The organism is Arenibacter sp. F20364 (assembly GCF_023015905.1).
In the GTDB taxonomy this organism is placed as follows: domain Bacteria; phylum Bacteroidota; class Bacteroidia; order Flavobacteriales; family Flavobacteriaceae; genus Arenibacter.
Genome location: NZ_JALKBD010000005.1, coordinates 173015 through 230685 on the forward strand (window position 1 = coordinate 173015; position 57671 = coordinate 230685).

54 protein-coding genes (2 of these 54 running past the window's edge) are annotated in these 57671 nt (G+C 38.8%); 16 read left to right on the forward strand and 38 right to left on the reverse strand.

Going from position 1 to position 57671, the window contains the following annotated elements; genetic code table 11:
* Positions 1-954 carry the 5' portion of a gliding motility lipoprotein GldB gene (gldB, locus tag MWU84_RS05890; RefSeq protein WP_246899377.1) on the reverse strand. It extends 12 nt beyond the left edge of the window, so the window shows 954 of its 966 coding nt (coding positions 1-954); the start codon lies at positions 952-954; the stop codon falls past the left edge of the window.
* A 93-nt stretch (positions 955-1047) separates the two neighbouring features.
* On the opposite strand from gldB, the gene nadE reads away from it, so the two are divergent.
* A complete protein-coding gene (nadE, locus tag MWU84_RS05895) occupies positions 1048-1836 on the forward strand; it encodes an NAD(+) synthase (protein WP_246899378.1) in 789 nt (262 codons plus the stop codon).
* A 169-nt stretch (positions 1837-2005) separates the two neighbouring features.
* The gene (locus tag MWU84_RS05900) at positions 2006-2635 is read left to right on the forward strand and encodes a response regulator transcription factor (RefSeq protein ID WP_246899379.1); all 630 of its coding nucleotides are present in this window, start codon (positions 2006-2008) and stop codon (positions 2633-2635) included.
* A gap of 86 nt (positions 2636-2721) precedes the next feature.
* Here the strand turns inward: MWU84_RS05900 and dnaG are convergent, their stop codons facing one another.
* Positions 2722-4701 (reverse strand): DNA primase, encoded by a 1980-nt coding sequence (gene dnaG / locus MWU84_RS05905; protein WP_246899382.1) that lies wholly within the window; start codon positions 4699-4701, stop codon positions 2722-2724.
* A 125-nt stretch (positions 4702-4826) separates the two neighbouring features.
* Between dnaG and MWU84_RS05910 the strand changes: the two genes are divergently transcribed.
* Positions 4827-5093: a zinc-ribbon domain-containing protein gene (locus MWU84_RS05910; RefSeq protein ID WP_246899384.1), complete on the forward strand. Its 267-nt coding sequence runs from the start codon at positions 4827-4829 to the stop codon at positions 5091-5093.
* A gap of 11 nt (positions 5094-5104) precedes the next feature.
* Here MWU84_RS05910 and MWU84_RS05915 read toward each other — a convergent pair whose 3' ends face one another.
* The 10 genes from MWU84_RS05915 to rsgA all read right to left on the reverse strand — a co-directional run bounded on the left by MWU84_RS05915 (position 5105) and on the right by rsgA (position 14219).
* Complete coding sequence (locus MWU84_RS05915) at positions 5105-6178, reverse strand: PorT family protein (RefSeq protein ID WP_246899386.1); 1074 nt, start codon at positions 6176-6178, stop codon at positions 5105-5107.
* Between the two features lie 87 nt (positions 6179-6265).
* Positions 6266-7057, reverse strand: coding sequence for a hypothetical protein (locus MWU84_RS05920; RefSeq protein ID WP_246899388.1), 792 nt, complete (start codon positions 7055-7057; stop codon positions 6266-6268).
* A gap of 11 nt (positions 7058-7068) precedes the next feature.
* Positions 7069-7641, reverse strand: coding sequence for an RNA polymerase sigma factor (locus MWU84_RS05925; protein ID WP_246899390.1), 573 nt, complete (start codon positions 7639-7641; stop codon positions 7069-7071).
* A gap of 114 nt (positions 7642-7755) precedes the next feature.
* Positions 7756-8733, reverse strand: a complete 978-nt coding sequence (locus tag MWU84_RS05930) for a polyprenyl synthetase family protein (protein ID WP_246899392.1) — start codon at positions 8731-8733, stop codon at positions 7756-7758.
* Positions 8734-8901: 168 nt separating this feature from the next.
* Positions 8902-9948 (reverse strand): 23S rRNA (adenine(2503)-C(2))-methyltransferase RlmN, encoded by a 1047-nt coding sequence (rlmN, locus tag MWU84_RS05935; RefSeq protein ID WP_246899394.1) that lies wholly within the window; start codon positions 9946-9948, stop codon positions 8902-8904.
* A gap of 88 nt (positions 9949-10036) precedes the next feature.
* The gene (gene queA, locus MWU84_RS05940; RefSeq protein WP_246899396.1) at positions 10037-11086 is read right to left on the reverse strand and encodes a tRNA preQ1(34) S-adenosylmethionine ribosyltransferase-isomerase QueA; all 1050 of its coding nucleotides are present in this window, start codon (positions 11084-11086) and stop codon (positions 10037-10039) included.
* 95 nt (positions 11087-11181) lie between these two features.
* Positions 11182-12411, reverse strand: coding sequence for a 3-phosphoshikimate 1-carboxyvinyltransferase (locus tag MWU84_RS05945; protein ID WP_246899398.1), 1230 nt, complete (start codon positions 12409-12411; stop codon positions 11182-11184).
* A 79-nt stretch (positions 12412-12490) separates the two neighbouring features.
* Entirely contained in the window at positions 12491-12817 is a 327-nt protein-coding gene (locus MWU84_RS05950; protein ID WP_246899400.1) for a nucleotide pyrophosphohydrolase, read from the reverse strand.
* On the reverse strand, positions 12817-13269 hold the full coding sequence (dtd, locus tag MWU84_RS05955) for a D-aminoacyl-tRNA deacylase (protein WP_246899402.1): 453 nt from the start codon (positions 13267-13269) through the stop codon (positions 12817-12819). Before dtd ends, MWU84_RS05950 begins: the two co-directional genes overlap by 1 nt.
* Positions 13269-14219 (reverse strand): ribosome small subunit-dependent GTPase A, encoded by a 951-nt coding sequence (rsgA, locus tag MWU84_RS05960; RefSeq protein WP_246899404.1) that lies wholly within the window; start codon positions 14217-14219, stop codon positions 13269-13271. Before rsgA ends, dtd begins: the two co-directional genes overlap by 1 nt.
* Before the next feature lie 118 nt (positions 14220-14337).
* Here rsgA and MWU84_RS05965 point away from each other — a divergent pair, with 118 nt between their 5' ends.
* The gene (locus tag MWU84_RS05965; RefSeq protein ID WP_246899529.1) at positions 14338-14766 is read left to right on the forward strand and encodes a hypothetical protein; all 429 of its coding nucleotides are present in this window, start codon (positions 14338-14340) and stop codon (positions 14764-14766) included.
* Between the two features lie 118 nt (positions 14767-14884).
* On the opposite strand, the gene MWU84_RS05970 is transcribed toward MWU84_RS05965, so the two are convergent.
* From MWU84_RS05970 to MWU84_RS05990, 5 genes are all read right to left on the reverse strand, one after another.
* Positions 14885-15559, reverse strand: a complete 675-nt coding sequence (locus tag MWU84_RS05970) for a head GIN domain-containing protein (protein WP_246899406.1) — start codon at positions 15557-15559, stop codon at positions 14885-14887.
* A gap of 273 nt (positions 15560-15832) precedes the next feature.
* On the reverse strand, positions 15833-16915 hold the full coding sequence (locus MWU84_RS05975; protein ID WP_246899408.1) for a bifunctional 3-deoxy-7-phosphoheptulonate synthase/chorismate mutase type II: 1083 nt from the start codon (positions 16913-16915) through the stop codon (positions 15833-15835).
* 9 nt (positions 16916-16924) lie between these two features.
* Positions 16925-17785, reverse strand: a complete 861-nt coding sequence (locus tag MWU84_RS05980) for a prephenate dehydrogenase (RefSeq protein WP_246899410.1) — start codon at positions 17783-17785, stop codon at positions 16925-16927.
* A 148-nt stretch (positions 17786-17933) separates the two neighbouring features.
* Positions 17934-19079 (reverse strand): aminotransferase class I/II-fold pyridoxal phosphate-dependent enzyme, encoded by a 1146-nt coding sequence (locus tag MWU84_RS05985; RefSeq protein WP_246899531.1) that lies wholly within the window; start codon positions 19077-19079, stop codon positions 17934-17936.
* Entirely contained in the window at positions 19073-19903 is an 831-nt protein-coding gene (locus MWU84_RS05990) for a prephenate dehydratase (protein ID WP_246899412.1), read from the reverse strand. Before MWU84_RS05990 ends, MWU84_RS05985 begins: the two co-directional genes overlap by 7 nt.
* A gap of 470 nt (positions 19904-20373) precedes the next feature.
* On the opposite strand from MWU84_RS05990, the gene gldA reads away from it, so the two are divergent.
* Entirely contained in the window at positions 20374-21267 is an 894-nt protein-coding gene (gene gldA / locus MWU84_RS05995) for a gliding motility-associated ABC transporter ATP-binding subunit GldA (protein ID WP_246899414.1), read from the forward strand.
* Between the two features lie 25 nt (positions 21268-21292).
* Here gldA and MWU84_RS06000 read toward each other — a convergent pair whose 3' ends face one another.
* The 7 genes from MWU84_RS06000 to MWU84_RS06030 form a co-directional block, all read right to left on the reverse strand.
* Entirely contained in the window at positions 21293-22165 is an 873-nt protein-coding gene (locus tag MWU84_RS06000) for an ATP-binding cassette domain-containing protein (RefSeq protein ID WP_246899416.1), read from the reverse strand.
* On the reverse strand, positions 22162-22833 hold the full coding sequence (gene modB, locus MWU84_RS06005) for a molybdate ABC transporter permease subunit (RefSeq protein ID WP_246899418.1): 672 nt from the start codon (positions 22831-22833) through the stop codon (positions 22162-22164). Before modB ends, MWU84_RS06000 begins: the two co-directional genes overlap by 4 nt.
* Positions 22833-23234 (reverse strand): hypothetical protein, encoded by a 402-nt coding sequence (locus MWU84_RS06010; protein ID WP_246899420.1) that lies wholly within the window; start codon positions 23232-23234, stop codon positions 22833-22835. The genes modB and MWU84_RS06010 overlap by 1 nt, the downstream gene beginning before the upstream one ends.
* Positions 23227-24015 carry a molybdate ABC transporter substrate-binding protein gene (gene modA, locus MWU84_RS06015; RefSeq protein WP_246899422.1) on the reverse strand — a complete coding sequence of 263 codons (789 nt, stop codon included), beginning with the start codon at positions 24013-24015 and terminating at the stop codon, positions 23227-23229. The genes MWU84_RS06010 and modA overlap by 8 nt, the downstream gene beginning before the upstream one ends.
* Positions 24016-24068: 53 nt before the next feature.
* On the reverse strand, positions 24069-24500 hold the full coding sequence (locus MWU84_RS06020; RefSeq protein ID WP_246899424.1) for a BLUF domain-containing protein: 432 nt from the start codon (positions 24498-24500) through the stop codon (positions 24069-24071).
* Positions 24501-24613: 113 nt separating this feature from the next.
* Positions 24614-25423 carry a sulfurtransferase gene (locus tag MWU84_RS06025; RefSeq protein ID WP_246899426.1) on the reverse strand — a complete coding sequence of 270 codons (810 nt, stop codon included), beginning with the start codon at positions 25421-25423 and terminating at the stop codon, positions 24614-24616.
* 11 nt (positions 25424-25434) lie between these two features.
* Positions 25435-26598: an acetylxylan esterase gene (locus MWU84_RS06030; protein WP_246899428.1), complete on the reverse strand. Its 1164-nt coding sequence runs from the start codon at positions 26596-26598 to the stop codon at positions 25435-25437.
* A gap of 328 nt (positions 26599-26926) precedes the next feature.
* On the opposite strand from MWU84_RS06030, the gene MWU84_RS06035 reads away from it, so the two are divergent.
* Positions 26927-29980 carry a PVC-type heme-binding CxxCH protein gene (locus MWU84_RS06035; RefSeq protein ID WP_246899430.1) on the forward strand — a complete coding sequence of 1018 codons (3054 nt, stop codon included), beginning with the start codon at positions 26927-26929 and terminating at the stop codon, positions 29978-29980.
* 181 nt (positions 29981-30161) lie between these two features.
* On the opposite strand, the gene MWU84_RS06040 is transcribed toward MWU84_RS06035, so the two are convergent.
* The 7 genes from MWU84_RS06040 to MWU84_RS06070 form a co-directional block, all read right to left on the reverse strand.
* Positions 30162-30671 (reverse strand): OmpH family outer membrane protein, encoded by a 510-nt coding sequence (locus MWU84_RS06040; protein WP_246899433.1) that lies wholly within the window; start codon positions 30669-30671, stop codon positions 30162-30164.
* A gap of 76 nt (positions 30672-30747) precedes the next feature.
* Positions 30748-31578 carry an OmpH family outer membrane protein gene (locus MWU84_RS06045; protein WP_246899533.1) on the reverse strand — a complete coding sequence of 277 codons (831 nt, stop codon included), beginning with the start codon at positions 31576-31578 and terminating at the stop codon, positions 30748-30750.
* A gap of 105 nt (positions 31579-31683) precedes the next feature.
* A complete protein-coding gene (locus MWU84_RS06050; protein WP_246899435.1) occupies positions 31684-34263 on the reverse strand; it encodes a POTRA domain-containing protein in 2580 nt (859 codons plus the stop codon).
* A gap of 4 nt (positions 34264-34267) precedes the next feature.
* Complete coding sequence (locus MWU84_RS06055; RefSeq protein WP_246899534.1) at positions 34268-34984, reverse strand: isoprenyl transferase; 717 nt, start codon at positions 34982-34984, stop codon at positions 34268-34270.
* Positions 34985-35015: 31 nt separating this feature from the next.
* Positions 35016-35702 (reverse strand): DUF6089 family protein, encoded by a 687-nt coding sequence (locus tag MWU84_RS06060; RefSeq protein ID WP_246899437.1) that lies wholly within the window; start codon positions 35700-35702, stop codon positions 35016-35018.
* Between the two features lie 116 nt (positions 35703-35818).
* Positions 35819-36700: an NAD kinase gene (locus MWU84_RS06065; RefSeq protein ID WP_246899440.1), complete on the reverse strand. Its 882-nt coding sequence runs from the start codon at positions 36698-36700 to the stop codon at positions 35819-35821.
* A 143-nt stretch (positions 36701-36843) separates the two neighbouring features.
* Positions 36844-37500, reverse strand: coding sequence for a CBS domain-containing protein (locus tag MWU84_RS06070; RefSeq protein WP_246899442.1), 657 nt, complete (start codon positions 37498-37500; stop codon positions 36844-36846).
* Positions 37501-37791: 291 nt separating this feature from the next.
* Here MWU84_RS06070 and MWU84_RS06075 point away from each other — a divergent pair, with 291 nt between their 5' ends.
* The 6 genes from MWU84_RS06075 to clpX all read left to right on the forward strand — a co-directional run bounded on the left by MWU84_RS06075 (position 37792) and on the right by clpX (position 43509).
* Entirely contained in the window at positions 37792-38505 is a 714-nt protein-coding gene (locus MWU84_RS06075; RefSeq protein ID WP_246899445.1) for a pyridoxine 5'-phosphate synthase, read from the forward strand.
* Complete coding sequence (locus tag MWU84_RS06080; RefSeq protein WP_246899447.1) at positions 38505-39272, forward strand: alpha/beta fold hydrolase; 768 nt, start codon at positions 38505-38507, stop codon at positions 39270-39272. Before MWU84_RS06075 ends, MWU84_RS06080 begins: the two co-directional genes overlap by 1 nt.
* Before the next feature lie 308 nt (positions 39273-39580).
* Positions 39581-39931, forward strand: coding sequence for a phage holin family protein (locus MWU84_RS06085; RefSeq protein WP_246899449.1), 351 nt, complete (start codon positions 39581-39583; stop codon positions 39929-39931).
* Positions 39932-40029: 98 nt separating this feature from the next.
* Positions 40030-41352 (forward strand): trigger factor, encoded by a 1323-nt coding sequence (tig, locus tag MWU84_RS06090; RefSeq protein ID WP_246899451.1) that lies wholly within the window; start codon positions 40030-40032, stop codon positions 41350-41352.
* A gap of 143 nt (positions 41353-41495) precedes the next feature.
* The gene (gene clpP, locus MWU84_RS06095; protein WP_246899453.1) at positions 41496-42176 is read left to right on the forward strand and encodes an ATP-dependent Clp endopeptidase proteolytic subunit ClpP; all 681 of its coding nucleotides are present in this window, start codon (positions 41496-41498) and stop codon (positions 42174-42176) included.
* A 97-nt stretch (positions 42177-42273) separates the two neighbouring features.
* Positions 42274-43509 (forward strand): ATP-dependent Clp protease ATP-binding subunit ClpX, encoded by a 1236-nt coding sequence (clpX, locus tag MWU84_RS06100; protein ID WP_246899455.1) that lies wholly within the window; start codon positions 42274-42276, stop codon positions 43507-43509.
* A gap of 64 nt (positions 43510-43573) precedes the next feature.
* Here clpX and MWU84_RS06105 read toward each other — a convergent pair whose 3' ends face one another.
* A complete protein-coding gene (locus tag MWU84_RS06105) occupies positions 43574-44119 on the reverse strand; it encodes a hypothetical protein (protein WP_246899457.1) in 546 nt (181 codons plus the stop codon).
* A gap of 74 nt (positions 44120-44193) precedes the next feature.
* Positions 44194-45708, reverse strand: coding sequence for a GH3 auxin-responsive promoter family protein (locus tag MWU84_RS06110; protein WP_246899459.1), 1515 nt, complete (start codon positions 45706-45708; stop codon positions 44194-44196).
* A gap of 159 nt (positions 45709-45867) precedes the next feature.
* Here MWU84_RS06110 and MWU84_RS06115 point away from each other — a divergent pair, with 159 nt between their 5' ends.
* Together MWU84_RS06115 and MWU84_RS06120 are read left to right on the forward strand one after the other, a co-directional pair.
* Positions 45868-46662, forward strand: coding sequence for a DUF2797 domain-containing protein (locus MWU84_RS06115; RefSeq protein WP_246899461.1), 795 nt, complete (start codon positions 45868-45870; stop codon positions 46660-46662).
* 177 nt (positions 46663-46839) lie between these two features.
* Positions 46840-48171 (forward strand): deoxyribodipyrimidine photo-lyase, encoded by a 1332-nt coding sequence (locus tag MWU84_RS06120; protein ID WP_246899463.1) that lies wholly within the window; start codon positions 46840-46842, stop codon positions 48169-48171.
* 109 nt (positions 48172-48280) lie between these two features.
* On the opposite strand, the gene MWU84_RS06125 is transcribed toward MWU84_RS06120, so the two are convergent.
* The 3 genes from MWU84_RS06125 to MWU84_RS06135 all read right to left on the reverse strand — a co-directional run bounded on the left by MWU84_RS06125 (position 48281) and on the right by MWU84_RS06135 (position 51805).
* Positions 48281-48733, reverse strand: a complete 453-nt coding sequence (locus tag MWU84_RS06125) for a sterol desaturase family protein (RefSeq protein WP_246899465.1) — start codon at positions 48731-48733, stop codon at positions 48281-48283.
* A 109-nt stretch (positions 48734-48842) separates the two neighbouring features.
* Positions 48843-49679 carry a squalene/phytoene synthase family protein gene (locus tag MWU84_RS06130; protein ID WP_246899468.1) on the reverse strand — a complete coding sequence of 279 codons (837 nt, stop codon included), beginning with the start codon at positions 49677-49679 and terminating at the stop codon, positions 48843-48845.
* Between the two features lie 119 nt (positions 49680-49798).
* Positions 49799-51805, reverse strand: a complete 2007-nt coding sequence (locus MWU84_RS06135; protein ID WP_246899471.1) for a fasciclin domain-containing protein — start codon at positions 51803-51805, stop codon at positions 49799-49801.
* Positions 51806-51956: 151 nt separating this feature from the next.
* Between MWU84_RS06135 and MWU84_RS06140 the strand changes: the two genes are divergently transcribed.
* A complete protein-coding gene (locus tag MWU84_RS06140; RefSeq protein ID WP_246899473.1) occupies positions 51957-52832 on the forward strand; it encodes a MerR family transcriptional regulator in 876 nt (291 codons plus the stop codon).
* Between the two features lie 133 nt (positions 52833-52965).
* Here MWU84_RS06140 and MWU84_RS06145 read toward each other — a convergent pair whose 3' ends face one another.
* Complete coding sequence (locus MWU84_RS06145) at positions 52966-55710, reverse strand: AsmA family protein (RefSeq protein WP_246899475.1); 2745 nt, start codon at positions 55708-55710, stop codon at positions 52966-52968.
* Between the two features lie 322 nt (positions 55711-56032).
* Positions 56033-56758 carry a queuosine precursor transporter gene (locus tag MWU84_RS06150; RefSeq protein WP_246899477.1) on the reverse strand — a complete coding sequence of 242 codons (726 nt, stop codon included), beginning with the start codon at positions 56756-56758 and terminating at the stop codon, positions 56033-56035.
* 139 nt (positions 56759-56897) lie between these two features.
* On the opposite strand from MWU84_RS06150, the gene MWU84_RS06155 reads away from it, so the two are divergent.
* A protein-coding gene (locus MWU84_RS06155; RefSeq protein WP_246899479.1) for a DUF5723 family protein crosses the window boundary here: on the forward strand, positions 56898-57671 show its 5' portion. 1308 nt of this gene lie beyond the right edge of the window; the window shows 774 of its 2082 coding nt (coding positions 1-774); it begins with the start codon at positions 56898-56900; the stop codon falls past the right edge of the window.

A 57671-nucleotide genomic window follows, 5' to 3' on the forward strand; every position in this document is an offset into this window, starting at 1 on the left:
TGGTTTATACCCTGACCTTTTGAAAAGTTCTTCTTCGGGCATGGTCAACATTTCCTGTAAAGTAATCGTGTTATTATCCATGAAGGCCTTGACTATTTGCCAACCTATATATCGCCCTATTTTACCAGGCGACTCGTTGTCCAATTCCAATTCAAACTTGGAGAAGGGAGCTGGATCCAAAAATCTTGGCCCCAATTTACTATTGGTACTATACAATAATTCGCGTTCAATAAAATAACGCCAAACCTGTTCTTCGTTGGCTTCAGCCCACTCCAATTCATCCGGGGCGTAGCCTATAGTTACAGCTTCGCTTTTTTGAGGCATAAGCCTTTCCATTAAATACAGCTCCTTGCCATAATAAACAAGTTGCGATAAAAAAGTGCGATCACGTGGCGGCGCCACAACGGCTTTAGCAAATGCACTGGCCACATCGCGGGTCAAATATTGTTTATCCAAGTCGTTTGCGATATACTTGGAAATACCTTGATAGAATTTATGGGAGTGCCCTAAATAGTTATCAAGACCAACTAGTAGCAAGCTATCCGTTAGAATTATTCTATTATTGTAGTCCACTTCAGAGGTCACCGTAACCACCTTTGGTAATCTGTAATTAGGAAAGTAATACTTTATATACTTAAACAACCACTCAAAATCTTCTTTTTCACTCTCAAAACCGGGGAAAGTTTTTCCTACCTCCTGCATAATTTCCATTTGTAGGGTATCCTGTAATTTGGCAAGCCAAATACTATCCGGATAATTGGCGGGAAAAAGATAGGGATACTTTTTTTTCAATACAGGAATATCCAAAGGTTTTGCTTCCGCAAATTCCCTATCAAACCTGTAAACCTTTAAATCTACTTTTATTTTACCGACCTCATCGGCCAATTTATCGCTGCGATCACAACTGCAAAAAATAATAATTGGGATAAAAACAAGGAATATGGCCTTTCGCATTCTAAAGTAATTCGGTTAATGTTTTAAATTTTAAATTCTAGGCTTTATTTTTACCGTGCAAAGTTAAGTTTTTAAACCTTATAAATTGTTCATATGCAGACCGAAAAAGTTATAGACCACATTGTAACATGGTTACAGGAATATGCCAACAAAGCCAATATAAAGGGATTTGTTATCGGAATTTCCGGAGGTATAGACTCCGCGGTCACCTCCACCTTATGCGCAAGAACCGGACTACAACTTTTATGCTTGGAAATGCCCATTCACCAAGCCGAAAGCCAAGTTACCCGAGCTTCGGACCATATAAAATGGCTAATGGACAACTACAACAATGTTAACCGACTGAAGGTTGACCTTACTCCCACTTTCGATAGTTTGGTAGATGCACTGCCCAGTGTTGAAAATGAAGAGGAGAGATTTATGTCCTTGGCCAATACAAGAGCTAGGTTAAGAATGACCACTTTATATTACTTTGCGGCATTGAACAAACTGCTTGTGGCCGGTACTGGAAATAAGGTAGAAGATTTCGGCGTAGGGTTCTATACAAAATATGGGGATGGAGGTGTAGACTTAAGTCCGATTGCCGATCTTCTCAAAACCGAAGTATACGAAATTGCAAAAACACTGGGCATCAACGAAGATATCATTAAGGCCGCACCTACTGATGGGCTTTGGGGCGATGACAGAACGGACGAAGACCAAATAGGGGCTTCATATCCAGAATTGGAATGGGCTATGCAAATGGAGGAAGAAGGAAAAACGGATACGGATTTTTCTGATAGACAAAAAGAGGTTTTTCAGATATACAAAAGATTTAACCGCGCCAACAAACACAAAATGCTTCCAATTCCTGTTTGCGAAATACCAAATTCGCTAAAATGAACATCTCACCTAAGAACCAAGTGATTAAATCGAAAAAACATGCGAAAATTTTCGGTTTTCAATAAAAAAATGAAGCTTTGCTTATCGAATTAGATATTTTAACCCTACATTGCATGTCAGTATTTTTAGACATGATTATTGATGTTGAAATCTAGAAAAATAACCAAAAATGATCAAAATTTTAATTGCTGATAATCATCCTATTGTTCGGATGGGCGTTAAACAAGTCTTGGAACATGTTTCAGATATCGAAGTTATCGCCGATGCATCTACAACCACAGAATTGTTCAATAAGCTGGAAATTTTTACCCCAGATGTTATTCTTCTGGAAATGGACATTCCCGAAATTAATGGTATCGCAACCCTTAGAAAAATTAAAAAACAATATCCCAACATACGGGTTTTGATTTATAGCGGTCAATCTGAGGATGTTTATGCTTTAAGTACCATACGGGCAGGAGCTTTTGGTTACTTGTCCAAAACATCGGACATAGATTACATTATAAGTGCTATACGAAAAGTTAGCGAAGGCAATATGTTTATTACCAACGAATTGGCCCAACGCCTTGCTTTTGATGAAGGCACACAAAAACCAAGAAGGTTCTTTAGAAAACTTTCCACAAGGGAAGTTGAAGTCCTTAAATTATTGGCCAGTGGAAAACGTAATAAGGAGGTTGCCCAAGGCCTTGATCTAAACGAAAAAACCGTCAGCACCTACAAAGCACGCTTAATGCGTAAACTAAATGTTGACAACTTAGTGGATTTACTACAGCAAGCCAAAGCTTTGGAACTGTACTAGTTAGAAAACAACCAATCAATAATAGAAAAGACTGATTTCCTATCAAAAAAGGATTTCAGTCTTTTTGTTTTAATCATTCAGAAATCTTAGGAAAGAACCCTGTTCAGTTTTTTGTTTAACAACACATTGAGCTGTATATAGTTCATTATCTCTTCCATAGTTTCCATATTCCCTTCCTGATTATTTAAGGTGTTCTCCTGAAGGGACCCTATCCTCTTTTTTATCAAATAGCACCTCAGCGTTAAAATAGTTTCGCTGACCAACTGGGAAATCCCTATTTTTTTATCTTTCGGGTAAATATCCTTGCGCTCCCATTGATGGAGAACGTACTTTTCCTCCTCCATTAAAATAGAAGAAATTTCCGATGCCAGTTCTTGGTCCAAATTTGCGATAAAGGTGGTAATGGAAAAAATTTCCTTCTCGTTAAGGTCTTCCATTAATTTATAGTAGATATTTCTGAACTGCTCATTGGCCAGTTCAATTTCATCATCCTGGAGGTCTAGATATATCTTTTCATATACTTTGGCATCCAAGGATTCGGGCTCCAATTCCAAATCACCTTTCTCATTTTCCTTTAAGACCAAGTCTTCGAATTGTTGGTCCAAATCCCCATATAGCAGCAACATCTCTATAATCTTTCGCTCCAGTTCATATTGCACATCCACCTTTTGACGCAATGGTTCGTTCTTGACCACATCAAAGGCCTGCTGCTCCTGTTTTATCTTTTTATTGGCATCCGATACGTCCTTTTTTCCTATCTGTGCCAGGGTATTGAACAAAACCGCCTCGGAAATATTCATGATCTGGGCGCACTCCTGTATATAAATTTCCTTCTGTATCCTATCTGGAATTTTAGAGATACTGTTCACTATATCCCTAACCGTATCCGCCCTTTTAATAGGATCGTTTGCAGCTTCCTCCACCAATAAAGAAGCTTTGAACTGAATAAAGTCCTTGGAATTTTCCTGTAGATAGAGCACTACATCCTCGTAATCATTGTTTTTGGAAAAACTATCGGGGTCTTCCCCTTCCGGAAAGGTACAAACCTTAACGTTCATCCCTTGTTCCAGAATAAGGTCTATCCCCCTTAGGGAAGCCCGTAATCCGGCCGCATCCCCATCAAATAAAACCGTTATGTTCTTGGTAAGCCTATTTATCAATCTTATTTGATCTGATGTCAATGCCGTACCACTGGAAGAGACCACATTGTGTATACCCCGTTGATACATCTGAATAACATCCGTATATCCTTCCACCAAATAACAATTGTCCTCTTTGGCAATGGCCTGTTTAGCAAAGTATATACCATACAGCACCTTACTTTTATGATAAATATCGCTCTCTGGAGAATTTAGGTATTTGGCCGCTTTTTTATCATTCGTCAATATTCTCCCTCCAAAACCGAGCACCCGGCCACTCATACTGTGTATTGGAAACATTACCCGGCCCTTAAAACGGTCAAAGGTCTTTTTGTTATCCTTGTCAGTGGCGTCATCTTTGACAATGGTAAGGCCTGTTTTTTCCAGATAACTCAATTGGTATCCCTTATTGAGAGCTGCTTTGGTAAATCCATCCCACTGATCCAAACAATAGCCCAGATCAAACTTCTTAATGGTATCATCCGTAAATCCACGTTCTTTGAAATAGCTTAAGCCTATGGCCTTGCCCTGTTCCCTTTCCCACAAAATCTCCGAAAAATATTTTTGCGCATATTCAGAAACCAGATACATACTCTCCCGTTCATTGGTCTGCTGCTTTTGCTCGTTGCTTAGCTCTGTTTCCTCGATTTCAATATTGTATTTCCTGGCCAAATATTTAATGGCCTCCGGATAGGAAAAATGTTCGTGCTCCATTAGAAAGGCTACCACATTCCCTCCTTTCCCACTACTAAAATCCTTCCATATCTGTTTTACCGGGGAGACCATGAAACTGGGACTGCGCTCATCGGTAAAGGGACTAAGTCCCTTAAAGTTGGAACCCGATTTCTTCAGTTGTACAAAATCCCCGATTACCTCCTCCAAACGGGCCGACTCATATACTTTATCTATGGTGGATTTCGAAATCAATCTTTACATTTTTTAGAAGGCTAAAGATAGCACTTTAAGGCCTATTGAAAAAAGTAAAAGGCAAGCATGTAAGATAAATATTGGTTAAATTGCCATATTATTCTAAGAGTATAAACAACAAGGAAATGATTTTATTTCTCGGAACCAAACCTGGAAAAACAACTTCAATATTGCTTCAAAATGTGGTATGCCCCTATTGCGAAAACAAGGGCACCCTGACTGCGATAACAAGTACAACCTATTTCCACTTGTTCTGGATTTCCCTTTTTAGAGTGGCAAACCATACCGTAATTAGCGGTTCCCATTGCAAAAGGACTTATTATGAGGATGAATTTACTGAAGAAATGCAGCACAGCTTGGAAGTTGGATCAAGCATAGAACAAAAAAACTAATCTCACTTACCTTATTTTAGATCGAAACGAAGTCCTAAAGAGATATTATGCTGGTCAACAATGGCATTGTTAAAAATAGGGTTCAAATCGTACTTCACATATAACAAAGCCTCTCCAACACCAGTATAGGCACTTAAGCCGTACACAAAATCATTGGTGTTATAACCTCTTTTAAATTTATCCTTTACGCTGTCCCCATCCCTGTCATATTTCAGTTTTTGGCGACTACCAATATTAAATCCGACATAACCTCCCAAACCTAGCCTAAATTGTTTGTGAACGGAATATCGCATCATCTTGTCGGTCTTCTTTAGACGTGAGGGACCAAATTCCAAATGTACGGGAAAGACCAAATTATCCATCCTGAATTTAGACTTGTCCAAATCATAATCAAATTCTTCCAACATAGTTTGGTCGCCATTGGAAACAAAGTATCTATTATCCTTTGGTTTTAGACCATTGAACTGAAAGGAAATTCCGTAATTGATCCTTACAAAATTAGTGTTTTCAAATACCCTGGTCTGCCATGCGTAACCCAATTCAAAAAATCGACTTCCACCTACTTTGTATGGAGTATCTTGTAAAGACTCCCCATCTATTAATGAATTGTTCAACCCAAAAGCAATTATGAGGTTGGAAGAGGTCCGCCGATCATATTTCATTTTGTATTGATTTCCCGAATTAACCAGAATTCCAAAGATTTTGTCGCCATCCTTATCCCCTGCTCCAAATCCTATTTCAATCCTCTCCAAATCCAGGTTCAAGTCCAATTCCCCATTTCGTTGCAACAAATCAATATAATTTTCTATAATTACCAGCTTATTTTCTATATTCCTTGCCCGGTTTTCTGCAGCTTTTCTTTTAAGGATATCCGCTTCCTCCTTGGTCAGATCCCCGTCATCCATTCGTTTATTGATTTGCTCCACCTCGGATTTTAAAGCCTCCCTTTCCGTAGTTTCTATAGCCGTCTTTTTCTTTTCCAACTCTTCAATTCTATAATTCCTTATGTTCAAATCCTGTGCCTGTAAATTCTTTGTACATAATAAAACTACCAATACTGCTAGATACCACGCCAATATTCTCATAATAAATTTTGATTTAGAAATCCCAGCCCCAGAGCTCCAAAAGGAGCAGGGCAATGGGAAATGATTAATGATTGATGAATTAATTTTTTAGTTATTTCTTGAAGCAACTGCCGTCTTTACCTTAATGTACCCCTCCTTTAGGATATCAAATATTTGCTCACGGAAAGTTCGGTCCAATTCGCTTTCAACATCTGCCAGTAAAGCCATAGCATCCACAGAATGGTTATCCCTAAATATTCTTTTAGAAAACAATTCTTTCTGTGCTTGTTTTAAGAGTAAATCCACTTCAGCATCCGTTAGGGAGATATTATTTTGCTCCAATAGATTCACCTGTGCAACTACCTCCTCAATTTTAGCATTGATAAGGGAATCGGGGCCTATCAATTCCTTTTCAACCAATTTTGGTTCAATGTATTCTCCACTGGCAATAACATTCCCAATTTCTTCCTCCTTTATAATTGCTGCCGAGCTTGTGTCCTCAATTAACTCCTTTGGTGTTTTATTGGTTTCTGTACCAACTATTTCGATTGCCTTACTGGTTGCGGCATCAACTTTATGCCCTTCAACACTATTTTCATTCGGAAGATTTTCCGGCATATGATTGACCCCTGAATCAGGGGCTGTTACGGTTTTAACATCCGGAGTATTCAATTCATCATTAACATTAAAGTAAATTAAGGACATTATCAATAATCCTATAATACTGGCAGCAACGCCAACCTGGAGGTTTCCTATTTTCACATTTCCCTTTTTGGGCTCCAATTGGTTCGATAACAAATCCCATGCCCTATCGGATGGAACAATTTCCCGTTTATCCAATTTCTCCTTAATATGTTCCTCAAATTTTAATGGTGCCATATCATTAATTGCTTTTTTCATTATATATATCCTTAATTGCCGCCCCCCTTACTTTTTTTTCTCACCCCCAGTTCGCTTAGTTTCTGTTGTAACATCTTACGTGCCTTGAATAACTGGGATTTAGATGTACTTTCCGTTACTTCCAACATATCAGCTACTTCCCTATGGCTATATCCTTCAATGGCATATAAAATAAATACCATTTTATATCCTTCAGGCAAGGCGTCGATCAACAATTGAATTTGCTCCAAATCCAAATCGGAGGTAATTGCAATTTGCTTTTCGGCACTCCTTTCATAAACTTCGTCGTCATAAACTATAGGCTGGCTCCCCCTGAGATAGGTGATGGATTCCCTCACCATTATTCTCCTGATCCACCCCTCAAAACTCCCCTCCTGCCTAAAGGAATCCAAGTACTTAAATACCTTTACAAAGCCGCTGACCATAACATCTTCGGCAAATTGAAGATCCTTGATATATTGTCTACAAACGCTCAGCATCATAGGGGAATACCTGTTATACAGCCATTTTTGCGCCTGTGTATCCCCAGATTTGGCCTTCTTAAGCAGTAACTTTTCGTTATTGTAAAAGGAAATTATTTTCAAACCCCAAAAATTTGTTTGTTATAAAGATAGACGACTATAATTACTAAATAGTTGCCTAAGAAAATGAAGAAACTAAAATAAAGATATAAATAATTGATTTACAGAGGTATAAGTTTATTTTTTTCGGTCCACCACGTAGTTTACCATAAGTTCCAGCGAACTTTTATATTCCGAATTTGGGTAGGTATCCAATAAGGCCAATGCCTCTTCCTTATAGGCCAGCATCTTATTTACGGCATATTCGAGTCCACCATTATCTTTTACAAAGGCGATAACTTCCTTGACCCGCTTTTTATCCTTGTTGTGATTCTTAATGGAATTGATCAGCCATTTTTTTTCGGCCTTGGAACATTTATTGAGTACAAATATCAATGGCAAGGTCATTTTTTGTTCCTTAATATCGATCCCTGTAGGCTTGCCAATTCTTTCCTCCCCGTAATCGAACAGATCATCCTTTATTTGAAATGCCATACCAATAAGCTCTCCAAATTTCCTAAATGTTTCTACATCCAGGGAATCGGGCTTAACGGAACAGGCTCCTAAACTACAGCAAGCCGCTATTAATGTTGCCGTCTTCTGCCTAATAATGTCATAATACACCTCCTCCGTAATATCCAAACGCCGTGCTTTCTCAATTTGAAGCAATTCTCCCTCACTCATCTCACGTACTGCCACAGAAATAATTCTGAGAAGATCAAAATCCCCGTTATCTATGGATAAAAGAAGCCCTTTTGAAAGTAGGTAGTCCCCCACTAAAACGGCTATTTTGTTTTTCCACAAAGCATTTACGGAGAAGAACCCGCGACGTTTATTGCTATCGTCCACCACATCGTCGTGGACTAGGGTGGCGGTATGTATCAATTCTATAACCGATGCCCCTCTATATGTCCTTTCGTTTACTTCCCCATTATTCAACAATTTGGCTGTGAGAAAAACGAACATAGGGCGCATCTGCTTCCCTTTTCTATTAACGATATAGTATGTAATCCTATTTAATAAGGCAACCTTGGAAGACATGGATTCATAAAACTTTTTTTCAAAAAGTTCCATTTCCTGATTAATCGGTTCCTTTATTTGGGATACAATTTTCAAGGGATAATATAAGCGGTTTCGGATTGCTAGTTCAGTTGCGTAAAATTAGGCAAAAAAACATAGTAATTAACAGCCAATAATGGTAATGTATCCCTAATTTATAGATTTCAGCGAATTTGTCATCGGAATTGATGCAAGGCATAGTTGCCTATACGTAGCCATTTTTTTCTAAGATTTATTGGCCAATTGTCCACAAGCCGCATCAATATCCTTACCCCTGGATCGTCTTACGGTTACTGTAATGCCATTTCTTTCTAAGGTACTAACATACATTTCAATGGCGGTATTTTTGGCTTGTTGAAATTCCCCATCGTCTATTGGATTGTATTCTATGAGATTAACCTTGGAGGGGGCGAACCTGCAGAAATCTACCAGGGCATTAACATCTCTCTGGGTATCATTAATCCCCTCCCAAACCACATATTCATAGGTAATCCTACTTTTCGTCTTTTGGAACCAATATTCAAGTGCCTCACGCAGATCGGTCAAGGTAAAGGTAGCATTGAAAGGCATTATGGAAGTCCGTATTTCATCTATGGCAGAATGCAGGGATACCGCCAATTTAAATTTCACTTCCTCATCCGCCATTTTACGTATCATCTTAGGAACTCCAGAGGTAGATACTGTTATTCGTTTGGGAGACATTCCCAATCCTTCAGGTGAGGTTATCTTATCAATGGCCTTTAGCACATTGTTATAATTCATCAAAGGCTCTCCCATGCCCATAAAAACAATATTACTCAAAGGGCGATCAAAATATAGTCTACTCTCATTGTCAATGGCCACTACTTGATCATAAATCTCATCCGGATTTAGGTTTCTCATTCGCTTTAGTCGGGCAGTAGCACAAAATTTGCAATCCAAACTGCAGCCCACCTGACTGGATACACAGGCCGTAGTTCTTGTCTTGGTAGGAATTAAAACAGACTCCACAATAAGATCGTCATGTAGCCGAACCGCATTTTTGATGGTTCCATCACTACTGCGTTGCATTTGATCTACCTTTATATGGTTGATCACAAAATTATCCTCCAGCATCTGCCTAGTTTCCTTAGAGATATTGGTCATATCTTCGAAGGTATGGGCGGATTTTTGCCACAACCATTCATAAACCTGGTTACCCCTAAAGGCCTTGTCTCCCTGAGCTTCAAAGAACGACCTAAGTTGTTCTTTGGTAAATGCCCTTATATCCCTTTTGTTTTTTGCAACTTCCACTTCCTAAAGATAAATGATTCTATAAAAAAATCCCGTCAATCCACAATTATCTGCGATACTGACGGGATCTTAGTATTAATTTGGATGCTTATATAATCAACATAGCATCACCGTAAGAATAAAATTTATATCCTTCTAAAATTGCTTCCTTATAGGCCTTCTTCATCAAATCGTGCCCCATAAAAGCCGAAACCATCATTAATAATGTAGATTTTGGCAAGTGAAAATTGGTCACCATGGCATTGGCAATGCTAAAATCGTATGGAGGAAAAACAAACTTGTTCGTCCAACCGTCGAAGGTATTTAAGGTCTGCTGGGAAGAAACTGCACTTTCCAAAGCCCTCATGGCCGTAGTTCCTACCGCACACACCCTTCGCTTCTTAAGTTTAGCACTATTCACAATTTCTGTTGCCTTTTCATCTATGATCAATTCCTCGCTATCCATCTTGTGCTTGGAAAGATCTTCTACCTCCACCGGATTAAAAGTACCCAGACCTACATGCAGGGTCACTTCGGCAAAGTCTATTCCCTTTATTTCCAATCTTTTTAACAAATGCTTGGAAAAATGTAAACCGGCGGTGGGTGCTGCAACGGCACCTTCATGCTTTGCATAAATAGTTTGATATCTTTTTTCGTCTTCAGCCTCTACCTTTCTCTTAATATACTTAGGCAAAGGAGTTTCACCAAGTTCTTTTAATTTTCTTCTAAAATCGGTATAGGAGCCATCGTAAAGGAACCTCAACGTCCTTCCTCTAGAGGTAGTATTGTCTATTACCTCTGCTACTAAAGTCTCATCATCACCAAAATAAAGTTTGTTACCAATTCTTATTTTACGCGCTGGATCCACCAAAACATCCCAAAGACGTTGTTCCTCATTTAGCTCACGTAATAAAAAGACCTCGATTCTAGCTCCGGTTTTTTCTTTATTACCATACAATCTTGCAGGAAAAACTTTGGTGTTGTTAAGCACCATAACATCGCCCTCGTCAAAATAGTCAATAAGATCCTTGAACATTTTATGCTCAATTTTACCTGTATCCCTGTGAACGACCATTAATTTGGACTCATCCCTGTTCTCTGCAGGATACTCTGCCAATAATTCATTTGGAAGTTCAAAATTGAAGTGCGATAATTTCATTTAGTATATTCCTTAAATTTAGATTAATGTTTTGCGGCTGCAAATATACGACGATGCAGGGGGCGATGTCAAGTAAATCGCCATTTAAATAAAAATCAAACGGTTTGCACCTTGAATTTTAGATTTTTCATATCCTCCCAAAAGTCGGGATAAGATTTGGATACTACTTCCGCATCGTTGACAAACAGTGATGTTTTTAAAGCCAATGGAGCAAAGGCCATGGCCATTCTGTGATCGTTATAGGTATCTATCGCGATTTCCTTTTTTATTTCCTTGGAAGGTTCCAGGGTCAAAGTTTTGTCGGTGACGGATATAGATGCGCCCAACTTGCTCAATTCTGTCTTTAAGGCTTCCAGCCTGTCGGTTTCCTTAATTTTAAGGGTGTGTAATCCCGTCATATGACAACCTACCGCCAATCCGAAACAAGTTACGGCAATGGTCTGCGCTATATCCGGTGCGTTTGCCAGGTCCAAATTGAAAGTAGAATCTTTCGGGTTTGACGTTTTTTTCAAAACAACCTCATGCCCCTTAAAGCTGGTTTCCACTCCAAAATCCCTATAAATATCCCTAAGCACGCTATCGCCCTGAAGGCTGTTCTCGTTATAGGCCGATAAAGAGATTTCGGTACCTATATCACAAAGTGCTACAATACTATAAAAATAGGAAGCAGAGCTCCAATCCGATTCCACAACTTGGACAGTAGTCCCAAGGGTAGTTTTTGGTGATACTTTTATTGTATTTCCTTGGAAAGAATTCGTTACCCCAATTTGGGAAAGCAGGCCCAAGGTCATTTTTATGTATGGTACCGATGTAATTTTACCAACCAACTCCAACTCAATTCCATTTTCCAGACTCGGCCCTATTAGAAGCAAGGCTGAAATATATTGACTACTGATATCCGCTGGCAGACTAACCTTATACTTTGTCAATTTTTTACCCTTTATAGCAATGGGTGGATACCCCTCGTCCTTTAAATAGCTAATTTCCGCACCCAGAGCCCTCAGTGCCTCAACCAAGACTTTTATAGGCCTTTCGGTCATTCGTTTGGAACCTGTTAAAGTAACTTCTTTGTTTTCCTGTGATGCAAAATAAGCCGTTAAAAACCGCATGGCCGTACCTGCGTGGTGAATATCCACAACACCATTGCTGATCTGCAACCCTTTTTGCATTACTTCCGCATCATCGGAATTGGAAAGGTTATCAATTTGTATATTGGGAAACAAGGCCTGTAATAACAATAACCTATTGGATTCACTTTTGGATCCAGTAATTTTTACTTCTGATTTAATTAGGGTTTGCGATGGGGCAGATAAATGTAGCTTCAATTTATATGGATTTTTAGGACGTAATTGCTTTATTTTTTGTTTTTGCACGAATGCGCAAAAACAAGCCACAAATATAGCACTATTTCAGCTTTTTATTGTTGTGGTGACGATCATGATCACGCTTTGCCTTAAAGTTTAATTTCTTGTCAAAAGACTCCTGCAAATTTATGCCCGTCTGGTTGGCCAAACAAAGCACTACGAAAAGCACATCTGCCAATTCTTCCCCAAGATCCTTATTCTTGTCCGACTCCTTTTCGCTTTGCTCGCCATAACGCCGGGCAATAATTCTGGCTACCTCTCCTACTTCCTCTGTAAGTTGGGCCATATTGGTAAGTTCGTTAAAATAGCGTACCCCATGGTTCTTGATCCATTCGTCTACGGCTTCTTGTGCGTTTTCTATGTTCATTATTCTCTATTTTTTGTATCTATCTGTATGGTAACCGGTCCATCGTTAAGTAGCGCCACTTTCATATCGGCTCCGAAAATACCAGTTACAACCTTTTTTCCAAGATCTTTTTCCAATTGTGCCACGAAACTTTCGTACAAGGGAATAGCTATTTCCGGCTTTGCCGCTTTAATATAACTGGGCCTATTTCCTTTTTTTGTTGAGGCGTGAAGCGTAAACTGACTGATTACCAGGGCCTCTCCTTCCTGCTGAAATAGGGACAAATTCATAACGTCCTGAGCATCATTAAAAATCCTGAGGTTTACAATTTTATTGGAAAGCCACTTAATATCATCTTGGGTATCCGCATCCTCTATTCCTAAAAAAATAAGTAGTCCGTTCGAAATTTTTGAAATTACTCTCCCATCCACCGTTACGCTCGCGGTGGTTACCCTTTGAATTGTTGCACGCATTATTTTTCTCCGTAAATATCCACTCTATAATTCTCTTGTTCCCCGCTCAACATTTGAACATAACTTTTGTACCTGCTCCAAGCTACTTCATCATTGTCCAAAGCCTTCTTTACTGCACAATGCGGTTCATCCAAATGCAGGCAGTTATTAAACTTGCACTCACCTTTCAACTTAAAAAATTCAGGGAAATAATCCCCTATTTCCTCCTTCTCCATATCCACTATCCCAAACCCTTTTATTCCCGGCGTATCAATAATCCTAGCCCCGAATTCCAGATCGAACATTTCAGCGAAAGTAGTAGTGTGCTGCCCCTGCATATGCTGTGAAGATATTTTTTTGGTCTTCAGGTCCAATTGAGGCTCTATGGCATTGACCAAAGTGGATTTTCCCACTCCGGAATGCCCAGAAAACATACTGGTTTTCCCGATCATTAATTCCTTTACCTTATCCACATTTTTTCCAGTTTTGGCTGAAATTCCAATACAGGTATATCCAATCTCCCTGTAAAGGTTTGCGAGATATTTTATCTCATCCAGTTCCTCTTCACTGTAAGTATCTATCTTATTAAAAAGTAAAATAGCAGGAATATGATAGGCTTCGGCAGTCACCAAAAACCGATCTATAAAACTTGTAAATGTGGGCGGATTATTTAAGGTTACTATCAAGAAAACCTGATCCAAATTGGCCGCAATGATATGGGTTTGTTTGGATAGGTTAACCGACTTTCTAATAATATAATTCTTCCTATCCTTAATTTCAGTAATTATACCTTGGGAATTTTCCTCAGTCCCATCCACCTCAAATACCACCACGTCACCAACCGAGATAGGATTGGTACTTTTTATTCCCTTAAGCCGAAATTTTCCCTTTATCCGGCATTCATAGAAAGCCCCTTCCGCAGTTCTTACGGTATACCAACTTCCAGTAGATTTATATACGGTTCCTTCCATTAAAGAGTTCTGACAGATTTTTTTACAAAGAAACAACTTTAGTTTTATACTAGCTTTTAAAACTAATCGTTGTTAACCAAACATTAATTTAGAAAAAACACGAAAAATGAAAAATATTATGCTTTTTGCCTGCTTAATGATTGCTGCCGTTACAGACGTGAATGCGCAACAATTTAAAGTAATCACCAGTGTTGAATCCATAGTTCCCAGTGGCTTGGGAAGATCTCGGATCATTAGCGCAACAGAGGATAGGGATCACAAAGAATTCACTAGCGAACAAACGGATGAGGATAATTCAAGAAATAAATCCAAACGAGGTGATATACGGGTAAAGAATTTTGAAGAAACCAAACTTTTAAATTTTTACAATATTGGAGGTATCAGATTCCAAAATATTGCTGCCAATGACGCTTTGATATCATCCAAAATTAATGACATGGTGGCCGACGGATGGGAATTGGCCTTTGTTACGAGCGCCGTTGAAAGTGATAGCGGAAAAGATGATGGGCAGGGAATTTTTATTACCCGATACATATTTAAGAAGTAAACTTTTCCAATAAGAAATAGTAAACCCGGTCCAACAAACCGGGTTTTATATTTAAGATAATTTGTTTTCGTGACTCTATTATAATGCAAACCTGTTTCTTTGTACTATCTTAAAATTACTAATCCATTATTTTTACCCTACCACCGGCAAACGTATTCTTATTTACCTCTTTCGGGTTCCCATAAACATACACATCCCCGCCAGCTTTAATATTAATATCTATTGCATCCGAAACAAACATTGCAGCCTCTCCTGCTGCCGTTATCTTAATACTGGCTTTCTCACTTAGTAACGGTTTCCCCTCAAAAACTCCTCCTGTATTTAAGACGACCTCTTGATTTATAGTCTTGCCAGAGGCCTCCACTACACCACCTGTAACACAGCGCACGATAAGTTGGTGCACATCAAGTCCTACTTTTATTTTGGCGCCTTCCTGAGTCTTTAATTCTATCTTTTCTTGGCTTAAGGTTTCGTTGACTGTAATTCTTGCGCCCTCATTCCCATCAATTAAGTCTATATTTTTATAATACACCTCCACAAAGGTGTTTTCGCCATGAAATTTTTTATTGAGTTCCATTTTTATCTTAAGAACCCCATTTTTATTTACAATTTGAATATCATCCACGTTATCACCTTTAACCAAAACCTTATTCTCATTGGATTTAATTAAGTTGACCTCTATTAGATCATAGACCTTGACCTCATTAAAATCCCCTACGGATTTATCCACTATCCTTTGTGAAAACCCCAGAAACGATAGACTTAGAAAACCAATTACCAAAACATTTTTCATTATCCTTATTTTTTTTATTACACTAATCCATTAATATTTGGGGAAGCTTTACTCTATTAGATCCATTAATGTGGTAAAGATGGTACAAAAGTAGATTTGTTACACCAAATTATAAAAACAATTAACTTTAACAATTGACACTTGACCAATTTTAGCTGAAAATACAATTTTTAAAACCTGTGATACCACTATAACTATCGAGTAACAAACCAAAACATTGAATCAAAAAAACCCGCATATAGCGGGTTTTTAACGGTATACCAATAAAATAGTCTATGCGTTGATTATCTTTTCTTGGTGATTAATGGATTCTTGGTGAATAGCCTTAAACATTCTTAAAACAAATTCTTCACTTAATCCCTTAGCCTCTCCTTCCAAAATCATGGCACCTAATATCTGATTCCATCTATTCGATTGTAAAACAGCAACGTTTTTCTGCTTTTTCAAAGCACCAATACCATCGGATATTTTCATTCTCTTACCAAGCATATCGATTAACTGGCTATCAAGAACATCAATTTGTGCCCTTAGATTGCTAAGTTGACTATTATACTCTGCTTCGGTATCAGACTCTTTTCTAATCTTCAGATCTTTCATGATCTGGATCAATTTGGAAGGTGTTACCTGTTGTGCGGCATCACTCCATGCGTTATCCGGATCAAAATGGGTCTCTATCATTAGACCATCAAAATTAAGATCCAAGGCCGTTTGCGAAACGTCAAAAATCATTTCCCTATTCCCAGTAATATGTGAAGGGTCATTAATTAAAGGTAAGTCAGGGAATTTATTTTGAAATTCAATTGCCAATTGCCATTCCGGGATGTTCCTATATTTAGTTTTTTCATAAGTAGAGAAACCTCTATGTATGGCGCCCAGATTTTTAATGTCGGCAGTATACAATCTTTCAATTCCACCAAGCCATAATGCTAGATCTGGATTTACTGGGTTCTTCACCAATACAATTTTATCCGTTCCCGCAAGGGCATCCGCAATTTCTTGCATAATAAACGGACTAACGGTTGATCGGGCACCGATCCACAATAAATCAATATCATGTTCCAAGGCCAACTTAACATGAGCGGCATTTGCTACCTCGGTACAAGTTTTCATACCGGTTTCCGACTTAACTTTTTGCAACCACTTTAAACCTAAAGCCCCCACCCCTTCAAACATTCCAGGACGCGTTCTTGGTTTCCAGATTCCGGCACGATAGTAATTTACATCGGTATCTTTTAACTCATTGGCAATTCGGAGAACTTGCTCCTCTGTTTCCGCACTACAAGGCCCGGCAATTACTAACGGATGGTCCAATTTCATATCGTCCAACCATGTTCTCATTTGTTTTGAATTTTCCATTTCTATACTCTATTTTTTGTTAAGTGGTATTCCGTTTAATATTTCCTTTATTTTATTTGTACTATTCATTTCCTTATAAATGCCTTCATAATCATCTGCGATCAACATAGCTTTGAACTCCTTCAAATTTTGAATATATTCTCCCAATGTTTCAACGACATTTTCCTTATTCTGTTTAAAAATCGGAGTCCACATGGCCGGTGAACTTTTTGCCAATCGTACGGTGCTTTCAAAACCACTTCCAGCCATGTCAAAAATATCACGTTCATTCCTTTCTTTCTCAATAACCGTCTTTCCCAACATAAAAGAACTTATATGTGACAAATGTGAAACGTAGGCAATATGCTTATCATGCGCCTCCGGATTCATATAACGTATCCGCATACCCAATTGTTGAAAAAGTTCCAATGCTCTTTCCTGTAACTTAAAGGCCGTTTTTTCAATTTCGCAAATAATATTGGTCTTCCCTTTAAATAATCCTTCTATAGCGGCAGAAGGTCCTGAAAACTCGGTTCCGGCAATTGGGTGACAAGCCAGAAAATTTCTTCTTTTAGGATGATTATCCAAAACTTTGCAAATTTGGGATTTGGTAGATCCTGCGTCAATAACCACGGCATCATCATTAATGGCGTCCAATATTCTGGGCAGTTCCTGCACCATAACATCCACAGGAATACCCACTATTACAAATTCGGCCTTGTGCAATTGACTATAATCCGCCTTTTCATCGATCAAGGATAATGACATAGCCTCTTCCAGATGTCCTTCATTGGCATCTATGCCGTAAATTTTGGAATCCGGCCTATTGCGTTTAATATCCCTGGCCAGTGATCCACCAATTAATCCGATACCGATTACAAATACATTCATACTATCTTATCATTAGTTCCAAAATGGTAGAACACCTACAATAATCCCACTATAAATTGGGAATTTCAATTATTATCGATTAACTATAAAAAGACCTCGACCGCATACCCATATTTGGAAACAAATTGATCTTCATTTATATTATTTTTCAAAACCTATTAATCGCTTCTTCAATCTTATCTGCCGTAACACATAAGGAGAAACGAATATACCCCTCTCCGTTTGAACCAAAAATTGTTCCGGGAGTAATAAAAATGTTCTTGTTATAGAGCACCTCGTCAATGAACTTTTCAGAAGAAGAAACTCCAGCAGGCAATTTGGCCCAAACGAACATCCCTACGGAATTTTTATCATAGGAACATTTTAGCTTGTCAGCAAGGACATACATCAGTTCCCGGCGTTTATTATAGACTTCGTTTAACTCATTAAACCATGATTCATTACTGTTCAACGCAGCTATAGCCCCTTTTTGAATGCCATAGAACATACCCGAATCCATATTGCTTTTCACCTTTAGGACAGCATTGATATGTTCACTGTTCCCCAAAACCATCCCAACTCGCCAACCTGCCATATTAAAAGTCTTACTAAGGGAATTCAATTCCAAGGCCACATCCTTGGCTCCATCTATCTCCAAGATACTTATGGGATTTTGGTTTAGAACAAAACTATATGGATTGTCGTTTACCAATAAAATGTCATTTTCCTTAGCGAATGCCACAAGCTCTGTTAATTGCTCTCTATTAGCCGTAGCCCCTGTTGGCATATGAGGATAACTGGTCCACATCAATTTAACCTTTTCAAGGTCTTGCTTTTTTAATTCTTCCAAATCAGGAAACCAACCCTTGACACTTGTTAAATCATAATACTGCGGCTTTGCACCTACCAAATTGGTTACCGATGTGTATGTAGGGTAACCGGGATTGGGAATCAACACCCCGTCTCCTGGGTTTAAAAAGGCTAGACTAATATGCATAATCCCCTCTTTAGACCCCATTAATGGAAGTACTTCAGCTTGTGAGTCTACAACTACACCAAATTTATTCTTATAAAAAGATGCAAATGACTCCCTTAGCTCTGGTAAGCCCTGATAGCTCTGATATTGATGCGCCCCTTCATGGCTCAAAGCCTCTTTTATCGCATTTTGCACGGCATGGGATGGCTCCAAATCAGGACTACCGATACCCATATTTATCACAGGTCTTCCCTCTGCCATTAACCCCCGTACTTCCCTAAGTTTCTTAGAAAAGTAGTACTCTTCAACCGAATTTAATCTACTTGCAGCAATCATAATATTCTGGCATTTTTATATTCTCCCAATACTTTAAATTCTTCCGCCATAATTTCCAATAAGGCTTTTGCTTTTTCAAAATTTTCATACTTATCAAAGGTCACATCCACAAAAAAGGAATACTTCCATGGCATCTCTATTACCGGCAAGGATTGTATCTTGGTAAGGTTCAGCCTACAATCGCTCATCACATTCAATATAGCAGCAAGACTTCCGCGTTTATGATCCGTGATAAACCGTACCGAAGCCTTGTTAATTTCCTTTTCGGGCAGCGCTTTGTTTTTAGTTTTTACTATGATAAACCTAGTAGAATTATCCTTGATAGTCTGTATTTCCGAATGAATAATCTCCAAGTCGTACAACTCGGCAGCCACTTTTGGCGCAATAGCCGCTATTCCCATCAGCTGATTTTCCTGAATATTTTTGGCCGTCTCGGCAGTATCCACATCTTCAACGAGTTTGATGTGTTTATAATGCTTAAAGAATTCATTACACTGCAACAAGGCCATTGGATGGGAACGTACCTCCTTTATCTCATCTATTGTCTGCCCTTTCAGAGCCATTAGATTGTGATGAATACTTAAGTACTTCTCCCCAATAATATGAAGGTTTTTATGGAACACCAATGCATAATTTGGTATAATGGACCCCGCAATGGAATTCTCAATAGCCATAACCCCTTTGTCTGCAGTCTTGTTGGTTAAATGATCTACCAAAATATCGAAAGATGAACATTCAACGAATGTAACGTCATCTCCAAAATAGTCCTTTGCCACCTGATGGTGGTTAGAACCTTTGATACCTTGTATTGCTATTCTTAATTTCACCCTTTTTTAAATTGCCCTCCGGCCTGATTATGATTTACCGCTAAACTCCTTTTACCCCTCTTTTCGAAAGTTTTATCCAAAAAAAAAGCCCTGGTTTTCACAGGACTTTTATCTATATATATCTTAAAAATATGCTAGAACAGTCCCTTACCTCCCTTAAAAAAGAAGTAAAAATAAAAACCGTTCCAGAAATATTGCTTTGTCATTTTTCTTATAAAACTCCGGCTAAAGTAATAATTATATTTATAAATCGGTATGGATGACCCAATTTTTATATTTTATTTACAATATCCCCTTAAAAAATATGAATTAACCGCCCTATGGGATTAAATTTTGCGAATTGCGAAGAACCAATCCAAATGTCTCATTTACAAAACCTACAACTCACTATTGACGATCAATATTTTATCCAAATGATAATTAAATCCAGGTTTCACCAATTTACATTATTTTTGATAAAAAAGTATCGCATGTCCATCATAGCAAAAGACATTACCAAATCCTTTGGAAAACAAAAAGCAGTGAACCAGATCTCCTTTACTATCGACAAAGGGGAAATAGTAGGCTTTTTGGGCCCCAATGGGGCAGGTAAATCCACTATGATGAAAATATTGACCACCTATCACACCCCAGATCAAGGCCAAGCGGAGGTCAATTCATTTGATGTTCAAAAGGAGAAGAAAAATGTTCAAAGGAGCATTGGCTATTTGCCCGAGCACAATCCTTTGTATTTGGACATGTATGTAAAGGAATATCTTGGGTTTAACGCAGATGTTTACAAAGTAGACAAAAGTAGGGTCGACGCAGTAATTGAACAGACCGGTCTAAGTCCGGAGGCGAACAAAAAGATAGGGCAACTATCCAAAGGGTATCGACAAAGAGTGGGATTGGCCGCTGCACTACTACACGATCCAGAGGTTTTGATCCTGGACGAGCCTACCACTGGCCTTGATCCCAATCAACTTTTGGAAATTAGAAAGTTGATACGGGAAATAGGAAAAGAAAAGACCATTCTACTGTCCACACACATCATGAAAGAGGTAGAGGCTGTCTGCGACAGGGTATTGATCATCAATAAGGGAACCCTTGTGGCAGATAAAAAACTATCTGAATTACGTGATGGACAAGATCAGGTTTTAGTGGTTGAGTTCGATTATAGGGTGGAAGAAGCCTTTCTTAAGAAATTGCCCAATGTAAGTGTGGTTAAAAATATTGGTGGCTTTGTTTATGAGATTACCTTTAACACAACTAATGATATGCGACCTGTTGTATTCGACTTCGCTCATGACAACCAATTAAAAACCCTGCAATTGAGTAGGAAAAACAAGAATCTTGAGAGTTTATTTACAGAATTGACCCTTTAAAATAATTTAAAGGACAGAACAAATCCTATAATTTTTGAATGATAGGATTAAAAGCCTTGGAAGCCACTAGAACCTGATCTCCAATCCTTAACAGGGCAGCCTCTTTAGGGTCCGAGACCACTCTAATAATATCATTACCTATAAGCACAGAAATTATATAAATCACATCTTCCCTCTGTATCTTTAGAATTTCCCCGGAAAATCTAAACTTGGCACTTGTCTTATTCAGTCCAAAAAAATCGGCAGCAGTACCGTTTTTGATTACACGACCATTTTGAATCTCAAAGACGCTATCCGATAGTTTTACAATTTCCCCAATATCATGACTTACCAATATTGTTGTTAGTTTATATTTCTTATGAACTTGCAAAAGATATTCCTGTAGCTTTATCCGCATTTTAAGATCCAATGCCGACAATGGTTCGTCCAATATTAAAATCTCAGGTCGTTGGACCAATGCCCTGGATAGTGCCACTCGTTGTTTTTGCCCCCCGGATAGGGTTTCCGGTTTTCTATGTTGTAATTCTTCCAGTTCTGCAAATTCCAACAACTCCCTTATTATAGAATTATCCTGATTTTTTTGAAGCGCATATTCCAAATTTTGACGCACGTTCATATTGGGAAAGAGAGCGTAATCCTGAAATACGTATCCCACCTTTCGCTGTTGCGGTTTAAGATCAATATTGCTGCGACTATCGAACCATGTTGTTCCTCCTACGGTTATCATCCCGCTATCCGGCTTCAACAATCCACTGAGCATTCTTAAAGTAGAAGTTTTACCTGCCCCTGATTCCCCAAATAGGGTAACAAAGTGCCCCTTTTCTATGGTCAAATCCAAATCAAGGGCCATTTTTCCTCCAGTGGAGCTTAGTGTTTTATGCAGATTTAACTGTATCATTGGGAAAAGCGTTTAAAATAACCCCCATTGGTAAGATAAACCAATAGTAGAATTACAAAAGTTACGGTAAACAAAATCAATGAATAGCTATTAGCAGCAGCGTAATTAAGCGCTTCCACTTCATCATAGATCGCTATAGAGGCCACTTTGGTCTTTCCGGGCATATTTCCCCCAATCATTAGCACTACGCCAAACTCGCCAACAGTATGGGCAAAGGAAAGTACAATCCCAGTAAGAAGGGAGGGTTTTATATTGGGCAACAAAATTTTTAACAGTGTCGTAAATTTTGATTTCCCCATTGTATAGGAAGCCTCTTTTAGAGTTGAAGGTAGCGAGGAGAGCCCTGCTTGAATGGGTTGTACCATAAACGGCAAGCTGTAAATCACAGAAGCCACTACCAAACCCCCAAAAGAAAATATAAGCTTAATTCCCAGCCAATCATTTAACCAACTCCCAAAAGCATTTGCGGGACTAAAGGCCACCAGCATATAAAAACCCAATACGGTAGGCGGCAGCACCAAAGGCATGCTCACCAAGGTTTCCAGTACAGGCCTAAATTTAGATTTTGTACTTGATAGCCAACTGGCAATGGGAATAGAAATCACAAATAATATAGCCGTGGTTATCACCGCAAGTTTAAATGTAAGTACTAGGGGCTGCCAATCCATTACGGTGCCAGTATTATTTCGTTCAATTTAACCATAATCACCACTTCTATCCGCTCAACCAATTCCATCTGCTTTAAACTCTTAGTACTTATTATGGCAATGACCTCACCTATATTTGTCTCCAAAATCAATCTACTCAACAAAAGGCCCATTTCCACAGAGGCAACGACTCCAGAAATCCTATTCTCGATACTTATGTTCAATTCCTTTTGGGTAGTGACCGCAACCTCCATTTCCTTAAACAGGACATTAACCTTTTTACCCTTTTTCAAATAAGGGGCAGATTCCGGGCTATCTATGACCACAGACATTAATTCCTCCCCATTGTCCACCTCAACACAAACTATGGACATAGTTCCATTGGTTTTAATATCTGTAATATGTCCGGAAAAACTATTCATCCATCAAATATCCAAATTCTTTTAATATCTCCTTGGCCTCTAACGAAAAAAGAAAGTCATAAAAATCCTGAGCGTACTGAATAGTGCTTTCTTCACGGTTAACAAGCACTACACCCTGACTAATTTTGGAGTATAGCGATGGATCCACAATAACCCAACTCCCTTTACCCCTCATTTCGGGCGATAGGACCGTTGATAAAGCTGTAAAACCAATTTGTGCAGCTTGGGAAATTATGAATTGATCTGTCTGCCCTATGCTTTCCCCGAAAACCAATTTAGGCCCCAAGACTTCCTTCAATCCATAATGCTGCAAAACCTCCTCAGCAGCAACACCATATGGGGCAGTTTTGGGATTTGCCATAGCAATGTGCGCTATAGCCCGATCGGATAGCGCGTCAATTGAAACCGGGGTATTCCCCACCATTGACCAAAGCACCAATTTTCCGTTGGCATAGACCTTTGGAGCATTCATTGCTTTCCCTTCCCTGTATAGGGCCTCCGGATATATCATATTGGCCGCTACAAAAATATCATAAGGGGCACCTTCCATAATCTGTGCCGTTAATTTACCGGATGATCCAACAATTAACTCGAATTCCACTCCAGTTTTGTTGGTATAGGCCTTTGTCATGGCCTCCATAGCAGATTCCATATTGGCCGCAGTGGCAACCGTAATTTTCCTGGCGCCATTGTCTTGACACCCCGCCAATAGGCAGATTAACATAATCAACGCCATGCATCGCCAAGCGAATCCCTTAATTATTTTTTCACTGTTGAACATCTTTTGATCGACAAATTTTTTATTCTAAAAAACAGATGGGAATCAAAATCAAATTAGTTCATCTCCCCTGAAATGAGCTTACCCACACTTATCCAAAACATGTTCAATGCAGCAGTGGTACCTTCGGACAGTTCGGACAACAAGAATAAATTTCGCTCAAAATTTTTCAACTCCCCACTCCCCGATCTTTCGTTGGATTCAGTAAAATAGGCCATATTCCAGTCCCCGAAATTTCTTCCGATATTTTTACCCTCCCACAATAATCTTACATCGTGATGCCTCTTGTCCTGCCTAATTTCCTCGAACAATGATTGTATATGGTTCTTATCTCCCTCAATTATTTGAACAAAGGAAAATTTATGAAAAACCAGGCAACCAGTAACACCTTTAGCCTTATTACGCTCACGGGACTTTTCCAAAATACCGCTAATAACTTCTTCAGAAATATCTTGGGTTGCTTTGGAAAAATAAGAAAGTTGGTACATGAAAACTATTTTGGAACAAAATACAAAAATTATGTAATTCAATAGGATAATGCAATACCCGAAAAAATCCAAACGTCCCCAGAAAGGCTATTATTTTTAGTATTTGTGAATACTTAATCCGCTAACTGTGCGTACTCTGTCCACGATCCATCGTAAACCTTATTATGATTTTTTAAACTCAATTCACTTGCCAAAAATACAATACAGGCCGTAACACCTGACCCACAACTAAATACCAACGGCCTCCCCTCGGTCTGCAAATCATTAAAAACCCTTTTCAACTCGCTGAGGGATTTATACTTTCCGTTCTTTAGAACAGTTTCGTAAGGTATATTGATAGAGTTCGGAATATTGCCCCTTTTCAATTCCTTCCTCGGTTCCGGAACAAGGCCATTGAAGCGATCCGAGGAACGGACATCTATGACCAAGGCCTTTCCACTTTTTAAATTATCCTGGATGTCTTCAAAATCCACCACAATTTCGGAATTGAAATTAGCTTCAAAATTACCTGACTCAAGCTTCATATCAATCACTTTTTCCGTTTCATACCCCCTACTCTTCCATTCCGGAAAACCACCGTCCAAAATACTAACATTGTCATGCCCCATAATCTTAAACATCCACCAGACCCTAGGGCTTATATAAATTCCAAAATGATCGTAGACTACAATCTTACTGGATCTATTAATTCCCAATTCCCTACAGGACTTTTCAAATTGATCTGGACTTGGGAGCATATTGGGAAACGGACTATTCTTATCGCTAAACTGGTTTTCAAGATCAAATATTCGAGCTCCTTTGATCTTAAGGTCATCTAAATCTGATACTGACGGATCATAGCGTAATCGGGCATCCAAAATTATTAGTTCGGCCATGTCCAAATTTTCCTTCAACCAATCGGCAGATACTAGTATATCTTTCATTATCATCTATTTTAATTGACTGATATTTTTAAATATGCCATTACGGCTTCATCTCCCTGGAGGGTATTCTTGGGCCTAGGACTTTCCTCACCAAAAACCATTAAATCTTCCGGGGGCAAAATGGTAACAAAATCTTCCTTATAGCCCTCGGCATAAGGAATATTACCAGCGTCGAGATCAAGATAATGGTCAAAGAAATTGTAGAGAGCCGTTCTTTTATTATAGCCGTAGTCATGTCTTTCAGCTGGAAGATGAACATTTTCCACTTTGTGCTCGGCATTATAGAGCGCATAAACCCTTTGTATGTAAGGATACTCTATTCTTGGCGTGTTTCTTGTCCAGTCCGAACCATCCGAAACCAATAATAAAGGTCTAGGGGCACATAGGGCGGCAATTTCCACATTATTGGTTTGGTGGTCAGCACTTTTGTGTATGGGCATTCCACTCTCACACACACATCCTCCAAAAAAGTGTGCGGAAACCTGCACTACAGGTGCAGCTACTTTTATACGATCATCAATGGCCGTCAAAACAAAGGTTTGGGTACCTCCGCCAGAGGCACCTGTCATCCCAATACGTTCAGGATCCACGTCAGGCCGGGATAGTAAATATTCCAAGACCCGCTTGCTGTTATAGGTTTGCAACAACAAGGCTATGGGCATCTTGTGGTTAACCTGTGTGCTTTCTGCGTAACCCACCATATCATAGGCAAAAACTACTGCTCCCATTCTTGCCAATGCTGCGCAACGCCATTGTATGTAGTCTGTATATCTTTTGTCTTTCATATGACCATGCGGACTAAGAATCCCTGCATATTTTCCATCTACTTTACTAGGGCGGTAAAGATTTCCAGTAACAAAAAAACCTGGAAAGCTCTCAATGGCAATGTTTTCTACAATATAACCGTCCATAACCTTGGTATTTCTGATAATAGGATTGAAATTACCCGTTATTTTTGGCATCTTATCCATTTTCATACCATCTATAATTCCCTTTTTAATTCTTAATGACCTTTGTTGCCAAGATTCCATGTCGTTCCATTCCGAGGCAAATTTTTTCATGACAATATTTGCCTCATCCTCGCTCCAATAGCTGCCAACACACAACATATTGTCCTGACCATAAACAAGCAAACAAAAAAAAGTAAATGCGATAAGACTGACTGTTTTCTTCATCTATTTTAAAATTTAATCGTTGGTTTTAAAATTTATGTATTAATACATTGAATAGGACATAGCCTAAATCATCACTTTAAAAAAGCCGTCAAATTTAGTAGCCCCCCTTTATATACTGTTATCTAAAATAGTGCTTTTCATCCATTGTTTTGTGATTATGGAGCCAAATTCAAACACCCCCTATACCAACATTACTAAACAACATCCTTAACGAGAGGATATTAGTATAGCCCATATTTAGCTATTCATCCCAAAAGACTAACCCATTATTTTCAAATTGATGCTGGTTTTTTTGGTAAATTGTGGCAATACAACCAAAAACCGTCACATGTTTCAAAACCAAATTGCCACCAAGACCCTTATTATCATTTTGGTCTTAGGCTCCTTTTCCTCTTGTAAGGACGAACCAAAAGTTAATATCGATTTTGCATCACTTTCAGAACAGGACAAAAGAAAACCCGAGAATGCCATAGCCTCTATGGAGGTATCGGAAGGCTTGGATCTTGAGCTGTTTGCTTCCGAACCCATGGTAACAAACCCAACCAATATGGCTATTGATGCCAAAGGTAGAATATGGGTCTGCGAAGCCAGGAATTACAGATTGTTCGCCAATCCGGACAATAGTTATGACGATGCCGGCGATCGCATCCTAATACTTGAGGACACCAACGGAGATGGTAAAGCGGACACCTCCAAGGTTTTCTACCAAGGAGAAGACATCAATGCCGCCTTAGGGATAGCCGTGTTGGGAAACAAAGTAATAATATCCGTTAGTCCCAACGTTTTTGTCTTTACCGATGAGAATGGGGACGATCTTCCCGATTCCAAAGAAATCCTTTTTCAAGGTATAGAAGGGGTAGATCACGACCATGGGGTACATGCTTTTGTCTTTGGCCCTGACGGTCGACTTTATTTCAACTTCGGCAATAATGGAAAGCAATTAATGGACAAAAATGGCGAGGCCGTTTTGGACATGTACGGCCAAGAAATAGTAGCCAATGGCAAGCCTTATCGGGAAGGGATGGCTTTTAGAATGAATATGGACGGGACTGATCTGGAAGTTCTAGGGCATAATTTCAGAAATCCCTATGAAATTGCCATTGACTCCTACGGAGCTCTATGGCAGTCGGATAATGACGATGATGGCAATCGGGGAACACGAATAAATTTCGTCATGGAATATGGTAATTATGGATATAGGAATTTATTGACCGGGGCAAGCTGGCGGGAAAGAAGAACAGGATGGGATAGCGACATACCCAAAAGGCACTGGCATTTAAACGATCCGGGAACCATCCCCAATTTACTACAGACCGGATCGGGATCGCCTTGCGGTATATTGGTTTACGAGGACAATATGTTGCCACAAAAATTTCAAAATTATCCAATACATGCCGAACCCGGCCATAATGTAGTCCGTGCTTATATTACAGACGAATCGGGAGCAGGTTATACCGCAAAAATTGAAAATTTAGTAAAAAGCCAAGATGATTGGTTTAGACCGGACGATGTGAGCATTGCCCCCGATGGCTCCCTTTTTATTTCCGATTGGTATGATGGTGGTGTTGGCGGACACAAGGCGGAAGATATTGCAAGGGGAAGAATTTACCGTTTGTCCACTACCCCGGAATATCTTTCTGTTGCCTTAGACCCCAAAACTGGAAATGGCGCTGCGAAAGGACTCCTGTCGGGAAACATGGACATTTTTTATCAATCATGGCAAAAATTGCATTCCATGGGCGAAGCCGCACAGCCTCTCCTGACTGAATTGATTGACAAAGGCGGCATTGCCAAAGCCCGTGCCTTATGGCTAGGTCTACACATTCCGACCAAAAGCAATGAATATATAGAAATGGCCCTAAAGGACGAAGATCCCAAATATAGAATGCAGGGCATCCGAATGGCTCGTTTTAAAGGCAAGGAAAGTCTGGAAAAATACTTATCCCCTGTAACAAACGATAAAGCGCCCCAGGTCCGTAGAGAAGCGGCCATAGGGCTCAGATATGTTGGCTCGGAAATGGCAGCTGAACAATGGGCAAATTTGGCTGCCCAACATACCGCAGGTGATCGCTGGTATTTGGAAGCCTTGGGTATTGGATCGGACCAATTCCCAGACCTGTATTTTAGTGCCTGGAGAAACAAGGTTGGAGAGAACTGGCAAAGCGAAGCCGGCAAAGAAATAGTCTGGCGTGTCCGTGCCAAAGAATCGGTTCCTATGTTGGTATCCCTAATCAAAGACGGGAATGTGCCCTCTGCCAAATTAGCTTCCTATTTTAGGGCAATAGATTTTAAAGATCACCCCAGTAAAAACAAATACCTAATGGACATGCTGAGTTGGAACCATCCCTTGAAAAACAAAATACAGGCCTATGCTATAGGCCAAATGGATGTCAAGTTTGTAAATAGCTCACCAAAACATATTAAAATGGTCAAAGAAGTGCTTCCCAAGATTGAAGGAACACCAGAATGGATCATGGCTATCAAAAACCTAGATTTAAAGAACCAAAATGAGGCCTTGTTCCGAGTGGTGGTCAATGGCAAGGACACAGACATTGGAAAGGAAGCTGCCAATATTTTACTCAACAATGAAGGCGCTTCACTGATCGATAAATTCCTTCATTCCCAGGAACAGGAATCCTCTAAAATTGCAGTTATGGAAAAATTGAACGGAATATCCAACCCTACAGCCATTGCCCTCCTAAAGAAAAACATTACCAACAAGGAACTGAGCCATGCGGTTACTAGAAAAATGATAGAAACCCTAGGCAATACAGGGTCTGGACAACAGGAGTTATACCAATTGTTGGAGGATGGTAAATTGGCCGAAGAATATAAAACCTCCGCTGTGCTAAAGCTTATGACCAGTTGGAACGATGAGATCAGAACCAACGCCCCTAAATTCCTGTCTACAGAAGGTGATGGAGCATTGGACATTGCCAAATTGGTAGAACGTAGTGGCAATGCCACCGACGGTAAGAAAATTTACACCACCTATTGCAGTTCCTGTCATTTGGCTGCAGGTTCGGGTATTGATTTTGGACCGGAATTGTCGGATATAGGCAATAAACTTTCGAAACAATTCTTATACTCCAATATTATATACCCCAGTGCCGGTATCAATTTTGGTTTTGAAGGCTACTCGTTGAAGATGAAAGATGGCAAGACCTATACAGGATATATCTTAAGCAGGACAGAGGATGAAATAACCATAAAAATGATGGGAGGCACCCAAAAAACCTTGGAATTGCAGGATATCACCGAACAGCAGGCCCTGGAACAATCTTTGATGACACCAGGCTTGGCCAATATAATGCCAGAAGCGGACTTGGTAGATCTGGTAGCATATTTAGAGACCTTAAAGGTAGTAACGGAAGAACAATAAATCTCTGTCCATACGGCATGGCAAAGGGATGGAAATAGGAATACCTCCTGTGGTATAGCTTAACGCATCCCAACTATTTATAGCCCATAAACACCCCTTGCCACATAAGAGCGGATAAACCACCTGAAAAATGAAAAAAGCCATGCGTTTGCATGGCTTTTTAAAACAATTTATTGTTGGATTAGAAACCTAATTGCTTCTTAACATCTGGCAATATATCCTTCCCTTTGGCTACGATAAGTCCACCACCTTGGGTGGCATCCATTACGTAGTCAATTCCCTGGGCGGCTGCCACAGCCTCTATAGCTTTCTTGGCCTTTTCAGTGATAGGACCTAAAAGCTCTGCCTGTTTTTTTTGTAATTCCTGTGATGCCGTCTGTTGTGCCTCACCAATATTTTTTTCAAAACCTTGAAGTTCCAAAGCTCTTTTCTGATTCTCCTCTTCAGACTTTGAAGATGACTCATTTGAATATTGGGTATATTTATTCTTTAGTTCGGTCATTGAACTTTCAATATCCGCCCTATAAGTTTCCTGTAATTTCTTTAGTTCTGCATCAGCTGCTTTCATCTCCGGCATTTCAGACAACAATTTCTGTACATCTATATGTGCAATTTTTGCCTGTGCGTTAACAAAACTTGTAGCTGCTACGAACAAAACTATGGCTACTGCTATTTTCTTAATTTGTTTCATGATTCTAATTAATGTTTGAGTGTTAATTTAAAGATTTAGTTATATAAATGTAATTTGGTTTAAACTTTATTTAATGTTATTGGTTGTCATCTGAATTCCCCTCTTCGTCCGAGTCCCTTTTGCCACTTCTCTCCTCCAATTCTTTTTTTCGTTTGGCTTCCCGCTCTTCCAATAATTTTTTCCTTCTTTCTTCGTATGCCTTTTTACGTTCCTCCCTAATTCTAAGCTGTTCTGCCCTATTTTCCTCAGCCGTCTTGGCCCTGGCCTCTTCAGCCTGCTTGGCTTTCTCCTGCCTTTCTAAAAGCGCATCGCTAATTTCTTCTTCCTCTTCAAGATCCTCAAAACTATTTCTAGTGTCCCGCTTGTTCCTAGGTGCACTTATCTTCCTCGTCCTTGATATTCCCCTTAAAACAAGATCGCTAATATCGTGTCTTTTCTCGGAATACAACATTACAACATCTGCCGATTTATCAAAAATAAAATCATATTTTTTATTTGCCCCAATTTTCTGCACTTCATTGAATACCTGATCTTGAATTGGCTGTATCAATCTTCTCTTCTGAAGCACCAGATCGCCTTCCGGACCAAACCTATCCTGCTGATAATCGAACATCTCTTTTTCCAAGATTTGGATCTCTTCCTGTCTCTCAGAAATTAATTCCTCTGTTAACAGCACTTTCTCTGCCATTAAATCCTTTTTCATCTGATCAATAACACCTTTCTCCTTATCCAGTTCCAATTTCCATTTCTGCACTTTGGTCGCCAATTGTTCATTGGCCTCCCTGTACTCCTCTACATTCTCCAGGATATATTCCATATCCACATAACCAATCCTAATTGCTCTTTGTGCCGAAATAGTAGCAGCACACATAGTTGCCACCAGAAACAAAAGTACTTTCGATTTAATTCTCATGCTATCTTCTTTTATTACTATAGAAAATATCGTGCCAAAATAACTAAATATTTTAGAATGAACCATTTAACATATACAACAATTGCAAAATTCTATATATTAAAACTGTTGTCCAATGATGAAGTGGGTCTGCCAACCGCTAGGTCCGGATGAATTAGGGTTATAATCTTGATCAAATCCATATCCAAAATCAATTCCCAACAATCCAAATGCCGGCATAAAAATACGTAGCCCCACTCCGGCAGATCTTTTTAACTCAAACGGATTAAAGTCTTGAAAATTGTTGAAGGCATTTCCTGCCTCTAAAAATACCTGCCCATAAATGGAAGCAGACGGTTTTAATGTTAAAGGATATCTAAGCTCCAAAGAGTATTTATTATATACAATTCCACCGTCCTGTACTTGTCCGCCACTTAAGGGGTCCGTACTATATGGTGTTAAGGATTGGTTCTCATAACCTCTTAAAGAAATAACATCCCTACCATCCAAAGTGTAGGTTCCCATTCCGTCTCCCCCAACATAAAATCGTTCAAAAGGAACCTTACCTACATCTTCATTGTAACTTCCTAAAAACCCAAATTCCGCATTGGTCCTCAAAACCAATTTATCTACCAAAGTAGTATACCAATCACCTTTAAAGTTAACCTTGTAGAATTCCAACCACCTAAAGCGCTCTTGATCTATCCGCTCTATTTCGTCACTATCCAATTCCTCAATGGCTGTTTCCTGATCTTCATTGAGCTGTTTATAGTCTATATTATTGAACAAGGAAAAGGGAGGAGTAAATTTGGCCGTAAGTGCAAAATTTGAACCCGATCTAGGATAAATACGTCCTCCACCCGTAGCATCTCTAGAGATTCCCAAGGTATACGCTATGGAGTTCGATTTTCCATTCCCGAAATTGAAAAGCCCTAAATTATAATCTTGGAAATTATATAATTGATATCCCAAAGAGTGGGAAATGGTAAAGTAATCATCTGGCCATTGTACCCTTTTTGCCAAACCTGCCGTAATTCCAGTAATGGAAAACTGTTTGCTTTTATCTGGCTTGTTACTTACATAAGGGTTGTAATAAAACTGTTGTGTCCTGGATAAGGACATATTGAACCTTACCGGCTTTTTACCTCCCAACCAGGGTTCGGAGAAATTTAAGCTATACACCCTGTAGGTCCTACTGGCCTGTAATCGCAGTGCAAAGGTTTGTCCATCACCCATAGGTACCGGCTTATAAGCCTCCCCATTAAATAAATTCTTCATGGAGAAGTTACTAAAAGACAGTCCCAATGTACCAATGAAACCACCTCCACCATAACCACCCTGGAGCTCTATCTGGCTAGAGCCAGCTTCTACCAAGTTATAGGCGATATCCACCGTTCCTGCATTGGGATCCGGGTTTTGGATATCCGGCACTATCTGTTCGGCATCAAAGAATCCCAATTGTCCCAATTCCCTGATACTCCTAATAATGTCCCCTTTACTATAACGTTGGCCAGGTCTGGTACGCAACTCCCTAAAAATGACGTGGTCATTGGTCTTGTCATTACCTATTACGGTAACGTGATCCAGAAAAGTCTCCTTACCTTCAATAATCCTAATTTCAAAATTAATGGTGTCGTTCTCAGCCGAAATCTCTACAGGGTTGATACTGGAGAACAAATAACCATGGTTCTGATATAAATTGGTAAGGTCTTCTGCATCCGGCTTGGTGTCATCCGCTATACGTTTACGCAACAATACGCCATTGTAGGTATCGCCTTTTTTAACCCCTAAAACCTGGGCAAGTTGACGGTCCGTGTAAACGGTATTTCCAACAAAATCAATGTCACCGACATAATACTTGTTCCCTTCCTCTACCTTAATTTTCAAATCGATGAGATCATCGGAAACCTTAACAAAGGTATCCGAAATTATTCGGGCATCCCTAAAACCTTTTTCGGCATATTTGTCCACAAGGGAAACCAAATCATTTTTGTAATCTTCCTCTATATATTTCGATTTCTTCCAGAAACGGTAGAACTTTCTTTTCTTGGTCTTTTTCAAGGCCTTGCTCAGCTGTTTTTTGGACAACTGCTCGTTTCCTTCAAAAACAATATCATTGATTTTAACCTTATCGCCCTGTTTCACATTTATGACCATGGCCTCTGTATTGGCATCGGTCGTATCTTTTGAAGTGACAATGTTTACCTTGGCATTAAGATATCCTTTCTTTTTGTATTTGTTCTGTATATAATTCTTGGAATTGGCGATTAAACTCTCGGTTATCTTTTTACCCTTTTTTAGATCGGTATCCTTAAGGATTTCATCTATCTTTCTTTTTTTGACTCCATAAACGGTTACATTGGAAAGTGTTGGCCTTTCAATAATATTTAGTTCAAGAAAAACATTTTCCCCTTCAACATTAATAATATAAAAGTTTATGTCCGTAAAAAGCTCCAGTCCCCATAACTTATTGATAACAGCGCTTATTTCATCGCCTGGAACGGTAATAGGCTGCCCAACCCTTAAACCTGTGTAAGTCTTTACAGTTTGTTCATTGTAACTTTGTAATCCGGTAACTTCCAATCCTCCAAGAATATACCGTTTACCATCTTCATAGGAAATATCCTGTGCCGAGATAACCGGTGTAAAAATTAAGAATAAAAGTGTAGTAAAAAGTTCAAGGGACATGAACCTTTTCATGTCTCTAGGTGAGTTGTTCGCTAGTTTTTCCAAATCTTCGTTCTCTGTTCTGGTAATTTTTAATGGCTTCCAATAAATGCTGTTCCGAAAAATCCGGCCAAAATACATCAGTAAAATACAATTCCGCATACGCAATTTGCCAAAGTAAGAAATTACTGATCCTATGCTCTCCACTGGTGCGGATCAACAAGTCTACGTCCGGTAAATTTTGCGTGTAAAGATGGTTATTAATAATGGTTTCGTCAATATTTTCGGGAGAAATTATATTATTTTTAACTTTGACGCATAGCTGTTGTACGGCATTTTTTATTTCTTCCCGAGACCCATAACTTAGGGCAAGGGTCAAAGTCATACCGGTATTCGCGCTAGTTTTCTCCATTACGTCCAACAATTCCTTGTGAGCAATCTTGGGCAAGGAAGTTATATTGCCAATGGTATTTAACTTAATATTATTATTATTCAAGGTTTTCAATTCCTTTTTAAGGGAAGACACCAATAACCTCATTAGTGTATCTACCTCCAATTTTGGCCTATTCCAATTTTCAGTGGAAAAAGTGTATAAAGTAAGAAACTCCAACCCAATTCTGGCACAGTCCTCAACAGTTCTCCTAACGGTTTTCACCCCTTGCTCATGGCCAAAAACCCTTAATTTCCCCTTTTGTTTTGCCCATCTCCCATTACCATCCATAATTATGGCCAGATGTCTAGGCAATGATTTCATCTTTAATTCTTCCAAACTAATTTTTTTAAAACTACTGAAAGCAATCCTGGCAAGGTTTTCTACCAAAGGTATACGTTAAGGTAACCCCAGAGAATACATACCAGTCATCACTAAAAATATTTCCAAATCTAAATTCCTCATAATTGGAACCTTTTGGATTACTCGCATCCAAGTTATCCGTAAAGGTATACCTGGCCCCTATCTCCGCTCCGACAATAAAAAATTGACTGACCCGTAACTTGGCTCCAACCGTCATAGGTATGGCAAAAGAACCATCCTTCTGTCCAATATCCTGCAATTGAGCCGCATCAAAATAATGGTACCCATACCTAAAATAGGTAACACCAGTATAAAGATAGGGGGTAAATGCCGGCCCTAAACGGTGAAGATTATATTCTACAAAATTAAATTCCAAACCTGCGGACGCCTCCAGTACACTATTGTCCATTATAAAATTCCGTTGTTGGCGGGACGGTATATCCGATTTGGAATCATCCGCTGTAAATTCTCCATAAATAACACTGGCCCTCCAAGCATAGCGCTTACTCTTGTTCCATTTGAACAAGCCACCAAAGGCAGGCCCCGAAGGCAAAATAAAATTAGACCTTCCAACATCTCCAATATTATTGGTGCCCCCAGCAAATAGGCCAATCTCGTATGTTTGTCCCTTTATTTCACCAAAAATGAAAAGAAGAATTACCGCAAAAAATAACCTCATTATTTATAAAAGTTTGCAAATATAACAATTTCAGTAGTTTAGACTAGTAAATTATTACATTCATGTTCTCACTTGATAAACAGATTTTGTTTCTTTTTATTGTCGCGTAAAAACAATCAATTACGCTTGTCTTCGCCCCACAATAATTTATTTCGTAGTGTTTTTAGAAAACTTTCGGAGGTATATTCGATCATTTTAATGGTAAAGGGAGCTTTTCTAATAAAAATTTCCTTACCACTGGCCACGGTAGCTATCCTTGAGTCCAAGGAAACCAAATGACTTTCTTCCCTCCCGGAAACTTTGAGCCTTATAACAGTATCATCAGAAATCACCAAAGGTCTTGCATTTAGATTATGGGGGGCAATGGGAGTAAGTATCAAAGATTTTGCTGAGGGAGCAATTACAGGGCCACCACAGCTAAGTGAATACCCGGTAGATCCCGTAGGTGTTGCTACTATCAATCCATCTGCCCAATAGGAAGTTAGATATTCATCGTTCAAATGCGTTTCCACCGTAATCATGGAAGTGGTATCTTTCCTGCTCACGGTAATCTCGTTCAAAGCAAAGTTCAATGTTTTAAATTCAGGAATATCGGACTGCGCACTTACCTCTACCAAACTGCGCTCAACAATGGTATATGCCCCCGAAACAAATTCCTTTACCACCTTGCGTACATCTTCTTTCCTGAATGTGGACAAAAACCCTAGTCTCCCCGTGTTTACACCTACAATAGGTATTCCCAGATCACGAACATAGGTGGTAGCCCTTAGGATGGTACCATCACCACCAAAGCTTACAAACATATCGAAATGGGTATCCAAGCCATTAGAATTGGTAAATGTGGGAAAGTCGCCCACATCACGTTTGGCCATAATTAAGCTGTAAAACTCTTTTTCAAAGTAAATTTTAGCATTCTCTTTATGAAGCTCGTCCAACAACTCCAAAATGTAATCCAAAACGTTATTCCGGCAAGTAAGTCCGTAAATGGCAACTTTCATCTGTTTAAAATTATCTTTTTTTATTTGTCAGACCTGCCCGACTTCTTCATTCAGGCGGGTGTAATTCGCCAATTCCAACAAACATAAACTCCAACATTATCGTGAGGTATTTCCCTTCTTCAAATTGGCTCATTTCATAAGAGTTAAACATTTAGATATTTATCCAGATAATCGGACCTCTGTTTTAAATCCTCAATAAATTGATCATCGTTATTCCCATAGAGTATAGTGTAGTTATACCTTCTAAAAGACTGTATAATTTCATTTAAATGTGTAGTGCCTATTTTAATGGTAATCTGAATAACGTCATTTCTAATATCCGTTATGAAACCACCTATAAGTTTAACGTTATTACTTTCCACTATTTGTGCAATTTCGCTAAACGAGTAATCCTTTACACCCTTGGCCAGTACCAGGATTCCTCCAGGTTCTGTAAAAAACGGTGTATCTATAAACTCATCAACAATATCTATAAGATCATAATATCCCAAAAAAACACCCTCTTCATCCAAGACGGGCAAAAGGTTTGCTTCGTTCTTGGAAAATACTTCCAAAACATCAAGCCAAGAAGTTTCCTTTCGAACAAAAAAGGTGTCCAAGTTATATCGGTAATCCTCTATCTTTTTGTCCGTTTCATAATTATCTAGGTCATTTTCATCCAAAACCCCTATAAAAATATTCCCTTCCACCACTGCAACATGGGAATAGGTCGACGTATTAAAGAATTTGATCACTTTTTTCAAGGAATCACCCACTTTAAAAATCGGCAATGTGGCAATTATGTTGTTTTGAATATTCATAACTTCATATTATAACGCAAAATACTAATAAAAATTTCTAAGAACCCGAATCTTCCCAAGTATTATTTCGAAATAGACCCAGCTTTTGCGGGTTACCAAAAAACAATACCGCTAAATTAAGGATACTCTAAAACCAATCTTATCCTAAAATCATTAAAAGTCGCCCAAACCGGATTTTCTAATATTCTCCCAATTGATAGAAACGAGCTCGGAAAACGAATTCTTTCATAATAAAAACAGCAAAAGGTATGCCTAATTTGTATTTTTGTTTTTTAAACATACCAAAGTCCTATGACAAAACTTAGCGTTAATGTAAATAAAATTGCAACATTAAGAAATTCGCGTGGAGGAAACGTCCCCGATCTGTTAAAAGTAGCCAAAGATATTGAAGATTTTGGGGCCCAGGGCATTACCATTCATCCAAGACCCGACGAGAGACATATTAGATATCAAGATGCCAGGGACTTAAAAAAATTGGTCCGCACGGAATTTAACATTGAAGGAAACCCTATTAAGTCGTTTATGGATTTGGTTTTGGAAGTAAAACCCACACAGGTTACCTTAGTCCCCGATGCCATTGACGCCATTACATCCAATGCTGGATGGGATACCGTAAAACACAAGGAATTTCTAAAAGAAGTAATAGCCACCTTTAAAAGTAAGGGCATCAGAACTTCCATTTTCGTGGACGCCAATATTAAAATGGTCGAAGGTGCCGCATTGACAGGTGCCGACCGTATAGAACTATATACCGAAAGTTATGCCCATGAATATGCCAAAGGAAACAAAAAAGGAGTCACCGCCTTTACCAAAGCTGCCCAAATAGCCCATCAATTAGGGCTGGGCCTAAATGCAGGACATGACCTCAGCTTGGACAACATAAAATATTTCAAGGAAAACATTCCCCACTTGCTGGAAGTTTCCATTGGCCATGCCCTCATATGTGAATCCCTGTATCTTGGCCTGGAAAATGTTATTAATATGTATCTAAACAAATTAAAATAATGCCATTACTGCATTCCAATATTTTAGGGGAAGGACCTCCGATCATTATTTTACATGGTTTTTTGGGCATGTCCGACAATTGGAAATCCATGGGGTCCAAATATGCCGAAGAGGGCTTTCAGGCTCATCTGCTGGACTTGCGGAACCACGGAAAAAGTTTTCATTCCCCTGAATTCAATTATGATCTATTATCAGAAGATGTAAAACAATACATGGACCACCACCATTTGGGAGACGCTATACTGCTTGGTCATTCCATGGGAGGAAAAACGGCCATGCTCTTTGCCTGTCGTTATCCCGAATTAACCAAAAAATTATTGATAGCCGATATTGCCCCAAAATTTTATCCACCCCATCACCAAGATATAATTAACGGCCTCAATGCCATGGATATAGGAAATCTTAGCTCAAGAAGTGAAGCGGACGAACAACTATCCAGACACATCAAGAATATGGGAATCCGTCAATTTTTATTAAAGAATTTGTATTGGAAAGAAAAGGGGGTTTTGGGATTTCGTTTCAATCTTGAAGTGCTCAGTGGAAAAATGGAAGAAATTGGAGAAAACATAGGATCTACGGACACCTTTAAAGGTCCAACACTTTTTCTAAGGGGAGATAGATCAGAATATATAATAGCTGATGATTTATCCGTTATTAAAAGACACTTTCCCTTTGCCACTGTTGAGACAATAGAAAAGGCCGGACATTGGCTTCATGCCGAGAATCCAAGCCAATTTTTTGAAAAATCCATTCAATTTATCAAATAGTCGCTTTCTTTATTCGTAACGAAAACCTTTGGTAGGTTCAATGTCCAATCTTAAAGACAAAGGAAAATATCCTCTTGATAGATAAAAGGTATTAAACCTCAGGGCAAACCCTGAACTCAATAATAGGAATCGACCCTAGGATCGAGGTATTGAACCCAGATCCCGCCGAAAAAGGCGGGATTAGTGCAACTTGCAATTTTCAGTGCGTCTTACTGACTTCTCAAAATTGAGTTACACTAATAAAATAAATGTTTACTTTTATGGGGAATATCATTGACCAAACATTCCAAAACCCAAAAAGAAAAAACATGAACTTAATTCTAAGAATTCTCTTAAGCGCCGTTGCGGTGGTTATTTTAGCAAAAATACTACCTGGGGTAGGTGTGGATTCCTATACCACGGCCATTGTCGTAGCCATTGTTCTGAGTTTGTTAAATTTCATTGTAAAACCCATCCTGGTGATCCTGACACTACCGGTCACCATACTTACCTTGGGGCTGTTCCTGCTCATTATTAATGCTATCATCATTCTTTTGGCCGACTACTTTATAGACGGCTTTCAGGTAAACAATATTTGGTGGGCGCTACTTTTTAGTCTTTTACTTTCCTTTCTGCAATCTATATTTTATTCATTTCTAAACGACGACAAAAATATCTAAGGTACCTTTTTGACATTCAGTAATTTAAAAACTTGTTGGAGATTATAAAATGTAGTACTTTTGCATCCCATTTTATTTTAGCAAAATTAGATATAGAAATGAACATCACTAAAGAGCAGATTGACGAATTAAATGCAGTAGTAAAAGTTGCGGTAACCAAGGAGGATTACTTCGATAAGGTAGAAACAATCTTAAAAGACTACAGAAAACAGGCAAACATACCAGGTTTTAGAAAGGGTCAGGTGCCTATGGGATTGATAAAAAAACAATACGGAAAAGCCGTTTTGGTAGATGAGGTAAACAAACTATTACAAGACAATCTCAACAAATATCTTACCGAGGAAAAGTTGGATGTTCTAGGAAATCCACTTCCAAAACAACAGGACAACTTTAACTGGGATTCGGAAGAGTTTGCATTTGAATTTGAATTGGGACTGGCCCCTAATTTCAGTGTAGACCTTAAGTCGAAAAAAGCCATAACCCACTACAAAATTATTGCGGACAATAAAATGGTCGATGAGCAAGTGGAGCGTATTCAAAAGCAATACGGGAAATTGATCAGCAAGACTGAAATTGGAAAAAAGGATGATGTAAATGGTGTTTTCAAGAACGAGGCAGAGGAAATTGACAACAAGACTGTTATCGAGATCGAAAAAATAAAAAGCAAAAAAGCACTTGAGAGCCTTTTGGGCAAAAAGGTGGGCGATGTGGTTACCTTAAAAACAAAAGGATTGTTCAAAGAGGATTATTTATTGGGAAGTTCTTTGGGCATCGATGGTGAAAAATCTGAAAAATTGGATATCGAAGTAACTTTTACCATTGAGGAAATTAACGAAAAGGAACCAGCAAAATTGGATCAAGAGCTTTTCGATAAATTGTTTGGGAAAGATGTTGTTACTTCGGAAAAAGAGCTTAAAGAACGAATCAAAGAAGATTCAGAAAAGCAATTTGAGCAACAGTCCGATCAGAAGTTATTAAATGATGTTACCGAACATTTTATAGACAATATCAAATTTGACCTTCCCACGGAATTTTTGACCAAGTGGATCCAAATGACCGGTGAAAAGCAATTGACCGAGGAAGAAGCGAACGAAGAATTTGAAAAGTCGGAAAAAGGCCTGCGCTATCAACTAATAGAAGGTAAGATCATTCAGGAAAACGAGATTCAGATCCAGTTCGATGAGCTTAAAGAATTTTCAAAAGGCTTTATCAAACAGCAAATGGCACAATTTGGACAGTTAGACCCAAAAGAAGAGGAGTTGGACAATATTGCAGCAAGGGTCCTTTCCAACCAAGATGAGGTAAAACGTCTTTCGGAGCAGTTGATGAGCCAAAAGCTTTTGACCCTATATAAGGAAAAGGCCAATTTAAAAACGAAAGAAGTTACTTACGAAGACTTTGTTAAGGAAGTATACGGGTAATTCAAATAAGTAGAACGTTACATTTTAAATACGCTGCGATAGGAGCTATTAAAATAAAGTTTCACTAAAAATAAGTATATTTACAGTGTCGGAGAATTTTTTTTCGACACTTTTTTTATCTTAAAAAACTATTGATTAAAAATATGGATTACGGGAAAGAATTCAAAAACTATGCTATTAAACATCAGGGAATAAATAGCATGTATTACGATACTATTTTAAGTAGTATGTACCCCACCAACCTTACTCCAAACATTATTGAAGAAAGACAGCTGAATGCAGTAGCAATGGATGTTTTTTCCAGATTAATGATGGACAGGATCATTTTTCTTGGAACAGGGATCAATGATCAAGTTGCCAACATTGTACAAGCGCAATTGCTGTTTTTGGAAAGCACGGATGCTTCCAAGGACATACAGATATATATCAATTCCCCGGGTGGAAGTGTTTATGCCGGTTTGGGAATCTATGACACCATGCAGTTCATAAAACCAGATGTGGCTACCATATGTACAGGAATGGCCGCCTCTATGGGAGCCGTACTCCTGTGTGCCGGAGAGAAAGGAAAGCGCAGTGGTTTAACCCACTCGAGAGTAATGATCCACCAACCTCTTGGCGGAGCGCAAGGGCAGGCCAGTGATATTGAAATTACGGCAAGGGAGATTCTAAAACTTAAAGATGAATTGTACCAGATAATTGCAAATCATTCCGGACAAACCCTTGATAAAGTGAGTGACGATAGTGACAGGGATTACTGGATGAAAGCTAACGAAGCCAAGGATTATGGCATGATCGATGAGATCTTGGTAAGGGATAAGGACTAGAGACGACTAAAAGATTCGAAAAATCCTCCTTTTGTTCTTTATGAATGAACCAAAGTATGGATTATTTCGTTACTATTATTGAAAGTGATAAAATGATATGGCAAAAGAAAATTTAGAATGCTCTTTTTGTGGAAGAAAAAAACCAGAGACCAATTTATTGATTGCTGGTCTTGATGCACATATATGTGATCGGTGTATAGAGCAGGCGCACGGTATTGTCGCCGAAGAATCCAAGCAGACCAAAAACAATGATCTTTCCTCAGAATTAACGCTAAAAAAACCTTTGGAAATAAAGGAATTTTTAGACACGTTCATAATTGGTCAGGATCGCACCAAAAAAGTAATGTCCGTTGCGGTTTACAACCATTACAAAAGGCTTTTACAACCAAAAAGCAAGGAAGACGATATAGAAATCCAAAAGAGTAACATTGTTATGGTGGGCCAAACCGGGACCGGTAAGACCCTAATGGCAAAAACCATTGCCAAAATGTTAAATGTTCCTTTGGCCATTGTTGACGCCACAGTACTTACTGAAGCCGGTTATGTGGGAGAAGACGTGGAAAGTATACTTACCCGATTGCTCCAAGCGGCAGATTACAATTTGGAAAAGGCAGAACGCGGTATCGTTTTTATAGATGAAATTGATAAAATTGCGCGCAAAAGCGACAATCCTTCAATTACCCGTGATGTTTCAGGGGAAGGAGTTCAACAAGGACTTCTTAAACTGCTGGAGGGCACTGTGGTAAATGTACCGCCCAAAGGGGGAAGGAAGCATCCAGATCAAAAATTTATAGAAGTAAACACAGAGAATATATTGTTTATTGCCGGAGGAGCCTTTGACGGAATTGAAAGGCATATCACCAAAAGGCTAAATATGCAGGCCGTAGGCTATAGCGCATCCAAAGCCGAAGAAAAGGTAGACAACGAAAATATTCTTCAATATATCGTCCCTAAAGATTTAAAGGATTTTGGATTAATACCGGAGATTATTGGTAGATTACCAGTACTTACCCATATGAATCCATTGGACAAGGAAACCTTAAGGGCCATCTTAACAGAGCCTAAAAACGCTATCATAAAACAATACGAAAAATTGTTTAAGATGGATGGAATTTCCTTTAAGATTACGGATCAGGCTTTGGACTATATCGTGGACAAGGCCATAGAATATAAATTAGGGGCAAGGGGATTGCGATCCCTATGTGAAGCGATTTTCACGGACGCCATGTTCGAATTTCCAAGTACGGACGAAAAGGAGTTTAAGGTAACAAAGCCTTATGCCGAAGAGAAATTATCCTTTGAAACCATTAAAAAATTAAAAGCAGTCTCATGAGACTGCTTTTAATTTTTTTTAAACCTATATATGTTATTTCCATTATAAGATGGAAACGTAGGTGTTAAGCCACATACTGTTTTTGCATAACCTTGGCCAATAATTCTTGGCATACCTTACTGATTATTTTCTCATCGGTATACAGTTCATGCCCAAAACCCTTCACCACTTCAACATCTATCCCCATCTGATCTGACCATTGGGCCGATGGCCTAAATTCATCATTTTGCCCATAAAGCAATTTAATACCCGCAGTTGGCGCATCATTTTCCAAGCGCAATCTTGTACTGGAAATGGTATATAAGGATGTTAACGGCAATCCCTTAAGTGCGGCTTTCCAGGCTATGCTACCCCCAATACCAAAGGCCAAATAATGACTGGGCTCTTGTTCTTTTTTTAACAAATGGGCCACTGCTGTTTCCACACCTCCCCCAATAAATTCCTTATGGATATTTTCTGGAGAATTTACTTCCAAACTTATATTCGCCAATTGCTGACAATCGTAAAATGTAATATCATAATACTGTTGTAAGTAACCCAAATAAGAGGTTATCCATAGCCCTTTTTTAGAACCCCACATATCGGACAATATTACTAATCTATTCGCCATAATAAAAAGTATAAAAAGTTAAAGGGAAACATTTGATACTCTAAATTTGAACATTATAACAGGTTTTATCACATTTATTTGTTCATCTGAAGCAATTCCTCGATGTAATCCCTTTTATTGGACAATCTTGGAATTTTATGCTGCCCACCTAACTTGTCCTTAGATTTTAGCCAGTCATAGAATAGATTTTCCCTGGCAATGTGCACTTTGGGAAGTTTTAGCGTAATGTTGTTATACCGCTTGGCCTCATAGTCCGAGTTCAAGGATTTTAAGGCATTGTCAAGAAATTCCGTAAAATAAGCAAGCTCTTCAGGAGGTTTTCTAAACTCAATGATCCACTCATGCGCACCCTTTTCCTTTCCTTCCATAAATACAGGCGCTGCCGTATAGTCCTTTATTTCTGCCCCTGTTTTTTTACAAATAGTTTTTAAAGCTTCCTCCGCATTTTCTATTATCAACTCCTCCCCGAACACATTGATATGGTGTTTTGTTCTTCCGGTAACCTTGATCCTATAGGGGTTTGTAGAGGTAAACCTTACTGTATCCCCTATTTTATATCTCCACAGACCAGCATTGGTCGTGATTATTACAGCATAGTTCCTATCAATCTTTACCTTCCATAATGGAAGCGTGATCTGCTCAGTAGTACCATAAGTTTCCATAGGGATAAATTCATAGAAAATTCCATAATCCAACATCAGCAATAGATCATCCGCATGATTTCTATCCTGAATAGCAAAAAAACCCTCGGAAGCATTATATATTTCGTAGTAATTAAAGTTTTTCCTAGGCAGGAGTCTGGAATATTGATCCTTATAGGGATTAAAACTAACACCTCCATGAAAATAAACTTCTAAATTCTCCCATACCTTAAAAAGGTGCTCCTTTCCCGTTTCCTCCAAGACATTGTTTAAAAGCACCAACATCCACGAAGGTACTCCTGCCAAGCTGGTAACGTTTTCCTGAACACTTTCCCTGATGATCGCCTGCAATTTGGTTTCCCATTCGCTCATTAAGGACACCTTGTTGCTTGGGGTACTGCTGAGCTCTGCCCAAAATGGCATATTATCTATAAGAATGGCAGATAGATCACCAAAAACGGTGCCGTTATCATGGTACAGTTCCTTACTCCCTCCCAATCGCAAACTCTTGCCCGTAAACAACTGCGAGTTTTCATTATTATTTAAATATAGGCAAAGTAAATCCTTACTGGATTTATAATGACAATCCTCCAAGGCTTCAGAACTCACTGGAATAAACTTGCTCTTAGCATTGGTAGTACCACTACTCTTTGCAAACCACTTGATTGATGTTGGCCAAAAGATATTTTGCTCCCCCCTTCTGGATCGCTCTATCATAGGCTCAACCTCCTCATATGACACTATGGGGATCCGCTCTGCAAAGGTCTCATAACTGGCGATAGATTCAAAATCGTACTTCTTTCCAATTTCGGTATCTTCAGCAAAGGCCAATAACTGGTGTAATACCTCATCCTGTACCTCCTCAGGGTACTTTAAAAAAAGTTCTATTTGATGATAGCGCTTTTTCAATAGCCAAGAAGCTATGGAATTGAATAATGTTATTGGCATTTTTAGGTATCTTTATCCCTGTTTAAAGCAGGATTTTGGGTTAAAAGCCTGTTTAAGAATTCCAATCATGGATACTTAAACAGGCTCTAATTTAAATTAGTTAAAAATAGCTTTAATTGAATTCATATTCAAATTGATTTTACGATAAGCGGAAAAATTATGCAGTATCAAGGAGTTTTAAGAAAAATGGAAACCGAATTGGCAGATCCCATTCAATATTACCTAATATTTAATGGGGACTTCATAAACCTTAACCAGGTATTGAACAAGGAATTATCAATTTCTTTTATTAAATATCAATGTCTTAATTGCGGGGAAGATCGTCCCATTTTTAGACAAGGTTTCTGTAGGACCTGTTTTTATGAAACCCCAACTGCCGGGGATTGGATAATGCGACCCGAATTGAGCACTGCGCATCTGGACAAGGAAGATCGCGATCTGGAATATGAAAAAAAGGTTCAATTACAACCGCACATCGTTTATCTGGCCAATTCCAGCAATATTAAAGTAGGTGTAACCCGTAAATCGCAGGTCCCCACAAGGTGGATAGACCAAGGCGCTCATGAAGCCATAGAGATTGTTGAAGTGCCCAACCGTTATTTGGCCGGTGTTACCGAAGTAGCCCTAAAAGAACATATTGGTGACAAGACCAACTGGCGCAAAATGTTGACCAATGACGTAGAGGACGAGGATTTGGTGGAATATAGAAATAAATTAAAAAAATATATTCCGGAAGAGGCCGCTCCATATTACATAGAAAGTAATACAGAAACCCACCTAGAATTTCCAGTGCTGCAATATCCCATAAAAGTAAAAAGTCTTAATCTGGAAAAAACGCCAAATTACAGTGGCGTTTTAAAAGGTATTAAAGGTCAGTACCTCATCTTTGAAGACAATACTGTCTTTAATGTTCGGGGAAGTGAAGGATACGTTGTTGGGTTGGATGTTAGGTAGATTATATAGGGCAAAAACATTGAATTATATTCGATTTATCATTAAATTGTCTTTGGCATGGAACGGCTCCAAATTTACCTTATTGCATAAGATAGCAGCTTGTTCCATCCCAACAAAGGTTTCATTTTAGAGCCTGAAACCTTAAAATCAAATTAATATTTTCTAATCTATATTATTTTGCCCAATATAAGCAAGGAACATATTCCACCCCCATCCAACGACCAAACCAAAATTTCTATTTTTTGGTTTAGACATGATCTTAGAATAGAGGACAATACGGCACTGGCAGAAGCCTTAGATAGCGACTTTCCCGTACTGCCCATATTTATCTTTGACAGCCTTATTTTAAATGAATTGCCAGAAGATGATGCCAGAGTTTCCTTTATCCATCAATCAATTCTCCTAATAAAAGAATCCCTAAAGGACCATGGTTCGGACATTTTATGCCTGGCAGGCGAACCGGTAACCATTTGGAGGGAATTAATTTCTAAATTTAACATTGCTGCCGTCTACACCAATAAGGACTATGAACCTTATGCCATTGGCAGGGATAAGAAAATTGCGGAAATGCTAGCAAAAAAGGATATCCTGTTTTTTAGTTTTAAGGATCAAGTAATATACGAGGAAAACGAAATTGTAAAAGCTGATAAAGAACCCTATACCGTTTTTACCCCCTACAAGAATAAATGGCTTGCAAAATTTAAGGAGGAAAATCCCATTCAGCTTAAGACACCAAAATTGAACAAACTTTACAAAGTCAATTACCCAGCCATGACTTTGGAAGATATTGGGTTTAAAAAGTCGGATATTGTGGTTCAGGATTTCGATTTGACCCGTTTGGATCTTTATGGGGACCATAGGGATTTCCCGTACGAGGACGCCACCAGTCACCTGAGTCCCCATTTAAGATTTGGAACAATTGGTATTAGACAGCTAATTGGCCAAATTGATAAAAAACATGCCATATTTTTAAGTGAATTGATTTGGCGGGAATTCTTTATGCAAATTCTATTTCATTTCCCCCATGTTATAACACAAAATTTCAGATCCAAATACGATGGCATCAAGTGGAGGAACAATAGGGAAGAATTTAGATTATGGTGTGAAGGAAAAACTGGCTACCCCATGGTGGATGCCGGAATGAGGCAGCTTAATAAGACTGGTTTTATGCACAATCGCGTAAGGATGATCACCGCTGGTTTTCTTTGCAAACATTTGTTGATCGACTGGAGGTGGGGAGAAAGCTATTTTGCGGAGAAATTATTGGATTATGAGTTATCATCCAACAACGGCAATTGGCAATGGGCCGCCGGAACGGGATGTGATGCCGCCCCCTATTTTAGGATTTTTAACCCCTTGTCCCAACAAAAGAAGTTCGACAAAGATTTTAGATACATAAGAAAGTGGATTCCGGAATTTGATTCATTTGAATACCCTGACCCCATAGTTGAGCATAAATTTGCCCGGGAAAGAGCTTTGGAAGCCTATAAAATTGGAATTGAATCCTAGGAATGAAATTATTATAGGATTTTTTTTGAGCTGGCATTTCCATAAAATCCTCTGCTTCTTAAAAGTGCCTTAAGATTAGACTTAACCGTTTTAAAGGGAAATTCTTTCTTTAATTCCGCCTGAAATATTTTTTGGGAACCAGAAGCATACCAAAGCATTCACCATCTTCCTTGCCCATATTTTTATGATGAATTTTGTGGGCTTTCCTCAATGCCAGTAAATACTTATTCTTAACATTCTTAAACCATTTGAACCTTTGGTGAATAAGCACATCGTGAACCAAAAAATAGGCAATACCATAAAATAGAATACCCAAACCAATAAAGAACAAATAGTTGAGTGTGGGACTTATACCGAAATATAGGAGTAACATACTCGGAATGGCAAATATTACAAAAAAGGCATCGTTTTTTTCAAAAACATGGGGGTATTTAGGCTCGTGGTGATCGGCATGCAAAACCCATAAAAAGCCGTGCATCACAAATTTGTGAGTACACCAGGTTACGACTTCCATCAAAACAAAAGTCAACAAGGTTGTGAGAATGTACAATACTATTTCCATTTACTTTTTTTATTATCGTTCATTCCATTTAAGGATTATGTTCCAGTCGGAAATCTGGTGTAAAGGCACTCTCCTTATCATTGAGCTACTTTTCCCTTCTTAATAATACTTAAATAGCATTTAACTTGTACCTCACATAGCCCTTTGCCAATATTACCATTTTCATAGGGTTGGAAATATGGATTCTATCTGACAATATTTTTTCGGATTTTGTAAGTTTTAGTTTTTTCAAAAGTTTGGAATAGTATTTATAAGCTATATAAACCCCGAGTCTACTTTCTATGGGCAATTGAACCAAGCCTTGATAGGCCTTTTCAAAGTCGCCCTCAATATCTAAAATGATTTCTTTCTTCACCTCATCGGTCAATTCCTTTTGATGTACATTGGGAAAATAGGACCTTCCCAAACTTTCAAGATCTTGTTTTATATCCCTTAAAAAATTTACCTTTTGAAATGCGGAACCCAAATACTTGGCTGAAGATTTTAGGTGTTCGAACTTTTCATTATCATTATCAACAAACACTCTTAAACACATAAGACCAACCACATCAGCGGATCCATAAATATAATTTTCGTAAGCTTCCTTTGTGGTGTATTCGGTCACCTCCAAATCATATTGCATTCGCTCCAAGAAAACATCGGCATATTCATATAGCTCGTACTTTTGTACTACGGCCTGAAAAGAGTTGATTATTGGATTGAGGCTGATTTTTCTTTTTAAGGACAGTTTGTATTCCTGAATAAACTCGGTCAACAATTCCTCCTGATCGTAATCATGAAAAGAATCCACTATCTCATCGGCGTATCGTACAAAACCGTAAATGGCGTAGATTGCCGGTCTTATTTTAGGTGCAAATAATCTAATACCCAAAGAAAATGAAGTGCTATAGGTGCGGGTAACCAATTTACTGCATTTTAAACTAGAAGAATCGAAGAGCGCTTTCAAAATCTGTGATATTTAAATATTAAATGAGTACCAACATAATGCTACGCTGAATAGAAACCGACGACCATTAAATGGCCGTCAGTTTCAGCAATCAACCTAAAAGCATATTAACCTAAGTCTTAATGGCCTAGGGCTGTCAAGGCTTCTTGAGGCAATAACACTTTATCGATCACATGTACTACTCCATTACTAGCAGCGATATCGGCTGGTGCTACAGCTGCATCCACATCAGTTTTATCCTGTATGAATACTCCACCGGTTAAATTTACCGTTACGGATTCGCCTTGTGCGGTCTCTATCATTTGTCCATTGGATAGATCCGTAGAATAGGCGGCTGTTCCGGCTACCACATGATACTTTAATATTTGTGCCAACAATGCTTTCTCCTCAGGGGTATCAAAATCGGCCAAGCTATTGTAATCATCTCCCAAAGTATCCAACAGGGCAGCAAAGGCCGTATCCGTCGGAGCAAAAACTGTAAATGGGCCATCTGTCTGTAAAAGGTCTACCAAACCGGCATCGGCCTGTACCAGAGCTCCTACCAACAGTGACAAGAAGTCTGTGTCCATCGCCAATTCCACAATGTTAGGTGTTGGCATTAGTGCATCTATTGCCTCTTGTGGCAATAATACTTTATCAATTACGTGTACAACCCCGTTACTTGCAGCAATGTCCGCAGGTGCAACGGCTGCATCAACATCAGTCTTATCCTGAATAAAAACCCCACCAGTCAAATTTACCGTTACGGACTCTCCTTGGGCGGTCTCTATCATTTGTTCGTTGGACAGATCCGTAGAATAGGCCGCTGTTCCAGCTACTACGTGATATTTTAAAATTTGTGCCAACAATGCTTTCTCCTCAGGGGTATCAAAATCGGACAAGCTATTGTAATCATCACCCAAAGCATCCAACAGGGCGGCAAAAGCGGTATCTGTCGGTGCGAAGACCGTGAAAGGACCATCTGTCTGCAAAAGGTCTACCAAACCGGCATCGGCCTGTACCAATGCTCCTACCAACAGAGATAAGAAGTCGGTGTCCATTGCCAATTCTACAATATTCGGAGATGGTGGCATTAGAACGTCCAATGCCTCTTGTGGCAATAAAACTTTATCAATTACGTGCACTACTCCATTACTAGCAGCGATATCGGCCGGTGCTACAGCTGCATCAACATCAGTCTTATCCTGAATGAACACTCCACCAGTCAAGTTTACCGTTACGGACTCTCCTTGGGCGGTCTCTATCATTTGTCCATTGGACAGATCCGTAGAATAGGCCGCTGATCCGGCGACTACGTGAAATTTTAATATTTGGGCCAACAATGTTTTCTCCTCGGGCGTATCAAAATCGGCCAAGCTGTTGTAATCATCACCCAATGCATCCAATAGGGCAGCAAAAGCGGTATCTGTCGGTGCGAAGACCGTGAAAGGACCATCTGTCTGCAACAGGTCTACCAAACCGGCATCGGCCTGTACCAATGCTCCTACCAACAGAGATAAGAAGTCGGTGTCCATTGCCCATTCTACTATGTTTGGCATGGGCTCTGGATTTAGGGCGTCCAATACTTCCTGTGGAATCAAAACTTTATCTATAACATGTACTATACCGTTGGAAGCCATCACATCTGCAGGACCCACTTTTGCATCTGTATCGGTCGGATCCTGAATATATACATCCCCTTCTATTCTCACCGTGATTTTTTCGCCTTGGAGCGTGGTAAATTCCTGGCCATTGGAAAGCGAACTAGATGTAGCTGCTGCTCCAACTACCACGTGATACTTCAAAATAGCAGCAAGAATCTCTCTTTTTTCAGGGGTATCAAAATCTGCCAAACTATCAAAATCATCCAAACTCGCCAAAAGGGCAGCAAAAGCAGTGTCCGTTGGCGCAAAAACGGTAAAAGGTCCATCACCACTTAAAGCCCCTATCAAATCCGAATTGTCGTTTTCATCAGCCTTGGCCAACGCAGCCACCAAGTTGCTTAAAAAATCCGTGGCTTGAGCCGTTTCCACAATTGTAGATAAGGTAGGCTCCTGAATAATGTCGTTGTCGTCGTCGTCACTACATGATACACCAAGTATCATTGTAGTGAAGATTGCTAAAAAATAAATACTAATTTTTTTCATGTCTAATATTTTTAGGTTCAAACTTAGACAAATATAGTTATTATTTTCATTTGTCCAATTTTTTTTAATAAAAATTTAGACAAAAAATATCTACAGCCTCCTTAATTCGATTTTTTGTTTAACTTTACACGATAAATTATTAGACATCATTATGAGCAGTTATTCCATGGCGCAGGTGGTTACATTAACAGGTATCAACTCCCATACCTTAAGAAAATGGGAAAGTAGATATGATTTTTTGGTTCCTGAAAGAACAGATACCAATATTCGCTACTATACGGATGCCCAATTAAAAAAACTATTGAACATTAGTATCCTGAGAAGTCAAGGTGTACGTTTATCTGCTATAGGCAAAATGTCCGACGAAGAAATCCACAAGAAGGTTTCGGAATCTCTGATCGACTCCAATCAAGATGATGAAGTCAAGGCCTTAATATTGAGTATGATTAATTTGGACGAACAAGAATTTGATAATATTGTAAAGTCCCAAATTATAAAAAATGGAATATTGGCCACCTTTACTGAAGTGGTTTATCCATTTCTTCACAAGGTTGGGGTTCTTTGGGGCATCAACAAGATCATGCCCGCCCAAGAACATTTTGCATCCAACCTGATCCGTCAAAAAATATGTTCTGCCATAGATTTATTACCCATTGCACCAAAGAATGCTCCAAAGATAATTATGTTCCTTGCCGAAGGGGAGAATCATGAAATAGGATTACTGTTGGCCAACTTTGTCGCTAAAAAACTAGGCTGGAGGGTATATTACCTAGGGCAAAATGTACCCCATGAAAACGTGCAAACCATGGCAGGCTTGGTAAAGCCCGACTTCCTTTTAACCTTCTTCGTTACCACAACCCCCACTTTGGTGGAGGAAAAGGTTTTTCGATTATCATCGGAGGCCAATACCCCCCTACTTTTCTCTGGCAGTCCCATTAAGTTTGAAACCAAAAATAATATGGTAACCTATCTTGAAAGTCCTAAGGATTTGATAAAAGTACTTGAGACTGGGCTACCACAGGTTTAAACACAGAACTACGCCATCAATGGTCCCTATGGTTATGCACCATCTTAATTAAAATAAAATACGCGCATACAATTTATTATATATTGTATACGCGTATTAATTTTAAAAATGTATTCAGGCTACCCTAAAAATTTTATTGTAAACTATCTTTTTTAGTTTCCGTTGCTTCCTTTTTCTTACCGAAAAGCCCACCTATAATTTTTTTAGCTACTTCTTTCTGGGCCTCCTTTTTGGCAGTAGTAGAGGTATCCGTTTTTACGGCAGAATCCGATTTCTTAGTGGCGGCACCCAATAGACCTCCTATGACATCCTGAGTTTTATCCTGATTTTCCTTTTTGGCAGAATCCGTGGCTTTCTGGTTTTTTGCAATCAGGTCTCCTATAAAATCCGTGGCCTTGTCCTTCCCTTTGTTGATCAATTTTTGTTTTTCGATCTCTACCAATTGGGCGGTTAAATTTTTAATGCCCGAAGTAAGATCGGTAGTGACTGTAGGGCTGGTGTAACCCCCACCTATATTGGCGGTTATGGGAATAGTTAAATTCTCCAAGGACTTTTCATCTATCCTAGCAATTAGAGTATTAATGTCTTTGCCCAAATACTTGGCAGGAACTTCTATTGTGGCCGCATAGTTCAGTTTTTGGTCGAAAGTATGGCTACCTGCCACATTTATGACAAAATCCTGATATTTAATGGTAAAAGGTTTAACTTTTACCACCCCGTCCTCAAAAGACAATACCGTTTTCAAATCTTTCAGATTCAATTTTTCAAGATCCAAAAAATTTAATTTACTGTCCAGCTCGGTGAGTAAAGGCGCACTCTTGGCATCAATTTCCGTGGTCAATAATTCCGCCAATATATTTCCCGAAATCGTATTTAAATTCGGCGTAAAATCGGCGTTTAAATTTCCAGCTACCTGTACATCCGAATTTAAGGTTCCCTGTAAAATTTTTGCTATGGGCGCCAGTGTTTTGAACATTTCCAATGCCTTGAAGGTCTCAGCAATCTTAAAACTTTCCATTCCCAATGTCATGGCAAAGGTAGGTGTGGTTTCCTTTGTGGATACTTCCCCGTTTAAAGCCAGTTTACCATCAAAAATAGAGGAGGTCATATTGGTAAGTGTAGCTTTTTCATCCTTAATCCGAAGACTACCCTTAACGTCCTTCAAAGTAAGATTATCATAAATCACCGTATTTGCAGCGGCATTTATGGTACAATCCAAAAATGACGGGATCTTAATCTTTTCCTCAGAGGATGTCGTGGAGGCCTCTATATCGGTCCCTCCTGATACATCCGTGGTTTCCGCAACCATAAAATCATCAATGGCAAAAGTGTTGGATTTTAGGTTGAAACTACCTTCTACATTTTCATTGTTGAACATAAAGCCCAACAAATTATTAATAGTCCCAGAAGCATCAAAATCTGTTTTACCAGTAGCCCCTTCCAATTTATTAAGGGTAACCGTAGTTGGGTTAAAAGTAACTGCAGTAGTTTTTAAAACAATAGGGTTGGGAAATTCCTCTGATTTATACTCAAAATCCGTTAAATTCAGGGTACCCTTAGTCTTCGTATTCCCATATTGCTTTTTTTCTATGGATGTCATATCGAAAGCGGTAGCAATGTCGGCATTCAATATTCCTTTTAATCCCAAATCCGATGGTACCGGATATGCTTTGGAAATATTGGCAAGATTCATTTTTCCGTCTATCTGGGCGTTTACCTTAGCATTGCCCATAAGGTCACTTATTTTGGCCACCATATTAAATTTGTCCTCATCTATCATGAAGGATAATTTTCTAATATCCACATAGGTATCTTCGACAATTCCGGTATTATTTGCTATTTCTGTGTCAATAAACACATTGCGCACTGTTTTTGGCAGATCTGGGTACTTAAAGGATGCGTTATTGGAATTGATATCAATTTTGAATTGGGGAATATGCGCATCATCCACAATTCCTTTAAATTCTCCCGCAACCATAAAGTTTCCAGTAGTAGTCACTTGCTCAATATTTTTGGAATAGGTTTCCGGGATAACCGCCAAAAAGTTTTTAAAATCGGACGAAGGTGTTTTAAAACTAATATCTACTTCTTGGTTATCATCGTTCAATTTCACATAACCTTCAAATACCAAGGCCAATTGATTTACCATGGCCTCATTCTTTAAAAAGGTATACTTGCTTTCCTTTAGATCTACCCCTATAAGGGCCTTCAATCGAACCGGATTCTTGTTCAGATAATGGGTACTATCCATTACAAAAGAAACCAAACCACTGGTCTCCGTGTCCAATTCAGAATTCTCCAAAGACAGATCTCCCTTACCGCTATGGTTCATTTCTGTAATCGCAAAGGACATACCGCTGGAATGGTCGTCATATTTTATGGCCGCATTATTAATGGCGTAAGACTCCATAGATAATTTGAAATCTCCTTCAGAAGATGCCGAATCCGTTGTTGTCTCTTGAGAGGCCCCATCATCAACGGCAATATCGTAATTGGCATTTTCCTCTTTGTCTACATTTATATTTACACGTGGGCCATCCAATACTAAACTTTTTATTGCAATGGGCTCACTGGCATCCTTGAACAGTTCCTTTATGGACATGTCCAAGCTTACCCTATCCGATGCAAATAGGGTATCTCCCTCAAAGGGAGCCTTATTTATAAGTGTTAGGTTATCCAGGGTAACGGTGGCATTGGGGAAACTACTGAAAAGAGTTAAATCGGCCTCTGAAAAATCAAAGGTAGCATTGATGCTATTATTTACCTTCTCCTTAATGATTCCAGCAATTTTACCCTTTAAGAAAAACGGAGCGGCAATAAGAAGCAAAACAACTACCAAAAATACCCCACCTACAATCTTTATTATTTTCTTTTTCATCTGATACTATTTACACTAGTTTAATCTGCGAAAGCTGCTCCACGATCCACAGCAACAATCAACCCTTTTTAGCGATTATTTCTTTAAAGTTTAAGCTTTGGTGTAATATTAGTTATAACACAGCCATAGGTTTAAACTTATTCATTAAAATATTGACGCAATTCTACAATATATCACCAAGTAAAATCAAAATTCCTACTTAGTTTAAACAAAATTTAACATCGAAATAAAAAACAATATGAACATTACCAGCCAATCTATTCACCAATATTAAAAAAACCATTATGGTGTCTCGGATAAGAACTGATAAAAGCAGGTTTTATTATGCCTCAAGATCAATTTCCTCATTAACTTTCAAATTAAAGCGCCTTCTAAAGAGATATACGAAAAAATACAGGAAAGGGGTGTCGAGGAAGGCAACAATTACCTTAAATATAAAACCACTGATCACCAAACCATAAAACATAGACCAGGGCAGTACCTCAAAAATACATAATAGACCCACTACAGTAAAAGTATCTATAAACTGGGAAAGGTAGGTGGAGAAATTGTTACGCAGCCAAAGATGTCTTCCATTGGTCAATTTTTTCCAAAAATGATAAATACCAATATCCACATATTGGGCAAAAAGATATGCCAACATAGAGGCAAAAACGGCAATTGGCGAAAGGGCAAATACATGGTTAAAGACCTCATCCTGGACAGGTGAATTGGGCAAAGCCGGCACCCAATTGGCCAACAAAACTATTCCCATGGAGAAAAAAGAGGCAAAAATTCCAGCGGTAACAATTTGGTTTGCCTTTTTTCTACCATAAATTTCAGAAATAAGGTCTGTAATCAAAAAAGTTAGGGGGTAAGGTAAAATGCCCACGGAAATTTCAAATAATGATGCCCCAAAGACAGTAACATCGCCAAAAGGTCTCCAATAAAAAAACTTTTGAAAAATTAAATTGGAAACCACCAGAGAGGTAATGAACAATGCCCCCAAATAGAGATAGATCCTAAAAGCCAGCCTTCTATCCTTCTCTTTTAATACTGTGTATACCATAGAAGCATTATAAATTTTAACATTTTATAATTTAATTCCAATTAAAGCGTTCCTACACTTTGACCCTTGAAAAAAAGCCAAATTTAAATGAACAGGGATCGATTAACAATAAAAAAGAAATAAACTAAACTTTTTAAGTATGAACAAAAGTATTTTAACAGCATTCATTATTTTAATTGCCGCAACGGTACAGGGCCAATCTTATATTGGTTTTGGCACTGACAATTACAATGGGGTGCATGGTCTAATTTCCAATCCCGCGAATATAGTTGATTCGAGATTTAAAACGGACATCAACCTTATAGGGGTTAGCGGGCTAGTTGGAAACGACTATTACGGTGCGAAATTCGGGGATATATTTAAGGATAGTTTCGATTTCGATGATGATGGAACCAAATCCCCAAAAGAAAAAAATACAGCTTATGGGAATGTTGATATTTTGGGACCTTCGTTCATGTTCAACATTAATTCCAAAAATTCTTTGGCAATTTTCACGCGAGGAAGGGTATTTACCAATGTAAACGATATTAATGGGGATACCTTTGACAACATTTCCAACGAGTTTGATGAAAATGAAGACTTCAACGTCGATGAAGGTGATTATCAAATGAGTGCCAACGCATGGGCAGAAACAGGTGTCACTTACGCCACAGTACTAATGGATCAGGAGCAACACTTTCTTAAAGGAGGTATCTCCCTAAAATACCTAATGGGATATGGAAGTGCCTATTCCAGTGGAAAGAATATAGTTATCGACTATGATGCGGACGGATCGGGAACTACGGGAAGTATTGACTCCCAAGGAGAAATAGCCTATGGCAACAGCGATAACATCACCAACGATTTTGAAGACTATGAATTTAAAAAGAGTGCGGACGGATTTGGTGTAGATCTTGGTTTTGTTTACGAATGG

What these genes read in the sequence shown, in the direction of transcription:
- MWU84_RS06000 (WP_246899416.1), bottom strand. Translation starts at nt 22,165, where the DNA reads ATGATACAGTTAAATCTGCATAAAACACTAAGCTCCACTGGAGGAAAA.
- gldA (WP_246899414.1), top strand. Translation starts at nt 20,374, where the DNA reads ATGTCCATCATAGCAAAAGACATTACCAAATCCTTTGGAAAACAAAAA.
- MWU84_RS06085 (WP_246899449.1), top strand. Translation starts at nt 39,581, where the DNA reads ATGAACTTAATTCTAAGAATTCTCTTAAGCGCCGTTGCGGTGGTTATT.
- MWU84_RS06080 (WP_246899447.1), top strand. Translation starts at nt 38,505, where the DNA reads ATGCCATTACTGCATTCCAATATTTTAGGGGAAGGACCTCCGATCATT.
- MWU84_RS05915 (WP_246899386.1), bottom strand. Translation starts at nt 6,178, where the DNA reads ATGAGAATATTGGCGTGGTATCTAGCAGTATTGGTAGTTTTATTATGT.
- rsgA (WP_246899404.1), bottom strand. Translation starts at nt 14,219, where the DNA reads ATGGAAGGAACCGTATATAAATCTACTGGAAGTTGGTATACCGTAAGA.
- clpX (WP_246899455.1), top strand. Translation starts at nt 42,274, where the DNA reads ATGGCAAAAGAAAATTTAGAATGCTCTTTTTGTGGAAGAAAAAAACCA.
- MWU84_RS06060 (WP_246899437.1), bottom strand. Translation starts at nt 35,702, where the DNA reads ATGAGGTTATTTTTTGCGGTAATTCTTCTTTTCATTTTTGGTGAAATA.
- tig (WP_246899451.1), top strand. Translation starts at nt 40,030, where the DNA reads ATGAACATCACTAAAGAGCAGATTGACGAATTAAATGCAGTAGTAAAA.
- MWU84_RS06065 (WP_246899440.1), bottom strand. Translation starts at nt 36,700, where the DNA reads ATGAAAGTTGCCATTTACGGACTTACTTGCCGGAATAACGTTTTGGAT.
- MWU84_RS06105 (WP_246899457.1), bottom strand. Translation starts at nt 44,119, where the DNA reads ATGGCGAATAGATTAGTAATATTGTCCGATATGTGGGGTTCTAAAAAA.
- MWU84_RS06145 (WP_246899475.1), bottom strand. Translation starts at nt 55,710, where the DNA reads ATGAAAAAGAAAATAATAAAGATTGTAGGTGGGGTATTTTTGGTAGTT.
- MWU84_RS05950 (WP_246899400.1), bottom strand. Translation starts at nt 12,817, where the DNA reads ATGAACATAGAAAACGCACAAGAAGCCGTAGACGAATGGATCAAGAAC.
- dtd (WP_246899402.1), bottom strand. Translation starts at nt 13,269, where the DNA reads ATGCGTGCAACAATTCAAAGGGTAACCACCGCGAGCGTAACGGTGGAT.
- MWU84_RS05975 (WP_246899408.1), bottom strand. Translation starts at nt 16,915, where the DNA reads ATGGAAAATTCAAAACAAATGAGAACATGGTTGGACGATATGAAATTG.
- MWU84_RS05980 (WP_246899410.1), bottom strand. Translation starts at nt 17,785, where the DNA reads ATGAATGTATTTGTAATCGGTATCGGATTAATTGGTGGATCACTGGCC.
- MWU84_RS05900 (WP_246899379.1), top strand. Translation starts at nt 2,006, where the DNA reads ATGATCAAAATTTTAATTGCTGATAATCATCCTATTGTTCGGATGGGC.
- MWU84_RS06025 (WP_246899426.1), bottom strand. Translation starts at nt 25,423, where the DNA reads ATGAAAGATATACTAGTATCTGCCGATTGGTTGAAGGAAAATTTGGAC.
- modB (WP_246899418.1), bottom strand. Translation starts at nt 22,833, where the DNA reads ATGGATTGGCAGCCCCTAGTACTTACATTTAAACTTGCGGTGATAACC.
- MWU84_RS06050 (WP_246899435.1), bottom strand. Translation starts at nt 34,263, where the DNA reads ATGAAAAGGTTCATGTCCCTTGAACTTTTTACTACACTTTTATTCTTA.
- MWU84_RS05910 (WP_246899384.1), top strand. Translation starts at nt 4,827, where the DNA reads ATGATTTTATTTCTCGGAACCAAACCTGGAAAAACAACTTCAATATTG.
- MWU84_RS06135 (WP_246899471.1), bottom strand. Translation starts at nt 51,805, where the DNA reads ATGAAAAAAATTAGTATTTATTTTTTAGCAATCTTCACTACAATGATA.
- MWU84_RS06040 (WP_246899433.1), bottom strand. Translation starts at nt 30,671, where the DNA reads ATGAAACAAATTAAGAAAATAGCAGTAGCCATAGTTTTGTTCGTAGCA.
- clpP (WP_246899453.1), top strand. Translation starts at nt 41,496, where the DNA reads ATGGATTACGGGAAAGAATTCAAAAACTATGCTATTAAACATCAGGGA.
- MWU84_RS06150 (WP_246899477.1), bottom strand. Translation starts at nt 56,758, where the DNA reads ATGGTATACACAGTATTAAAAGAGAAGGATAGAAGGCTGGCTTTTAGG.
- MWU84_RS06125 (WP_246899465.1), bottom strand. Translation starts at nt 48,733, where the DNA reads ATGGAAATAGTATTGTACATTCTCACAACCTTGTTGACTTTTGTTTTG.
- MWU84_RS06115 (WP_246899461.1), top strand. Translation starts at nt 45,868, where the DNA reads ATGCAGTATCAAGGAGTTTTAAGAAAAATGGAAACCGAATTGGCAGAT.
- MWU84_RS05970 (WP_246899406.1), bottom strand. Translation starts at nt 15,559, where the DNA reads ATGAAAAATGTTTTGGTAATTGGTTTTCTAAGTCTATCGTTTCTGGGG.
- queA (WP_246899396.1), bottom strand. Translation starts at nt 11,086, where the DNA reads ATGAAATTATCGCACTTCAATTTTGAACTTCCAAATGAATTATTGGCA.
- modA (WP_246899422.1), bottom strand. Translation starts at nt 24,015, where the DNA reads ATGTTCAACAGTGAAAAAATAATTAAGGGATTCGCTTGGCGATGCATG.
- MWU84_RS05965 (WP_246899529.1), top strand. Translation starts at nt 14,338, where the DNA reads ATGCTTTTTGCCTGCTTAATGATTGCTGCCGTTACAGACGTGAATGCG.
- MWU84_RS06030 (WP_246899428.1), bottom strand. Translation starts at nt 26,598, where the DNA reads ATGAAGAAAACAGTCAGTCTTATCGCATTTACTTTTTTTTGTTTGCTT.
- MWU84_RS06110 (WP_246899459.1), bottom strand. Translation starts at nt 45,708, where the DNA reads ATGCCAATAACATTATTCAATTCCATAGCTTCTTGGCTATTGAAAAAG.
- MWU84_RS06070 (WP_246899442.1), bottom strand. Translation starts at nt 37,500, where the DNA reads ATGAATATTCAAAACAACATAATTGCCACATTGCCGATTTTTAAAGTG.
- MWU84_RS06075 (WP_246899445.1), top strand. Translation starts at nt 37,792, where the DNA reads ATGACAAAACTTAGCGTTAATGTAAATAAAATTGCAACATTAAGAAAT.
- MWU84_RS06140 (WP_246899473.1), top strand. Translation starts at nt 51,957, where the DNA reads ATGAGCAGTTATTCCATGGCGCAGGTGGTTACATTAACAGGTATCAAC.
- MWU84_RS06020 (WP_246899424.1), bottom strand. Translation starts at nt 24,500, where the DNA reads ATGTACCAACTTTCTTATTTTTCCAAAGCAACCCAAGATATTTCTGAA.
- MWU84_RS06035 (WP_246899430.1), top strand. Translation starts at nt 26,927, where the DNA reads ATGTTTCAAAACCAAATTGCCACCAAGACCCTTATTATCATTTTGGTC.
- MWU84_RS05920 (WP_246899388.1), bottom strand. Translation starts at nt 7,057, where the DNA reads ATGAAAAAAGCAATTAATGATATGGCACCATTAAAATTTGAGGAACAT.
- MWU84_RS06055 (WP_246899534.1), bottom strand. Translation starts at nt 34,984, where the DNA reads ATGAAATCATTGCCTAGACATCTGGCCATAATTATGGATGGTAATGGG.
- nadE (WP_246899378.1), top strand. Translation starts at nt 1,048, where the DNA reads ATGCAGACCGAAAAAGTTATAGACCACATTGTAACATGGTTACAGGAA.
- MWU84_RS06010 (WP_246899420.1), bottom strand. Translation starts at nt 23,234, where the DNA reads ATGAATAGTTTTTCCGGACATATTACAGATATTAAAACCAATGGAACT.